A 57671-nucleotide genomic window follows, 5' to 3' on the forward strand; every position below is an offset into this window, starting at 1 on the left:
TTTTTACACTATAACCGTCTTGCATCCTGGAATTTTCGCCGACAACAGCACCAAATTTTACCTCGACAGAGGGTTAAAACCATTGCAAGAAAGCCTATTCCCTATTGCCTCTCCCCACCACAAGACTTATTCAGCAGCCCCCAAGTAAGCTGTTCGGCATTTAAACCTTAATATCAATAAGGGCGAAATCCTTGTAGTGCGTTAAGCGAAGCCATGCCGCAGGCTTTGCATCTTGCTCGCTACCCATTCCCAATTTAAATGCATGACAGCTTAATAAGTCCTACCATCTGCCGAAAGGAAGATGCTATCGTAGCAAAATGCGGCGATAACTTGTTTAGTGTTACGTAAATATTAAGGCAGCGGTGGCACGAAACCTGAATCAAAAAAGCCTCGATCTCGCCAGCCTCCCGCGAATGGCATTGGCCGCGACAAGCCTATTGGGATGCTGGATTGGCGTTGTTTTAACTCAGCCTGCGATCGCGCAAATTACTCCTGATGCTACTTTGGGTGATGAAACTTCGGTATTGACTCCGGGCGATAACCCCATAGACATTCTGATTCAAGGTGGCGCTCAACGGGATTCTAACCTATTCCACAGCTTTGAACAATTCAATGTGGAAAATGGACAACGAGTTGATTTCGCTAATCCTGGTGGGATTGAAACCATTTTTACTCGCGTCACTGGTGAAAATAGTCCGACGAATATTCTGGGAACCTTAGGCGTCGATGGAGCCGCGAACCTGATTCTGCTGAATCCCAATGGTATCGTTTTTGGCGAGAATGCTCGATTAGATGTGTCCGGTGCATTTCGTGCCACGACAGCAGACAGCATTATTTTTGAGAATGGGCTAGAGTTCAGCGCCACAACTCCTCAAACCCCCTCCCCTTTACTCACGGTTAACGTTCCCCTAGGCTTACAATTTGGAGCCAATCCCGGCACGATTGTCAATCAATCCGTCGCCCAGAGGGATGGAGAAGTCGTGGGACTAGCGGTGCAACCTGGTCAAACTTTATCCTTAATTGGTGGAGATGTGGAGTTAGAAGGGGGTCATCTAACCGCACCTGGGGGAAAAATTGAACTGGGTTCTGTTTTTGATGGAGAGTGGAACCTTAATTCTCCCCAATCCTCGTTCCTGAACGCTACAAGTTCGACATTAGGCACGATTCAACTGATAGAACAAGCCACCGTCAATGCAAGTGGTGCAGGCGGGGGCGCAATTCTGGTACAGGGACGACAAGTTTCTGTCCGGGATGGGTCACAAATTCTGTCAATTACTCAAGGATCTCAACCTGGAGCAAATTTAACCATAAACGCGGCTGAGTTAGTCGAAGTGGTTGGCGCTGCACCGACTGATGATGGTTTGGTTCTCAGTAGCATTAAGGCAAATACAGTCGGGACTGGATCAGGGGGAGATTTAACCATTAACACAGGACAACTGCGGGTGCAGGGTCGAGGATTAGTCTCCGCCTCAACCTTTGGTAGCGGGACAGGGGGAGATCTAACGATTCGGGCTTCAGACTCCGTAGAACTGAGTGGTTCGGGATTTGAGGCTTTGCAACTCAGCGTTATCTTAAGGGCGTTAGCCACACCCGAATCATTGACACCCGAACTATCAGAACTACTAAATCTATTCAGTTTACCACTCCCACCCTTACAAGTGTCCGATATAGAAGGATTTGTTGGAGGCGGACTTTTAGCGGGTACTCAAGGAAGTAGTGCATCAGCATCAGCCGGTCGTTTAACCATTGATACCAGTCGGTTAGTGATGCGGAATGGCGCGATCGCCTCTACACCAACAGGTGGTGCAGGGAGAGGAGGAGATGTTTCAGTTAACGCTTCTGAGTCTGTGGAAATATCCGGTTCGGCGTTTATCACAGGGGCGCTTCAAGGAACCACAGGCGATGCAGGGAATCTTAGGTTGAATACACAAGATCTAACCTTAAACAAGGGTGGACTCCTGCAAACGGTTACCTTTGGTCAAGGGGATGGGGGAAGTTTGCAAGTGAACGCCTCTGAGTCTGTACAAATGGACAGTACACCCATTGGCGCACTTGCTCCTACAGGGATTTTTGCCAACAGTGTCTTTGGTACCGGGACAGGCGGCGATATCACCGTAAATACACGCCAGATGAGTATGCGTGAAGGGGCGCAAGTCGGAAATCAAACGGGTGCATTGACGGGATTGGGGTTAATTCCAGTGGGGGGTCCAGCCGGAGATGTTGTCATAAATGCAACTGATTTTATTGAAATTGACGGTGTATCCCCGGATGGTCGGTTTATTAGTGGTCCGGGAACCACCAGTTTTAGTGGTGCGCCCGCAGGAGATGTAACAGTTTCCACCCAAAATATGATCATTCGCAATGGGGCAAATATTTCAACCACTACTCTAAGTGCAGGAGATGGAGGGACATTGACGGTAAATGTCTCCGATAAGCTGGAACTCATCGGTACAGGAATTACGACCGGGGGAGGAGTTGCTGTAGAAATTCCTAGTAGTTTGGTCTCTTCCTCCGGACGGGCTGACTTTCCCGCATTGCAAGCCACTGGAAATGCGGGTGTTTTAGAGGTAAATGCAGGTCAACTGATTATCCGAGATGGGGCAGCAGTTGCGGTGAATAGTCTCGGTTCTGGGGATGCGGGAACATTAGAAATTGTCGCGGATTTGATCCAGTTGGACAACGAGGGAACAATTAATGCGGCGACAGATTCGGGTCAAGGCGGTAATTTATCCTTAAAAACTCAAAACTTGCTGATGATTCAAGAGAGTCAGATTACCACCAATGCCGGAAATACAGATGGGGGTAACATTACCATCATGACCGATACCTTAGTCGCTCTAGAAAATAGCGATATTACGGCGAATGCTCAACAAGGTCGAGGGGGACGAGTTATTATTATAGCTCAAGGTATTTTTGGCACCGAGTTTCGGAAGAAATTGACGCCAGAAAGTGATATTACAGCTACCTCTGAATTGGGACCTGAGTTCAGTGGTGTTGTGGATATCGTTATCCAGGGTATTGATCCCTCCCAAGGATTAGTTGATTTCCCCGAAAATTTCACAGATACCAGTACCCTCATTGCCATTGGCTGTGCCGCCGATGAAGGAAATTACTTTGCCCTAACGGGGCGGGGTGGCTTACCCGCTAACCCGACTCAACCCCTTGCCAGTGAGACGGTGTGGTCAGATGTACGCAATTTATCGGTGGCGTCTTCTCCCGCGTCTACGGCTAAAACGGAGAACAATTTTCAATTTTCCCGACCGAATCCTCAACCTCAAATTATTGAAGCGCAAGGCTGGATTGTCAATGAAAAAGGTCAAGTTGAATTGGTAGCTCATTTACCGGAAGCGTCTCCCCAAAGTCCTCGCTATAAACCACAAACTTGTTCACCTTAATTCTTGGGAGGATCTCAGATCAAGCAAAAAACCTCTGCGTCCCTCTGCGTGAACCTCTGCGTCCCTCTGCGTTAAAAAAACATAATTTCGATGCGAACTTATATGATATGAACTCAAAATCATACCCTTGAGCGAAGTGTCAATACTACCAATTAAGTCAGGGCGGGTTTTGTACAAACGTTATGATCAATAGCGAAACATAATTTCCTAACTGCCAATTAAGTCAGGGCGGGTTTTGTACAAACGTTATGATCAATAGCGAAACATAATTTCCTAAACCCGCCCCTACTAAAAACCAGATTCCTTTGAGCAAAGGGTCAACACTCAACATTCCCTCTGGATACCGTTAACTATCAAAATCAGGTCAAACTATGAAGTGGGCTAGTCAAATTTTTCGGCTAAAGATTCGGTCTAGTTTGAGACGGTATGCTTCCTCTGTGATACTGTTTGGGCTAACCCTGTTTCTGGTCACCACTATATTGCCTGCCATCTCATATCCAGTTGAATCCTTACACGCTAGTGGAAACACCGTAGGGGAGGATGTCAGGTTAGCAGATAATATTCAGGCTAATCCGATCAATTGGGTTACTCTTGGAGAAGATTCCTCGCCTACGTCCCTCCACCCAACCGACAACGTTGACCACTTAAAACGCCAACCCGCAAACGCCAAAATTGCCAATTCCCCAACCCCTCTAGAACAAGGGATTGCTGCCTTTGAAGCGGGACGTTTTGCTGATGCAGCACAACTGTGGCAACAAGCCGCCCAAGACTATGAACAAAAGAGCGATCGCCTAAACCTTGCCCTAAGTTTAAGTTATCTCTCGCTAGCGTATCAAAATTTGGGACAAGTCCAAGACGCCGAACAAGCGATTAGCCAAAGTCTTGATCTGTTGCAACACCAAAACAATTGGGAATCAGGGGGTTTGACGATTCTGGGTCAAGCCTTGAATACTCAGGGACGCCTGCAACTCACCAAAGGACAAGCTGAAGCCGCCTTGGATACCTGGAAACAAGCCACCGACGCTTACAGCCGTGCGGGTGATGAAACCGGAAAACTGGGAAGCCAAATTAACCAAGCCCAAGCCTTGCAAACCTTGGGACTCTATCGACGGGCGCAAACGCTTTTAGAACAGGCAAATCAACAACTTCAAGCCAACCCTGACTCCCGCGTCAAAGTTCAAGGATTGCAGAGTTTAGGAATTGCCCTGCAAGAATTGGGCGATCCCAAAACGTCCCAAACCCTTTTAACCCAAAGTTTAGCGATCGCCCAAGATCTGAACCCAACTCCCGATACCAGTGCGATTCTGTTGAGTTTAGGGAATGTGGCGAGAGACTTACAAGAGGATGAAAAAGCCTTAGATTACTACCACAAAGCAGCTAAAAATGCAACCAATTCGCTGATCCAAATCAAAGCTCAATTGAACCAACTGAGTCTGTTGATCAATACGGAACAAGAGGACGCCGCGATCGCACTATTACCGCAAATCCAAGTTAGTCTCGCCACCCTATCCCCCAGTCGGGCGGCGGTTTATGCTCATGTCAATTTAGCAGATAGTCTGATGCGGATGAGCAGCGATGTAGAGACGTGCCATGGCACGTCTGGATGTCAATTGATGGGTTTAACCGATAACCTTACCCCAGAAACCGGAAGCGCTAAAGCGCTCACTACGAACAGTGCGATCGCCCAATTGTTAGCCAAAGCCATTCAACAAGCCAGACAGATTCAAGACGCGAAAGCTGAATCCTACGCCATTGGACAATTAGGCAAACTTTACGAACAAAAGCAGCAGTTAGCCGAGGCGCAAAAGCTGACGCAACAGGCGCTGAGTTTGGTTCAAGGCATTAATGCTGGCGATATTGCCTATTTATGGGAATGGCAACTGGGTCGAATTCTGGAAAAGCAAGGCAATATAAAGGATGCCGTCGCCGCTTATACCGTCGCCGTTGAAACCTTGCGATCGCTCCGTAGTGATTTGATTGCCCTGCCCAATTTACAATTTTACTTTCGAGAACGGGTTGAACCCGTCTATCGTCAACTGGTGGGCTTACTCCTCAAATCTGATCCCAGTCAAAAAAACCTCCAAAAAGCCCGTGAGGTGATTGAATCCCTCCAACTTGCTGAATTAGATAACTTTTTTCGCAATACCTGTATCCAGGCGCAATCCCAGCAAATCGATCAGGTTGATCCCACAGCAGCAGTGATTTATCCGATTATTCTGCCCGACCAACTCGCCGTGATTCTATCATTGCCGGGACAACCCCTGCGCCATTATCAAACCCAATTACCGGAAGCAGAGGTGAACAACGCCTTTGTCCAACTCCGCAAATTCCTCAATCCGGTTCTGTCAAACAAACAACGATTACGCTATTCCCAAGACATTTACGACTGGCTGATCCGACCCATCGAAACTGAGTTAGCCGACAATGAGATTAAAACCCTGGTCTTTATCCTGGATGGGGCGTTGCGAAATCTGCCTATGGCAGCCCTTTATGATGGAGAACAGTATCTAATTGAAAAATATAGTGTCGCAGTTAGTCCCGGATTGCAACTGTTAGAACCGCGTGCGCTAGACCGAGAACGGCTTCAGGCATTAATTGGTGGACTTAGCGAGGAACGTGGGGGGTTTTCTGCTTTACCGGGAGTCGAAGTGGAACTAAAAAAAATCTCGGATCAAGTTCCGTCTGAGATGCTGTTCAATCAGGAGTTTACAACAAATACACTGAAGCAGGAAATTGGTGCCATCCCTTTCCCTGTGATTCATCTGGCTACCCATGGTCAGTTTAGTTCCGAGGTGGAAGATACGTTTATCTTGACCTGGGAAGGGCAAGTTAATGTCAATGATTTGGATCAACTATTACAAGTGCGAGAACGAGAGGATAGCCAACCCATTGAATTACTGGTTCTCAGTGCTTGCCAAACGGCAACCGGGGATCAACGAGCCGCCTTGGGATTAGCGGGTGTGGCGGTGCGTTCCGGCGCTCGCAGCACTCTGGCAACTCTGTGGTCAGTTCGCGACGAATCAACGGCTCAACTTATGGCTGAGTTTTACCAGTACCTGACGCAAGCTGAAAACAGCAAAGCGGAATCTCTGCGTCAGGCACAGCTTTCTATCTTGAAAAATCCTGACTATGAGCATCCTTATTACTGGGCACCGTTTGTTTTGGTGGGTAATTGGTTATAGAGCGTCGATTCTACAGCGCGATGGCGTGGAGGTACACAGATCCCAGACGTGCTATGGCACGTCTCTACATTGGCTTCCTCAGCTTCCCCCGCTCCCCCTCACCACAACACTTATTCAGCAAGCTCTATATAGCGCGTCCATTTGAGTTGTACAACTCAGGTGAAACCGAACAAGCAAAGAGCATAACCTAAGCGTTATAAACCACAGGCGTTTCGCAAATATTAAGTATTAGGAAAGAATGTAAATTAATTGTACAAATGATTTAGACGCGCTATATTTTTTTACTCTGATTGTCAAATAATGTAAATTAGTGTAAATTAGTGATCTCTATAAACATTACTGTAGATTATGTTACTTAGTAACCTGTGAAAACCTGTAATCACTTTGGCTCGAAAAGAGGGGTTCAATTGTGTCCGACATCCGACATCCGACATCCCATACCCGACACCCGACACCCTGCCTACACCTCAAGTAACTGGTCAACCCTTCCGTTCTAGGGGATAAGCAACTCTGTCGCCTGATAGATATCTGACTGGAGGATTCCGGTTAAGATACGCCTACTCCCTGAATGTAAATACGACAACGTGACCACTCTGGCAATTCCTGGCGAATGACGAATTTCAGTGGGGTGCAAGTTCAACTGAGATTTGGCACTCTAGTGAGCAATTGGGATTATGGCGAAGATTACCCTGTAAAAACCCTGATTTTTCGTTGATGTACCCCTGTTTATTCAGAATTGTGACAGATGGCAGCTCAGACTCATCAAAAATCCCGGAGGGGAATTATCGCAGGGCAGACTTAGATGTATTTTTGTGATCAACCTTACATAGAAAGACTTATTACAACATAAATCTTCTCAATTTTTATTCCTATGGGTTGAGTAAAATCTAGGGGTGAAGACTGGCTATTATAAACGAAATTGTTTAAGATTAATAGTGTCATTCGCCAAGGCATTTACTGTTCAAGAGGATTATGCTCATGACTTGGCAACATTACTACACTTATATTAGCTTCTTTGTCATCAGTCTGGTGTGGAACATCCTGCCGATTGAGGGGCTACCCGTGCAGGCGCAAGAAGTTACGCCGGCTAGAACATTAGCCAGTCGCTCGATGGTGACGGTAAGCTTCACACCACCACCAACTGGTGATCCACCCTTACCCAACAATACGGAAGGGGGAGGGACTCGTGATGGCGGATGTCCTCAAGATGCGAAGGCACTTGAGCCAGCGATTACGCCTGTAATGCCCGCGACTCGCCAAGGATTGACTGTTGCAGAGCGCCCGACATTTTTTGTTTACGTCCCTAAAACCACGGCGAAGCAGGCACTCTTTGTGCTTAAGGACGAAAATGAGGATTATTATTACGAAACAACCTTGCCCATGCCCAAACAAGCAGGAATTATCAGCGTAAAGCTCCCTGATGAAGCATCCAAGCTAGAAATGGGTAAAACGTATCATTGGTCGTTTCTGATGATTTGTGGCGCACAAGTTACGCCCGATAGTCCCGGAGTCCAAGGCGTGATTAAACGGATTAAGCCGAATGGAACGTTAAATCAGCTAGACGGAGAACCTTTGTTAGAACAGGCTCTCCAGTATGGGGCAAATGGTATTTGGTTTGATACGCTGACAACCCTGGCTCAACTTAGACAATCTAATCCAGAGGATTCTTCCTTTCAAGTGGCTTGGGCAGACTTATTGAAATCGGTGGGACTCGATGCGATCGCGACTCAGCCTCTCGTCAATTGATAGTCAGTTAGGGAGTGTGTAGAAAAAGGTATAGCACTACGCAGACACGTTAGGACAAATTAAGAAAAATTAAAAATCGCTCAATCCCTTGTAAGGTAAGCTTTTTTCTTCACTATTGCCTATTGCCTATTGCCTATTGCCTATTCCCTGGCGCGTAGCGCTATATCTGATGCAGTTACGAAGGATGTAATGATGAAAATATCCCATCTGTAGGGGCGCACCGACGTGCGCCCTTTATCGATGTGCGCCCTTTATCAAATGGTGTTTTTGCCGCCCAGATTCAGCGCATTGAGTTGAGCTTGGGCTTTTTGTAGCGATTCATACCATTCCTTTTGCGGATCACTGTCTGCCACAATGCCAGCACCCACTTGTCCCCAAACCGTTGCTCCAGCTTGAGAATGGCTAGATTGACTATACAGCAACGTGCGAATCAAAATATTTAAGTCGAGATTTCCCCGCCAATCTAAATAACCGCAAGAACCGTAAAATAAATTGCGCTTGACGGGTTCGAGTTCTTCAATGATTTCCATACAGCGAACTTTAGGACACCCCGTAATAGTTCCTCCAGGAAATACACCTCGAATCAAGTCTATCGGGTCACATTTAGGACTAAGGGTTCCCAGGATATTGCTAACCAAGTGCATGACGTGGCTGTAGCGTTCAATAGTGAGCAGTTCATTCACTTGTACAGTTCCCCATTCACAAACTTTGCCGATATCATTGCGCTCTAAGTCAACCAACATGATATGTTCAGCTCTTTCCTTCTTATTCGCAATTAACTCTTTTGCTAACTGCTCATCTTGGGTTGAATTAGCGCCACGTTTTCGCGTTCCAGCAATCGGTCGAGTCTCAACTTTTGTGCCGGATAACTGAATCAATCGTTCTGGCGAACAGCTAATCATTGCTCCCCACGGCGTTTGCCAATAACTGGCAAAGGGGGAAGGATTAATCTGTTGCAATGCTCGATAAATTGACCAGCTATCCAAAGCAGTATACGCTTCAAACCGCAACGATAAATTCGCCTGGAAGATATCCCCAGCTTGAATATATCGTTTCGCTTGCTGTACCGCCGCCATATAATCGTGCTGAGAGCTGTGGAAAATAGGAGTAATGGGATTACTTTTGTCCGGTTCTGGTGTATTCTTTACTTCTGTTTTCCTATCTGCCTCCTCTAGCTGACGTTGCAGGGAGTCCAGTTGAGCCACATCCGTCGTCGCTAGCCAGAGAATTTGCTGATGATGATCCAGCACTGCAAAGGATTCGGGTTCATACCAGTAGGCGATGGGGAAAGGTAGAGGATCAGTGTTTAGGTGGGGGAGTTGTTCAATCTCCCAGGCTAAGTCATATCCCAGCCATCCTAACCACCCCCCTGTAAAGGGAAGTTCAGCAGGTACAGGCGATTCTGGCTTTTGCACTTGAAGCAGGCGGCGCAGGAAAGGTAGAATGTTTCCCACAGGCGGAGTCCAAAGTTGAGGTTGAGTCTCAACAAAGCGAGGAGAACCCGCACAAATCGAATATCGAGCCAGATGAGTATTATGTGGCGTCACTGGGCTTTCTAAAAGAGTAGCAATGTGATAATTTTCTGTCAAATCGTTCCCCAATGTCGAATCTCCTCTGGGATAGAGAAACAGCGCCTTGAAGACGTGTGAACCACTACGCTTAGCCAGAGGAAGCTTGCGCCAATGCCAAGGTTGTACGGGGTTGCAGGAAGATGGGGTGGGTTCAAATAACTCAGTCGCGATCGCGGTATTCACATCTATCCGGTGGTTATCTTGTGTTGGCAAAATTGATTCCCGTGGAAAAGTATTTGTCTCTTTTGTGATTGGATCAATCCAATTCAGCCCTAGATACTTTATCACAGCGCACCGTTGTCAGATCGTACTGTATGGTTTGACGCCCAAAAGCTATCGCCTGTAAGTCAGTGGACTTTCATTAAAGTTGACAGTTGAGATGAGGGAGCAAGAAACGGGGAATCGGCAACAACGGCGGGCGATGTCAGACATTTTTTTTCTTATTCTGCACCTTTTGGTTACAATATTTATATAACATCAACCCTCTATAGACAATAAGATTTTAGTCCCTTTCCTGAGCGAGTCATTTTACCTATCAGTCTTCAATACGTTAGTCATTCTGAAGCAATAGGCACAAACAAACTTGGGAAATTGAAGAATAGGCATTGATAAAATAGCGGCGATTTTTTAGCCGAAAGCTGATGAATGAATCTCTAACATTTTTACAAACAGGGCTACCCGAAGGTCCAATTGTTGCGTTTACTATTCTGCTGTTAGTCAGTTTAACCATTCCCCCGTTGTTCGAGCGCCTGGGATTGCCTGGGTTAGTCGGATTGCTGTTGGCAGGAGTCCTCCTGGGTTCCAATGGGTTGCAGCTATTGGATGCTGACAGCGAAACCATGAAATTGCTATCGGATATTGGCAAAATTTATCTGATGTTTGTGGCTGGGCTAGAAATTGACTTAGTGCAGTTCCGCAAGAAGAAACATCGCTCTTTAGTGTTTGGATTGATGACCTTTATCGTACCACTCGCTACCAGTATGATAATTGGGCGATTCTTTGGTTTTGGTTGGAATACATCCCTGTTGATGGGGTCTTTATTTGCCTCCCATACTCTATTAGGGTATCCTATCATCCAGCGCTTGGGTTTAGTTGAGAAAGAACCCGTGATTGTTACCATTGGCGCGACAATTTTTACTGATATCAGTGCGCTACTCGTCCTAGCCATCTGCGTTTCGATTAACGCCGGAGAGTTTTCTGTCTATAGTTTGTTTCAGCAATTGGTGGCATTAGCTATTTACACCGCCATCGTTTTATTTGGCTTTGACTGGGTAGGGAAGGAACATTTTCGGCGGACGGGAGATGATGAGGGGAATCAATTTTTGTTCGTACTCCTAGCCGTGTTTCTGGCTTCGGTGGGGGCAGAAATTATTCAGGTGGATCAGATTGTCGGTGCTTTCATGGCGGGTTTGGCGGTTAATGATGTGGTGGGAAACTCACCCGTGAAAGACAAAGTGGAGTTTGTGGGTAGTGTTTTATTTATCCCCTTTTTCTTTGTAGACATGGGCTTACTCCTCGACATTCCCGTGTTTATCGAAAGCCTCACCACCAGTTTTTGGCTAACCCTAGCCATTGTTGGGGGATTACTGGGGAGTAAATTCCTCGCCGCCGCGATCGCAAAAGTCCTCTATCGTTACAGTTTTGACGAGATGATGGTGATCTGGTCCTTGTCTATCCCCCAAGTCGCCGCCACACTAGCCGCCGCGTTGGTGGGTTTGCAGGTGGGGTTAATTACAGACACCGTCTTTAACAGCGTCATTGTCTTGATGCTGATTACCTCCATCCTAGGTCCCCTACTAACCGGAAAATTTGCGCCGAAACTTCCTTTACCCAAAGCCAGCCCCAAAAGTAACCAGTCCAAACTTTGGTGGGAAAAACCTCACTCTAAATCGACAGAGGAACAAGAATCCGTTCCGTTTACGATAATTGTACCTGTGAGCAAAAGTCAAACCAAAGGGTATTTGATGGAAATGGCAGCCCTGCTAGCGCATCACCAATCCGGTCAAATTATACCGCTCTCTATTTCTCCAGCCCATACCTACATGGACGAACCCCAGATGCAGGTTAACCTACGCCAAAGTCGGCGACTCCTAAACAAAGCGCTAACCATTAGTTCAGAATTTGAGGCTGAGGCGAAACCGAGACTGCGGATTGAGAATGACATCGCCTCTGGCATTGTTCACACCGCCCGTGAACAAGATGCCAGTTTAATTGTTATGAGTTGGCGCAAAAATACCGGATTGCGGGCACGTTTGTTTGGCACAATCATTAACCGGGTATTTTGGGCATCTCATTGTCCAGTTGCAGTGATGCGACTCTTAGATGAACCCGTCAACCTGCGGAAAATTTTGGTTCCCGCGAAGAACTTTTCGCCCCAGACAATCCGCACGGTGAGATTTGCTCAACTCCTAGCGGATACCCATCAAGGGGAAGTGAAACTGCTGCACGTTTGTCCGGCTAAAACGGCATCTTCTGACATAGCAGCGATTGAAGATGAGTATATTAATATGCTAAATGTCACGGGAGGGCAGGTAAAATCAGAAGTGCAAGTAATTCAAGCTGACGATGTAGCGCTGGCGATTTTGAAAGTAGCTAAGTTAGCGGATATGGTCATTTTGCGCTCTTTGCGTCGCCGTACTATTGCGGGGTTAGCGGTGAGCGATATTACCACACAATTGATTAAAGAACTGACCTGCTCATTAGTGTTGTTTGGGGAACCGTATTAAGAGCAATGGTACTGAAAAACGTGGATTTTGGGATTCCCGAAATCCTTAATAAGCTGTCATGCATTTAAATTGGGAATGGTTAGCGAGCAAGATGCAAAGCCTGCGGCATGGCTTCGCTAAACGCACTACAAGGATTTTGCCATTCTTGACATTAAGGTTTAAATGCCGAACAGCTTATACCGTAGGGTGGGTTTCGACTTCGCTCAACCCACCAGCCAAAATTTCAGTACCCTTCGTATTAAGGGGACAGAGAACGAGAAACGGAAAGGATGAGACTTTCACAAAGGCAAATAGAGTACAATGCCTTTCCACTCTGACTGTTGACTACAATCAACCAGTAATAGTAATTCATCAATTACTTGTCTGATTGGCATCCGATCATTAACAACAAACAACCCCGACATTTCCTCTCCTCTTGTCAGTCGCTCATAAGCAAAGTTTGGCATAGTTGCACGATCATGAGTCAAAACAATGCGATTATTTGCTGCTGCCCAGTCCAGAATAGCTGGATCACCAACTGCCCGCAGACCAATATCCTGAATGCGAACTAAGTCCAAATTAGGTTCACGCAAAAATAGCCCCGAACGATATCGCCGTGGAAGTTTTCATCACTCAGCAATTTCATGATTCTTACTTTGTTTCTGCTGAGATAACAAGCGAGAACGAATTACACTTAAATCAGGTTGAACACTCAATAAACGCTGACGCACAGATTCAGCCAACTGCTCTCGACGGTTAAGATAGACTTCCACAGCGTCTTGGTGTCGGAGATAATAACCAATTGTGGTATAAACATCAGATAACGATAGTGTTGAATAACGCTGAACAATGGATTCAGGAGAAGCACCATCCTGAAAAGCGCGAATCACTAACTCCAGCAAAACCCTTGAATTTCCGACTCGAATCGCTCCTGTTGAATCCTCAAAAAGAGGTGGCATTTCACGCTCTAAAGTCAGACTCATTTACTCATGCCTCCTACAGGTCTACATTAGAAATAATCATAACTGAAATCAACCGCACTCGGATTGGACATCAGTTGTTGTTATCACTGGCACAAAATCTTTACTCATCACAGTTTTGCCTAACATGAATCCCTACGCTATTATTTCTCAAACTCAACGCCAACGAGTCAGCGATGGTATAACGCGATCGCTTCTAGACAACTGCGAGAATGCGCCCCGTATCCTGGTACTCGTTTGGTCTCAACTCGGTGACTTTGACACCCTCGAATATGCCTGGTGGTTACAGCGTGAGTCTGAACAGTTGCAGGCTAAGGGAATCGCCATTCGTGCGGTGGGGATTGGCAATCTGGATTCAGGAAAACAATTTTGTCAGTATACCGGATTTCCGGCGGAGTGGTTGTTTGTTGATCCAGAGGCTCAATTGCATCGCCAGCTTAACCTCTATCCTGGGTTAAATCTCAAACTTCCGGGACTTTCTACCTCACAAAGGGCTTGGTTGAATCTACTCTTAATGTGTGCGGGGATTGGTAGCCCAGGTACGCTTGCAGAAGTGTTCCGAGGTTATCGGGGCGATCGCAATGCACCTCAGCTTATTGGCGATGAGGAAGTTGTCAAAGCGAAACCCTTACCCCCTCTCAAAGGCTCATTTTTTCAATTTGCTGGGGGAAGTGGATATCAGCGCCCTTTTGAACTCGCCACCTTAAGACTACGGAATATGGTAGAAGTGTTAAGCCATTGGAAAACTTACGTTCCCAATCCCGCCTATATGACCCAGCGAGGTGCAACCTTCCTATTTGATACAGATGGGAAGCTACTGTACGAACATCGCGATCGCGGAATACTCGGCTTTGCTGCCAACATGAGCCGCCCCTTATCATTTTTAGATGAAATAGGGTAAAAGGGTAGAAGGATAGCGATCGCATCGATTCCGGAATAAAAGTACAGACAATTGGTAATTGAGTAAGAAAGAAAGTTTTATGTAGGGGCGGGTTTTACTATTATCATTTTTTACCTCACCCAGAGGTAACTAAACCCGCCCCGATGTAGAGACGTAGCATGCTACGTCTCTACTCCTTCAAAGATATACCTGAATCATGAACTATTGTTTTCCCAAACCAAATTCCCCTTTCCTCTGGATTCCCAGCAATCTTCTCCTCAGCCTTCTCATCTTCATCAGCACAGCCAATGCCGAAATAATCCCCGATAACGATAACTTTTCAACCAACACCAACGTTACCAATGGTGAGATTCAAGGTGGAATCCGAACCGGAAATCATCTCCTCCACAGTTTCCAAGAATTTTCTATTCCTACCAACTCCCAAGCCATCTTTAAACTGACTCCCCAGAACCTAGACATAGAAACTATTATTAGCCGCGTCACAGGCAACAAGACATCCATCATAGATGGCATCCTTGCCGCAGATGGCACCGCCAACCTAATCCTAATTAACCCCAACGGGATTATAGTTGGCGCTAATGCCCAACTCAATATCAATGGCTCCTTTTTAGCCAGCACCGCCAACAGTGTTATTTTTGCTGATGGCAGTGAATTCAGCACCACCAATCCCCAACTCCCGCCCCTGCTCACCATTAACGTACCGATTGGTTTACAGTTTGGTGAAAATCCAGCACCGATTATTCATCAAGCAAATAGTAACCTGTCAGTAAACCCCGGTCAAACCTTAGCACTGGTGGGAGGAAATTTATCATTAAATGGAGCCAATTTAACAGCACCACAAGGGCGAATTGAATTAGGGAGTGTGGCAAGTTTTGGACAAGTGACTCTGACACCTATAACCCCAGGTTTTGCCTTAGATTATTCCGATATACAAGAATTTGGCAGCATTAATTTAACTGATGCAACAGCTATCAACACCAGTGGTTTAGGGGGTGGCATAATTCAGGTGCGGGGGGGACAAATCACCCTGACTCAAGGCTCAAACCTAGTGGCAGAAACCTTCGGTAATGTGAACGGCGGCGGGATTGATATTCAGGCAAATCAGGTGACATTGCAACAAGGTTCCTTTGCTTCTACCTCTACATTTGGTGCAGGTACAGGAGGCAATCTGACCATTCGTGCTGACCAAGTGGAAGTAACTGGCACAACTCCTCTAGAACCCTCACGGCAGCTTCTATTCAGAACATTTGACCCCCTTAATCCTAGTAATGGTTTATTTAGCGTAAGTGGTGGACAGGGTGATGCTGGATATTTAACCATTGAAACCAACCAATTGATTGTGCAGAACGGCGCGGCTATCTTAACCACCGCATTGGCTGGGGGTGATGGTGGCGATTTAACCTTAAACGTTTCGGAGTTGGCAGATTTAACCAGTGGGTCTCTGTTAGCCACAGGAACTATCGCTCAAGGAAATGCTGGTGATTTTACAATAACCACAAATCAATTGAGAGTGCTAGACGGTACATCCCTAAGCACCACTCCTGGCGGTACAAGTCAGGGTGAGGGGGGGAATCTAAGCGTAACGGCTGAATTGGTGGAACTCAGAGGAACTCCAGCCAATGCGGTTGTTCCCGGCGGGTTGTTCACAGCGACGCTGGGTGCGGGGGATGCAGGTGACTTTACCCTGAATACAGGTCAACTCATTGTTGCTGATGGGTCACAAATCTCAGCGTCAGCGGCGGGTGGGGGACGCGGGGGAAATCTGATGATTAACGCTGATACGGTGGAATTGAGGGGAATTTCTGCTGATGGTCAGTTTTTAAGTGGTTTGTTTACGTCGTCATCGCTATTAACTGTAGAAGGACAAAGGGGAACAGCACCCGCTGGAGATTTAATGATTACCACGCGACGTTTAAGTGTCCAGGATGGCGCTCAGATTTCCGCCGCCACTGGGGGTGTGGGTACAGCCGGAACGTTAACGATTAATGCGGCTGAATCGGTAACCGTGGCGGGTGTGGCGACGGGTGTTGATCCCGCTGTCGAACGTGTCTCCTTTGGCATTATTGGGGATGGTATCGTACCCAGTGCGATTGAAGCGAATACGAGTGGTGCAGGTGGCGCGGGGGATTTGCAAATTCAAACTGGAGAGTTAAATGTGGGGGATGGCGCAGAAATTGGCGTCAGGGGGACTGCATCGGGTGCTGCTGGTAATTTGGATATCATCGCCGATTCGATTTGGCTGGATAACCAAGGGGGAATTAGCGCAGCTACGGTGGCGGGGACAGAGGGAAATATTCGACTCGACGCCTCGAATGTGTTACTGCGACGCAATAGTCGGATTACGACGAATACTGAGAACAGTGATGGCGGTAATATCCGCATCAATACCAATCTTTTAGTCGCGATCGATGATAGTGATATCACGGCTAATGCTCGTCAAGGTCGAGGCGGTCGTGTTAGTATTACAGCTCAAGGTATTTTTGGCACTCAGTTTCGGGATGAACTGACCCCCAATAGTGATATCACTGCCACATCAGATTTAGGACCACAATTTAATGGTCTGGTGACTCTCAATATTCAGGGGATTGACCCGAATCGGGGATTAGTTCGCTTACCGGAAAGCTTTACTGAACCCAGTGATCAAATTGCCACAGGTTGTGTCGCTGAAACTGGAAATTCCTTTGTCGTGACGGGACGCGGTGGATTACCCGAAGACCCCAGTCAAATTTTACGTGGTCGAACCCTTTGGCAAGATTTGCGTTCTTTGGATTGGCATGAAGAAAATCTGGAGGAGACGGGACATGGGGAGAATCGACAGCAATTCCCATCGACAAGGGAGACAATACATCCAGATGAAAACCTGACCTCTCGCCGTTCTTCTATTGTGGAGGCTAAAGGATGGGTTATTGATGGCGATGGTAATGTTGAATTGGTGGCTGATATGCCGAATAATAGACTGAGGGGGTTGGAGTCATCCAGAAAATCTTATTGTTATTAAATAAAACAGTAGGTTGGGTCGAGGTACGAGACCCAACACAAGCCAATGCTGCAAGGGATAGAGGAGAAGGGGAAGCAGGGGAAAAAAAGTTAAATTTAGAGGTTATCCGAGCGGTATGGCAACAGAAGTTAACTTGATACTGTTGGGTTTCACTCCGTTCAACCCAACCTACTTTAGTAATGACTTAAATTAACAATCACCGATGGGAAGTTTTATTCAGAAAAAATCATTTATATTACTTTTATTAACCGGAAATTTATTTGTTGACTTACTGGTTTCAAGTAAGATAGCTCATGCCCAGGTTATCCCTGATGACACATTGCCCCAAAATACAGTGGTCAATCAAGATGGTAATATTAGTGAGATTCAACAAGGGACAAGAGTAGGCGATAATCTATTCCACAGTTTTGAGGAGTTTTCTGTTTCTGAAGGTTCAACAGCATTTTTTAACCTGGAAATGATTAATCAGGATGTCCAAAATATTATCAGCCGGGTTACAGGCAATAACCCATCAGAAATTAATGGCACAATTAAAATTAATAATGCCGCCAATTTATTTTTAATTAACCCTCAAGGTATTGTCTTTGGCGCGAACGCCCAACTCGATGTTGACGGCTCCTTTTTAGCCAGTACAGCCAATAGCATTCAGTTTCCCGATGGGCAGGAGTTTAGCGCCACCAATTCCTCAACCCCACCCTTATTATCAATAAATGTACCCATTGGTTTGCAGTTTGGTGCAAATCCGGCTCCCATCAGCAATCAATCGACGGCTGGCTTACAAGTAAATTCAGGTCAAACTTTAGCCCTAGTCGGTGGTGAACTGCGGTTTCCGGGAGGACATTTGACAGCACCTCAAGGGCGAATTGAATTAGGTAGTGTTGGTGCGAATAGTTTTGTCCAGATTATGCCAACGATTAATGGCTTCACTCTGGGATATGAACAAGTGAAAAATTTCCAAGATATAAACCTATCCCAGCAATCTGTTGTAGATGTTAGTGGTACAGGTAGCGGGTTTATTCACATCCAAGGTGGTCAGGTAAACCTAACCCAAGCGTCACAAATTCTGGCGAATACAGAAGGTAATCTTGACGGCGGTGATATTACGATTCAAGCGGAACAATTAAACCTAAAAGAGGGCGCTTTTGTTTCGGCGTCTACCTTTGGTGATGGGGCGGCTGGTCGCTTGATGGTCAATGCTGCATCAGTGGAAATTATTGGCATAAGAAATCTACAAGAGGTATTAGATACACTTTTTGAGGAGAAAACAATTACCCTTCCGGAGTTGGGTACGGGTCTATTTTCGCTAAGTTTCGGTTCTGGTGCAGCAAATAGCTTAATCATTAATACGGAAACATTAAGTTTGCAAGAGGGTGGTTTTATCTCAACTTCTCCCTTTAGCACGGGTTCAGGCGGTGATATGGTTGTCAGGGCGTCTGAATCGGTGGAATTGGTGGGTTCAGAACTATTTGCTGATAGTTATGGCAAAGGAGATGCAGGTCAACTAACCGTACAAACCCGACAGTTAAGGGCTAGCGAAGGAGGTGGAATATTTAACTCTACCTTTGATGCAGGGCGTGGCGGAAATGTGCTAATTCAAGCATCCGATTCCATTGAACTAATGGGAACAACACCCGATGGTCGATTCAAAAGTTCTATTGCGTCTAATGCGTTTGAGGATGCGACTCAAGCCACGGGAAATGTGATCATTGAAACTCGACACTTAACGATTCAGGAGGGGGCGGGAATTGGCGCTTCTACATTAGGTTCAGCTCAAGGCGGAACAGTGAAGATTCAGGCGTCAGAGAGTGTGGAACTGATTGGTACTTCAGCGAATGGTCAAGAATTGAGTAGTTTGAATACACAAAGTTTTGGCACAGGTGCGGCGGGGGATATTGAGGTTTATACTAGGCGATTAGTCCTGCGTGATGGCGGAGTGATTTCAACCACCACGCAAAATGCTGGGCGGGCGGGACGATTAGTGGTTAGAACATCAGAATCTGTGGAACTGAGTGGTATTTCCGCCGATGGTAAGTTTCCCAGTAGTTTACGCTCCGATGCATCGTCTGATTCTGTTCCCAGTGGTTTTATTCCACCACCTCAGACTGAGGTATTAGGGGAAGCGGGGGATGTCACGATTGAGACAGGACGTTTAATCATCCAAGATGGAGCAGAAGTCACGGTCAATGGGGAAAAGTTCGCCGCCGCAGGGAATTTGAGAGTTAATGCTGATTTAATTTGGTTAAAAAACGGTAGTACAATTTCAGCGACAACGCGAGCGGGGACAGAGGGGAATATCACACTGCAAACGCAAAATTTGTTGCTACAGAATCAGAGTCAAATTAGCACGAATGCGGAGAATACCAATGGCGGTAATATTACGATTGATACCGATACGTTAGTTGCCCTGAACAATAGTGATATCAGTGCCAACGCCCAAGCGGGATCAGGAGGTCGAGTTACGATTAATGCGTTTGGTATTTTTGGCACAAAATGTCGAGAACGAAAATGTCGAGAACGGTTAACTCCGGAGAGTGATATCACAGCCACATCAGCCCTGGGATCGGAATTTAGCGGTATCGTCAATATCAATATTCAGGCGATTGATCCCAATCAAGGATTAATCCGGTTACCCGAAAACTTTACTGAACCCAATAACCAAATTGTTACAGCTTGCGATGTGGAGCAAGGCAATTCCTTTGTGGTAACTGGACGAGGAGGTTTACCCGAAGACCCCACTCAAACCCTGCGAGGTCGAACCCTTTGGCAGGATTTACGGGCTTTAGCGTTAAATGAAGATAAAGGAGATTATGTAGAGACGTTGCATGCACCGTCTGGGAGTGGAGCGAGTAGAGACGTGACCATGGAGCGTCTGGAAGCTGGGGGAGAATCTTCTTCTGAGCGTCGCTCACCCATTGTAGAAGCTCAAGGATGGATCATTAATTCTCAAGGTCAGGTTGAGTTAGTAGCTCATGTTCCTGAAGTTACTCCCCACAGTTCCTGGTATGGAGCAGCAACATGCTTAAATTAAGTTATAAGCACGTCCTCGAACGAAATTAAGCCCTGAACTAAAGTACTCGAAGAGAAGCCGCTTCGCGTCTACGGGCTAAAAGCTTAAACCCGTTAAAACGGGTTCACATCATGTCCTGACGATTGCCCATAATTGCAAAGCTGTAAAAACAAGGATTGCAGGCGTCTTTATTCAGGGGTGTTTGACCAGACATGATATGACATGAATCATGCACCCAGATTTATATTATGGGTGATTTGCCGGACATGATATTACCCAATCACTGAGCAACCCAACTAGCCCTTATTCATAATATTCATAAGTCATCGTTTTATTCTTTCCCTCATGACTTTTTTGCCCCGCATCAGACTGAAAATGGCTTTAAGGCGATCGCGAACTCCCAAAATAGCGATAATCCCCTCACGTCTCAAGGCTATCGGTCGCTGTATTGGGTTAGGATTACTCACACTGTTCCTGGTAATGTGGGTTTTTCCCACCCAAGCCCAGCATCCGCCTATACCGCTTACGGGATCAACTCAGGCTCAATTCTTGAGTAGGGAACAGGGAACACCTCGACTTCGCTCGGTGTATCACAGGGAACAGGGAACAGGGAACAGAAAACAGAGGGATTTAAACTCAATTCAGGAGAATGATAATGCTTTAACTCAACTCGAACAAGGCAAAGCCCTCTATGCGGCTGGACGCTTTTGGCAAGCGATTACCGTTTGGCAACAGGCGATGCAAGCGTACCAAGCTCAAGGCGATCGCATCCACCATGCCCTGAGTTTAAGTTATCTCTCCTTAGCCTATCAAGAGTTGGGACAATGGCAGGAGGCAGAACAAACGATTACCCAAAGCTTAAATCTAGTCGCTAATCTCCTCAAACCCACCCCCAATCATCAACGCCTTCTCGCCCAACTGCTGAATACTCAAGCCAGTCTCCACTACGCCCAAGGACAAATGGAAGCGGCTTTAGAAACCTGGAAACAGGCAGAACAGGCGTATCAAGACGCGGGGGATCAAACGGGTGTATTCGGGAGCCAAATTAACCAAGCCCAAGTTTTACAAGCATTGGGACTCTATCGGCGATCGCAGATTACCTTAGAGCGAGTGCAAACCCAACTCCAAACTCAACCCGATTCGTTACTCAAAGCCGCCGGATTAAGGAGTTTGGGCGTCGCGCTGCAAGTGGTGGGTAATCTGGAGGAATCGCAACAGGTTTTGCAGCAAAGTTTGGCAATAACTCAGCGCTTGGATGCAGTCGCTGAGCAAAGTGCGACGCTATTTAGCCTGGGAAATACAGCTAGAGCGTTACAGGAATTTGAAGAGGCGATCGCCTATTATCAACAAGCCGCCTCCACAGCAACCACCACTCTTACCCAAGTGGAAGCCCAACTCAACCAACTCAGCCTGCTGATTGAAACCCAAAATTGGACAGATGCTCAAGCTTTAGTTCCTCAAGTTCAGGCTGAATTATCTAGTTTACCTCTAAGTCGGGCGGCGGTTTATGCTCAAGTGAATTTCGCTGAGAGTTTGATAAAAATGGGGAGCAATGTAGAGACGTTGCATGCAACGTCTCTAAGCCGAGCTGTAGGGGTGGGGTTGAGGGATAATAACGTTACCCATACCCAAGACGCCGCTAAGTTGACTAAAGCTGCTCTACCTAGGGAACAGGGTAGAATGTCTCAATCCCTGATCCCTAATCCTGGAGGCGCTAAAGCGCAACTACAAGCGCAACGACGAGCGATCGCCCAATTGTTAGCTAGAGCGATCCACCAAGCCAGACAGCTTAATGATACAAGAGCCGAGTCTTACGCCTTGGGTCAATTGGGACATCTTTATATGGAGACACAGCAGTGGTTAGAGGCGCGAGAGTTAACAGAGAAGGCGTTAACTTTGGCGCAAGGAATACAAGCCACTGAAATCGCCTATCGTTGGCAATGGCAACTGAGTCAGATACTCCAACATCAAGGTAATCTGACAGGCGCGATCGCGGCAAATCGGGAAGCCGTTCATAGCCTGCAATCCCTACGCCGTGATTTGGTGGCGATTAATCCTGATGTGCAATTTTCCTTTCGGGAAACCGTTGAACCTATTTATCGCAATTTGGTGGAATTACTGTTAAGCAATCAGCCCACACCAGAGCAGCTCACCCAAGCGCGTGAAACCATTGAATCCCTGCGATTAGCGGAACTAGAGAACTTTTTTCGAGAAGCCTGTTGGCAAGTTCAACGCCAAGCTATTGATCAGATTGATCCCCAAGCTTCCGTCATTTACCCAATTATTTTGCCTGATCATTTTGCCGTGATTGTCTCCCTACCCAGAAAACCCCTGCGCTATTTTCAAACTGATGTAACTCAGACTCAAATCGACAGCACCATTGAGCAGCTCCTACAAGCCTTAAATCCCGTGTGGTCAAACAAAGAACGGTTACGCCTGTCCCAACAACTTTATGATTGGTTGATCCGACCGATTGAACCGGCGTTAAAAGAAAATGAGATTAAAACCCTCGTCTTTGTTCTGGATGATGCCTTACGGAATTTGCCCATGGCGGCGCTCTACGATGGACAGCAGTATCTGATTGAAAACTACAATATCGCGCTATCCGTAGGATTACAACTGATCGAGCCGCGATCGCTCCTTCCCCAGCAAATGAAAGCCTTAACAGCTGGACTCACCGAGGCGCGGGACGGTTTTCCGGCTCTCCCCGCCGTGGAGTTGGAAGTGGAAAACATCGCCGCCCAAATTCCGACTAAGGTCTTTTTAAATCAACAGTTTACCCATCAAACGCTGCAAGAGCAAATTGAAGCGACTCCCTTTCCAGTGGTTCATCTAGCCACTCATGGACAGTTTAGTTCCAAAGCCGAGAACACATTTCTGCTCACTTGGAATAGTCGCATCAAGGTGAAAGATTTGGATCAACTTCTGCAAACCAGACAGCGACAGAATACCAACCCCATTGAACTGCTGGTTCTCAGTGCTTGCCAAACGGCGACAGGGGACAAGCGAGCGGCTTTGGGACTGGCTGGATTAGCCGTGCGATCGGGCGCTCGTAGTACCCTAGCAACCTTATGGTCAGTTAATGATGAATCGACGGCTCAGTTGATGGTTGAGTTTTATCGACAACTCACCCAATCTCAAGTGAGTAAAGCCCAAGCCCTGCGTCAGGCTCAACTCACTCTTCTACGTCAACCTAATTATCAGCATCCCTTTTACTGGGCACCCTTTGTCTTAGTCGGAAATTGGCTTTGACGCAAAGCCTGTTCCCTGAATGACAGAAGGCAGAGGGGAACAGTAGTGCGAGCGTCTCGCTCGCTATTAGTCTCGCTCGCTATTAGTCTTGCTTGCTATTAGTCTCGCTCGCTATTGGGTAGGATTTTTTATCTATCGAGGCTGAGAAGCTTGCACTAAATCAACTTTAATCGTCGTCAAAAGCTTTATTTTTAAGGGTTTCCGGTTTTTGCAGTAAGCCCTACCTATTGTCTAAGTATTGACAAACGTGAAGAATTTATGTCGAGAGGCACGGTTCATTCCACGTTATGATACTATACTGGGTATTAATAATAATTAAGGGGTGTGACCCCACACTCCACGATAAAAACTAAGTGTTACCGGGGCGACACATCCAGGGTTGTAGGTACTCTCTCATTCTTCAGTTGCTTTACTAGGGAATTGGTATACTCAAAAATAAATAGACAAGTTGCCATTAATTTAGTAAAATGCTTGTCTTATTTGTCTGTCTGTTATGGGATGCCGCTTAAAATCCCTGTGATGCACTACAACTCATTCTTCTTCACGAGGGTTTTTTATCATGGCTTGGAAACATACACCTCAACCGCTTGCATTTTTGTCAGTAGGTCTTTTCCTCAAACTGCTACTGGTTAGTAGTTTAGCTGTATCATTACGTGCTGAAACCATACCCCTGTCTGAAACAGCCAGTGCGACCTTTATTCCCGACAGAAAAGGAGCGCCCAAAGATTCAGCCGGGGGAGCCTCACGGGATGGTGGTATATGTCCCAATGACACAAGTGAGCTAGGAACATCAGTCACACCATTCCAATTAGCCACAAATCATGGATTCACGGTAGCCGAACGTCCCACATTCTTTGTTTACATCCCACCAACAGTAGCTCAAGACGCTGTATTTATTCTCAAGGATGAAACAGAAGAGTATTTCTACCAAAAAACCGTATCACTTCCTAACCAGAGAGGTTTGGTCAGCTTTAAACTACCCCTTGATGCACCAACTCTGGAAATTGGCAAGACCTATCAGTGGTCATTTTTACTCATTTGCGGACAATCCCTCCGACCAGATAGTCCTAAAGTAGAAGGGCAAATTCAGCGCATTCAACCTGATCCCGCCTTACTCAGCAAACTTCAGCCATGGTCTCCTGTCGATAGAGCCGCTTTTTATGGAGAGGAAAGTATTCAATAAGCAAGTAGGTAGGGACAACCAGCCTTAAGTCAGTGACATTCTACTTAGGTGGAAAAAATTAAACGTAACGCTGGGGATTTTCATGCTTCACACTCGAAGAGCGCCAGAAGCAAGCTACGTGGTTTGCCCTTAGCTTCCCTGCACCTCTCCTCTGCCTCTCCGCCTCTCCGCTCCTCTGCTCCCTGTTCCCTCCCCGCACTACAACGCTTATTCAGCAAGCCCTACTTAGGGCGTCCTTTGGTATAGTCTCAGTCCCTCATCTGAAGCAGTCAAACGTAAATTTGATGAAAGATGCCCAAAATCTATCTGTGGGCATTTTTTATTAATTAATTAGATGTGAGACCATAAGTAAGTCATTGATGATAGCGTCAATGGCAATAGTTTCATTAAACATTAAACATATACCTCTTTGGAAAAGTCTCTGAGGGGAATTCAACTAGCTGAAGTCTGATTTAAAAATAAAAAGGAGGAAACTTGCAAATTACGAAGGAGTTAACAAACCACTCATTTGAGTATTATTACTTAGTCTTCTTGGGAGTCACTCTTGTCCGATACTTTCTTATTGCTGGGGGTGCCTATTGGCTCTTTTATGTCGTTCTGGGAAAGTCCCTCGCCAAAAACAGTTTGCGTCTGAAGCCACTGATGAATGATCCCATCAGAAATGATATCGTACTATCGGTTTTATCGGCAACTGTTTTCGCTTTTTGTGCAGCGCTAATCTTATCAGAGTATGGTTTGGGAGTAACACTCCTCTATACTAACCCAGATGACTATGGACTGTGGTATATAGGAGTGAGTTTTGTTGCCGTGCTTGTGCTTCAGGATACATACTTTTACTTTATCCACCGCCTTTTTCACCACCCTTGGCTGTTTAAATGGATGCATTCTGGACATCACCGTTCGGGAGAACCAACGCCCTGGAGTTCCTTCGCCTTTGATCTACCCGAGGCAATTATACAGTCACTCTTTTTTGTGGTTGTAATCTTTATCGTTCCGCTCCATTTCATCACCTTGGCGGCGGCACTGATTACGATGACAATATGGGCAGTAGTGTCTCATTTGGGATTCGAGCTATTTCCCTCATCATTTCTTCACCACTGGCTGGGGAAGTGGTTTATCGGGGCAACCTATCATTCAATACATCATCGCCAGTACACTGTACACTACGGATTGTACTTCACATTCTGGGATAAGTTGCTCGGTACTTAACTTTACTTCCCCTGCTCCCTCTGCTCCCCCTTCTCCCCCTGCTCCCCCTGCTTTCACATTAAGTTGATACCAATGACGGAGGGTGCGCCCCTACAGTGTTGGTGCTTGGCGCGAAGGAATCGTTTTAAAGACACGAATCAAATCGGCTTGGCGAATCGGTTTACTAATATAATCATCCATCCCCGCTTCTAAACACGTTTCTCGGTCTTCCTGCATCGCATTAGCTGTCAAAGCAACAATCCAAGGGCGCTGGGAATAGTTTTGGCAGATGTGACGGGTAGCGGTTAAGCCATCCATTTCTGGCATCTGTACATCCATCAATATTACATCGTAGGATTGACGGGAGATGGCATCAAGAACTTCCTGACCATTACTAACCAAATCAGCTTGATAACCTAAACGTTTTAACAGCAACAATTCTACCTTTTGATTGACTATATTATCTTCAGCCAAAAGAATCCGTAACGGCAACTGTAGGGCAAGAGGTGAATCTCCAGATTTTGGTGAATCAGGCTGAGACTTAATAGCAGTAGCTTGCCTTCCTAAAACTTGAGTCAAAGTATTATAAAGTTGCCCAAGTTTAATCGGCTTAGGTAAACAAGCAGCAAAATGACGCTCAATTAAAGACGTTTTCGTCGTCAATTTTCCTATAGGCGTTAATAATACCAAAGGCAATTGTTTAAAACCCGGTTGATTGTGGATTTGCAGACCCAGAGTTAGCCCGTTCATTTCTGGCATTTGCCGATCGATAATTGCCAGATCAAAGGCTTCTTTCTGATTGAGCCAACCCAGGGCTTCATTCCCCGATTGAGTACTTCGGGCAATCATGCCCCAACATTGGGTTTGCTGGGTTAAAATTTGGCAACTTGTCGGATTATCATCAATAATTAAAACTCGTTTACCCGCAAGCTGAGGTTGAGGAGTTGTTACATTCGGTTCAGACGCATCTTGATCTACGCTTAAAACAACACAGAAGGAAAAAGTAGACCCCTCACCCAAGGTACTGTCTACCCAAATTTCTCCCCCCATCATTTCACTTAATTGCTTAGAAATAATTAAACCTAGTCCCGTGCCACCATACTGGCGAGTGGTGGAAGAATCCAGTTGACTGAAGCGTTGAAACAAACGGTTAAAACGGTCTTTCGGAATACCAATGCCCGTGTCTTTTACCGAAAACATAAGGCAAACAGTCGGCGAGGTATGGCTATCCTGGTTTTGAGTCGAATCGGTGACATAGCAATGTTCAACCTTTACTGAAACGCTAACTTCTCCCACATCAGTGAACTTAATTGCATTACTCAACAAATTGATCAGAATTTGGCGCAGGCGGGTGACATCTCCGACCAGAGTAGAGGGGACTTCTGGGTCAATAAAATAAGTTAATTCTAATCCCTTTTGTACTGCTTTGGGCGCAAACAGATCAACAGCGGTTTCCAGACAGTCACGTAGATTAAAGGGTTTGAATTCAAGTTCTAGTTTACCCGACTCAATCTTGGCAAAATCTAACACATCATTAATTGTGATCAGTAGTGTTTCCCCACTTTGGCGAATCGTTTCTACCAAGTCCTGTTGGTGGGTATCCAGTTTCGTATTCTCTAAAATTCCGGTTAAGCCAATCACCGCATTTAGAGGGGTGCGGATTTCATGGCTCATGGTTGCCAGGAATTCACTTTTCGCTCGGTTAGCGGCTTCTGCGGCTTCTTTTGCCTCTGCTAGGGTGGCGTTTTGAGCTTGCAGTTGCTGTTGAATATGGCGTAAAGTTAGTTGGGTTTTAACCCGTGCGATTACTTCTTCGAGTTGAAAGGGTTTAGTAATATAGTCTACGCCACCCACTTCAAAGGCTTTCACTTTATCCCAGACTTCATCAAGAGCGCTCAAGAAAATTACCGGAATTTCGGCGGTTTGTTCATCGGCTTTTAAGCATTGACAAACTTCATACCCATCCATTTCCGGCATTTTGATATCTAGCAAAATTAAATCCGGCGGATCAGTATTAACCGCATTCAGTGCCTGTTTCCCACTAATAACCCGACGAACTTCATAGCCTTGGTTCGCCAGCATGGTAAACAAAATACGTAAATTATCAGGGATATCATCGACAATTAATATGTCTCCCTTGATGGCTTGAGATTGACGTTCACTCATGAAGGAGGGGCTGTGTTAAATCCACTATGCGATCAAAAGAAAGGGTGTTAACCCATTGGGTTAAGGTTTGAGCCAGAGAGGTTTGCTCCTCAGTAATTTGGGCAATAAGCTGAATCATCACTTTCTCTCTAGCGCTGAGTGCAGCTTTGTGCAGTTGTGCCAGCCATTCAATCGGCATTTGTGCCAACGCCTCTTGTAGGGCAGTTTCCTGCAAGGGTGCTGGCGGCGTATCCGGCGATGTGAGAGAGAGAGGTTCAGCTTCAGCATACAAATAACGCACCCCTAAATGTTGCGCCATTTTTTCAAAGATAACCTCTTCCCGAAACGGCTTGCTAACGAAATCGTCGCAGCCTGCGGACAAAACAACCGATCGCTGTTTATCAAAAACACTGGCAGTCAAGGCTATAATTACTGTGGCTTGACCCTGCAACGATTGGCGAATTCGACGAGTGGCTTCATAACCATCCATCACAGGCATCCGCATATCCATCCAAATCAGGTGAGGTTGCCAACTCTGACAACGTTCAACAGCTTGCTGTCCATTTTCCGCTTCCTGTACCTCAAACCCCATCGGTGCGATTAGATTAACCAGCAATACCCGACTTTCCCATTTATCATCAGCAATCAGAATCCGATAGGTGGGTTGATTGGGGGCTAAACCAATCACCCGTTTAGACTCTTGGCTCTCAATATCAGCCGCTTGAGCCGGACTAACCTTAATCGTAAACCGAAACCGTGTTCCCTGACCCAAAACACTGCTGACGGCGATGGTTCCTCCCATCAGTTGGACAAATTTCTGGCTAATCGGTAAACCTAATCCTGTACCTTCTTGAGATTTGCGCCCGGTTTCTGTTTGGATAAAGGCTTCAAATAAGGTATCGAGTTCGGCTGGGGCAATTCCTGAACCCGTGTCTTCGACTTCAAAGGTGATTAGGGATTGGGGATTGGGGATTGGGGATTGGGCAATTATACCCCGTTCCCCGTAGAGACGCGCCATGGCGCGTCTGTGCAAAGGGGTAACGTTATCCGTCAAACTCGCCCCTACAGATTGGTTCCCAGACGTGCCATGTAGAGACGTTGCATGCAACGTCTCTACATGCAAGGTGACACTCCCTTCATCTGTAAATTTAATCGCATTCCCCAATAAATTAATTAAAACCTGACGTAACTTACTCTCATCCGTCCGCACGTATTGAGGAACCTCTGGGTCACAATTAAAGATTAACTGTAAGCCCTTGGAAGCCACTTTTAGCTGAAGCATTTCTTCTAAACTTTTGAGTAAGCGATACAGATCAAAACTGGTTTCATTCAGTGTAATCCGACCCGCTTCTATTTTAGACATTTCTAGTACATCATTGAGCAGTGTGAGTAAATGTTCACCACTGCGAGCAATAATTCCTAAATACTCCTGTTGAGTTAGAGTTAACGTCGAGTCGCGGGTCATCACTTGGGCAAAACCCAGAATCGCATTCAAGGGAGTCCGCAGTTCATGACTCATATTCGCTAAAAACTCACTTTTAGCCCGGTTCGCTGCATCAGCTGCTTCCTTGGCATCTTTGAGTTGAGCCATGAGTGCGGCTTGTTGTAGCGCTACGCCTAACTGATTACTCACTTGTGTCAGTAAACTAATTTCTGCGGTGTCCCAGTGACGGGGACTGGAGTTTTGATACGCCCCCAATAATCCCCACAGCTTGTCACCGACAAAAACCGGGCTTAAACAATAAGCTTTGATATGAAATACCTCTAATAACTTGACATGACAGGTCGAGTAAATCCTTTGGTAAATATCATTGACGACAATATTTTCATGATTTTTAAATCGCCCGCCCTGATTTTTTTGTAAACAGGTATCTGACCAAACGCTTGTCAGCTCATAACCGACTAAGGGCGACCAACCGGATGCCACAGATTCAGAGACAAAATCTCCACTCCAGTCCGAATTGAATCGATAAACTACGACGCGATCGCAGTTAAGAATTTGCCGGACTTCTTGAGTCGTCGTACTAAAAATCTGATCAATATCTAACGTTTGACGAATACTTTCAATCACCCGTGCTAATGCCCGCGCCTGTTCAGCAGCCTTGGCTTGCTGGACGGCTTGCGCTTGCAATAACTCCAAATATTCCGACTGTTGCAATGCTACCCCTAATTGGGCTGCCACTTGCATAAGTAACTTAACTTCCCGTTCTTGCCAATGGCGGGGTTTACTATGTTGAAAAGCACTCAGCATTCCCCATAGTTTTTCCCCTTTAAATAACGCCACAACCGCAAAGGATTTAATCCCAAATGATTCTAAGCTTTCAATATGACAATCGGTTAAATTGGCTTGATAGATATCATCAGCAAAAAACGCTTCATTGTGGCGTAATCGACCCCCTTGATGTTCGCTTAAATAGGTATCATCCCAAGCACTCCCCACCAGTTTGGGTAAATCTCCTGCTTCCGATTCAAAAATAAAATCGCCGAAATAATCCTCGCGGAATTTATAAATGGCAATTCGTTCAACATCCAACAATTGCCGGACTTCTGTAGCCGCCGTTTGGAAAATCGTATTTAAATCTAAGGTTTGGCGAATTTTATCAATAACCTGAGCTAACGCCCTTTCCCGTTCCGCTTCCTGGGCTAACTCATCCGCCCGTTGTTGTAATTGCGCCTCCAGTGTGGTTTGCAATTCTGCCGATCGCCGTTGGGCTTTACCTAACAGTTCAGCCTGTTGAATCGCTACCCCTAATTGAGCACTAATTTGCACCAAAAAATTAATATCTGTCTCATCCCAGGATCGCGGGGCTGAATTTTGAAACGCGGCTAAAAGTCCCCAGAGGCTTTTACCTTTGTAAATCGCAATAATTGTGTAGGCTCTTGCCTGATAGCGTTCTAAGCTTTGAATATAGCAATCCGAAAACCCGGCTGTATAAATATCGCGACAAACCCGGAAAACTTCCCCTTTAATAAAGTCCCCGCCTTCAGTTTGCTGGAGATAGGTATCAATAATTTGAGGATTGGCTAAGGATGTAATACTACAATTACTAATATTTTGGCATAACTGGGGATCTTGATATTGCTCTTGGACTAACGGTTTCCAGCCCTCAGCCACCGATTCAACCACGAATTCACCACTCCAATCGGGATTAAACCGATAAATTGCCACCCGATCCGCATTCAGCAACTGCCGTGCTTCCTGAGTTGTCGTCTGGAATATGGTATTAATATCAAGTGATCGCCGAATCTTATCGATAATCGCTGCAACTGCTTTTTCTCGTTCAACCGCTTGATTAACCGCTTTCGTCAATAACTCCGACTGCATCTGCAGTTGAGCCACAAACTCCGCTTGCTGCAACGCCACACCTAAATGAATGGCAATTTGATGGACAAACTCTATTTCATCACTGCGCCATTGACGGGGATGGGAACATTGGTGAATACACAACAACCCCCAAAGCTGATTCCCCTTGAGTAACGGCACAACCAAGTTGGCTCGAACTTGGAAACGTGATAAAATTTTAATGTGGCAATCAGGTAAATTCAGAGCATAAATATCTTCAGCCGCCCAAATCCGCCCCTGTTGATAATGAGTCGCATGTCTTTCGCCGAAACAGTCATCCTCTATTTTGGTGGCGATGGCTGACGTAAACGGCGACACTACATCTTCAGAGACAACTTCCCCACGGCGACAGCCAGACTCTGGATCAAAGCGAAACATCCCCACTCGATCCGCATTCAGCAGTTGACGCACTTGTGTGGCGGTTGATTTAAAGATACTCTCCAAATCCAGAGATTCCCGAATTTTAGTCACCACAGCCAACAGCGCCTTTTGCTGGGCAACTTGAGTCGGTTCTGGCATTCTTGCTGCTTCCAATTGCGCCACACGCGATCGCAGATAGGCTAATTCTGCTTGGAGTGACTCGTAGGTTTTGGCATTGAGAACGATATCCTGATCAGACATGATAGGGTTTTGGGTGCGGGGGAGATGGGGGAGATGAGGAAGAAAGAGGATAACTTTTTGAAAAACACCCTTTTATCCAAATTTACCTTGTTCTTTTAGCGCTTGTCGAATTCTTAACTGAGCTTCCCGATCATTAGGATAACGGACAATTGCCTCTCGCCAGACGCTTAGGGCTTCATCCAATTGACCCTTTTGCCTCAACGCATCCCCTAAATACCAATACGCTTGCGGCTTTTTAATGTTAAGACGAATCGCTTCCCGATACTCTTCTATAGCCGCCTGCCAGTTTTCTTGAATCATCAAGCTATTGGCTAGATTTAAACGTAAAATAGCCTTGTCAGGAGACTGTTGACTCAACGTCTGATACGACTCAATTAGCGTGTCTAGTCGATTAATGTTTGATAGGATTAAACCGACGCTAAAAGGAATGTCTGTGTTTTGAGGATGGCGCTGGATCAACTCCTCAACAATAGGCATCGCTTGATCAGGTTTTCCTTGCTCAATCAAGGCTTGGGCTAACTTGACATACCCATCCACAGTTTTTGGCGATCGCGCGATCAGATCCTGGAAGACAGCTACAGCTTCATCCCATTTATTTTGTGCCAGGAGTGTATTACCTAGCAGTAAGCGCACCATATCATTACTGCGTTGTCGGTGAATCACTTGGCGAAATACCGCTTCTGCTTCTGGGTAATCCTGTTGCTGGTAAAGGGCGATCGCCTTTTGAAACAACGACGCGATCGCGATCGTCTTACCAATCAAAAAAATAACCGTTACTAAACCGACACTAACGACTGTAGCCGCTATCCAACTTAAATTAAACACAGATTACCCAGATTGTAATTGTAATGACACAGACACAAAACTTACTATGGCATAACACAGATTACCCAGATTGTAATCAAACCGACAGGAAACTAACGATTAAGTCACACAGATTGACATAGACAACTAAATAATCTCCTGACAATCAAATCATCGTCTGTTGATTGAGAATTAACCTCTCAGTGTAATCAGTGCAACTAACCTCTCACCTCCCACCCCAATCTCTCCCATTAATCTGTGTAATCAGTGTTTCAGGCTAATAAACATGCAGTAGGAAACATCAGATATTCCAAAAAGAACAGCTTCCAGATAAACTGATAAAAACTGGCGATCGCGACTTTATCCTGCAAATCTACATTCTGACTACGCCACCAAACCAAAACTAAAGCCGCCAAGTGTGTTATCCCCAAGACAAGCGGGTTAACCACGTCAAACAGTAGCACTCCACCGAGAATCATACCCAAATAGCAGAGGGTAATAATCCATCGGGTGATGTTAAACACTGCTGGCTTACCCAGTCGAATCGTGAACGTGGTGATATTGTATAACTTATCTCCATCAATATCTGGGACATCCTTAAAAATCGCGATCGCGACAGTAAACACCAAAACAAATAACGTCAGCCCCCACACTGCAGGCGTTGGCGTCATCGCTTCACCCTGTTGCCACACCCAGCTAAAATGCAAGAATAGTCCTAAATTAACCACAGCACCTCGCACTGAGAAGATACAAAGTGCTGCCCAAAAGGGAAACCGCTTCAATCGAATCGGTGGTAAGGAATACGCCGTACCAATGGCTAAACTGACGCTAACCATGAGAAATAACCACCCTCCCAGTATCCGGGCTAACAGCAGCGCACAGAGTCCAGTTACAGCAACAATCAGCTTAGCTTGTCTTCTGGAAAACTCTCCCGCCGCGATGGGAAGATGAGGCTTATTAATCTGGTCAATCTCCACATCTTCGAGTTGATTGAGTCCCACAATGTAGATATTACCGCAACAGCAGGATATCCAAGTACCCAGGAGTTGAGTTAAATTTGAGAGTGCGATCGCACCGTCGGTAATCGCTAAGGCAATCACATACAATGCCAATACACTTAGAGTAGTACCGATGATCGTATGAGGACGAGAAAACTTCCACAAGGCATAAAACCAGTCTGTGGGTTGCTTAAGCGGGTTGAGAGGGGCAGAAGTCAAGGTTGATGGAGAAATTCGGCTCATTCTGGAGTGTAATAGGCTTTCCCATTCGATTTTACTCTCTTGAGGGACATCGAAACATCAATCCACTCTCGTTTACTCTTTTCTTGATTCGGTAATTCACCACACAAAGGACGAATGACGTAGCTTGCTTATCAAGGATAGCGAGTATGACAAATAACAAATAACCAAAGGCAACTATGGCACGAGGCGATCTAATTTACGCTTATCGAGAATTGTTCAACCGACAAGGCGTCTACAAACATTATGGGATTGACTGTGGCGACGGTACGGTTATCCACTACCGCAAACCCAGTGAAACCATTGAACGTACCTCTTTACCGACATTTGCTAGAGGTGGAAAAATCTATGTCAAAGAGTATCCCACTCATTTTATACCTGATGTAGTCGTTCGCCGCGCTGAAAGTCGTTTAGGTGAACGAAACTATAACCTACTATCCAATAACTGTGAACACTTTGCTGTCTGGTGTAAAACTGGCGTCAGTGAAAGTCCGCAAATTCACAATTTTATTCCCATTATTACTCAGATGAATACTGAGAACTTATACGAACCAATTAAACGAGCGCTGCAAGAGAAAGATCCGGACAAAGCTAATCGGTTATTAACCAAAGCCCTAGCCGATATTAAAGGAGTCTGGAATACGCTGCAACCACAATATAATCAAGATGTTCGGGAGATAAGCGCTTGGCAGAAAGTTGCCATTCAAGCGCTGAAACAAAATCGGGAAGACTTAGCGCGGGCGGCAATTATCCGCAAGAAAAACTATGAGAAACGGGCGCAGGAGAATAAAGAAAAGTTAGATCAGCTTGCTCAGATGACGGAAACCCTGATCCGCAATCGGCTGAATGTGAAATAGAACAGTCGCTGACTTCAGCCTTCAACTAAAGTTGGGGCTAAAAGCTCAAACCCGTTGAAACGGGTTCAAAGAGTTAATTCATTTCTTTCCAGGCTATGGAAGTCAGTGCCATTTATCTTAAGTTGACACCAATGCGGTAAAACTAGCCCCTACAGAAACGTTTACGCGATCGCACTCGATAGTTCTTGCCAGCGCTGATGCCATAATTGCTGCATCTTGTGCATAATCTCAGGTAAATCTCGAAAGTCCTGACTTTGCTGATTAATTTCTGGGGCTAATCCCTGAAGTCGGCTAAACTCTCGGCAACAGTGGAGTACCCGTTCCCAAGCGCCATACCAATCCTCTGCGGCTTGCTGATGGGCGCGAATGGGTTTCAGGCGTTCGTCTTCGTTTCTCAGGGATTCAGCCTGTTTTGCCCACGCCTGACGCCAAAGTTGCACGGCTTCCGGTTGGTCATGCTGATCATACCAGTCGCGTTCACGGCGGAGGATTTCGCCCAATTCATCAAGCTGGGAACGAGAGGTACAACGCCCAATCGCTGTTAATCCGGCGTCAATCCAAAGGGGCAAGTTGCGATAACTGACAAAGATAGCACGGGATTCCACCAGCTTGACCCAGATTTGGTGTTGCCAGCATTCGATGCGATCGATTTGCTGGAGGGGAATGTTAAGAAATGTAGCGACTTGGTGGCGTACTTCATCCAGAGAAAATTGGCGAGGATCAATTATCCCAGCCGTGATCAAGTTCCGAGACATGGTAAATCACTCCTGATTTGGGTATTTGCGGTAGCGTTGGCTTGATTTAGGACAGTTGATGCTGGATTTGTGGCGATATCGGCTGTTTTGCCGGAAAAACGCCCAAATCCTCAATCCTAAATCGATTGACCCAAAATCTTAGCCACCCCGCACAAATTGCCATAAAAAGTCGGAGTGGCTAGAGGAGTGTTACTATTTCTTCTAGCTTCCAGACTGGTCTGTTCAGTTTGGGGGTTAGCTGCTCAGAGCTGCGCGAACAGCTTTGAGTGGCGCTAAGAGTTTTCGGTTTAATTTAGATTATCTTAGCAGGTTGAAGGATTCCTGCTCCAGAGTCAATGCTTTGTTACAAAAGTTTATTTATGCTGTGATACCCTTTGCTTCTGATGCGATATGGAAACCCGAGCTGCTTGGCTAAGGCTGGCTGGAGAATCACCTGATTGGTAGTTTGTTTTTAGGGAATCTGTTAAGATTTTTTCAAGCAATGCCCCCTTTATAGATAAGGGAAGGAAGCGTCAAAATGGAAGACAAACAAGAAAATACCATCAGTATACAGTTACATGAACTATATGGTTTAACTAATGAACTAAAACCTATCCTTCCGTTTCTTTATCAGGAAGTACCCATAGCAGAACGTCGAAACGTTCTCATCGCCTATCAAAGAGTATTCGGATTTCCCGGAGTGACCCATAAAAAAATCGATGGCAGCCTACTATCCTGGGCTAATGGTGGTATTTTTAGTTATAGATTACGTGATGCGATTGTCAACTCTTTGCTAATTATTCTGCCTGTCATTGAACAAGAGAATCACTGTGAGGTACGAGAGCCAACAAACTATGAAATTGAGAAACTATCCATAGCTTATGAATCTCTGCTTGAGTTCGCAAAAGCTATAGCTGATAATAACCAGGAAGACTATCGAGAATGGGAGATTTTTCACAAAAGTTATATAGATGATATGTATTGGGATATCTCCAGGTTAATTTCAAATATTTTAGAGGGATATAACTTAAAAGAAGCAGATGAAGCCCTGCTAAGATTTTTCCGAAACTTGGTTGGTTTTGCTCTGAAGCAGATAAAAACCAAGAAATTATTACCTATTCCCCAAGAAGTCTCTTATCGATTCACAAATTTTTTATCAGTATGCTTGAAGCAACCCATAAAAATTGTAGTCCCAGAGCTTGATGATAGTGGGCAACTTAAACTTCTAGTCGAACAAGTACAACCTAGTTGGTTAAAACATTTGGGACGTACTCCCGAAGAACAATTAGAAAAAAATCAACCAGCAATGGCTTGGGCTAAAGCAAGAATGGAAGAGATTGAAAGCAAACGCAACAAACGTACTTCATAACGTGATAGTTCTTTTAGACTCTGGAGTGCTAGGATTACTGGTTAATCCGATTCAGGATGTATCAGAAGCGGAAACGAATGAAATCTATCAATGTACAGAATGGCTGTATTCCCTACTGTCTAAATCCGTTTATGTAGTGGCTTCTGAAATTTCTGATTATGAAGTTAGGCGAGAGTTGATTCGGATAAAAAGTGAGGGTGTAAGACTTCTAGATAATCTACGAGATGTAATTGAGTTTCGTCCACTAACTAAAGAAGTAATGCAAAAGGCGGCAAAGTTTTGGGCTGAGGCACGTCAAAGCCATATACCTACAGCGGATGCTCAAAATATTGATGCAGATATGATTATTTCTGCTCAATGGAGTCTCTTGAGTCAAGAATTTCCCGGACGCACTGTTTTGATAGCGACAACCAATATTCGGCATCTGAGAATATTTGCTGAAGAAAAGGCGATGGAATGGAATAACATTATACTATAAAATATTTAGCCAATTAAGTTAAGTCGTAGGTTAGGTTTAGGAACGAAACCCAACACCAAAACCTGGTAATCTTTGTTGGGTTTTACTACCTTGATCACTATTATTTTCAGGAATATCAGCATTAGGTAACCTAAGTTGAATTAAGTTTGTAGTCAGTACCGCAGCGTTTATGGCGAAGACAGCGCAACTACGAACATAAGTAGTCGGACAAAAGAAAACGGTACTGTATTAAGTGCAAGTAAACCGACCTCAAACCCTTACTGTTCCCTGTTCTCCGTTCCCTGTTCCCTAATCTCAACTGTTAACTTTAATTGTGTCCACCTACTTAGCTTATATCAGCTATTACTGGAAATGCTCATCGTTGCTTTAGCGGCTAACTTGTGAGTGGCTTGATGGGACGCAAGTAACAGTAGATTAAATCCTTCGGGTTGTATGTCTTGTAGAGATAGGATTTGACAGGGTTGCAATTGTAAGTAAAGATCGGCTAATTCTCGTAAGGGAGGCTTTTCCATCTCTTTAGTGTAACGTTTGGCATTTTTGAGTCCTAACTCGATGACTAAAAGCTGGGTAGGAAGAGTGCTAACGGTGTAGTGATCACTAATTAAATGAATTCGTTTTTGTCCAGCCATTGATGCGACGAGTTCTAAACCTTTGATGGCGGCTAAAATTTCAGCCTCTGTTGAATTACTACAATTTTCTAGTGGATAGCTATAGTGTTGCCAATCAATGGAAAAATTTGCCTCAGATTGTTTCTCCTGCTGAGAGAGGCGTTTCAGGATAACCACTCCAGCCCCAGCACTATTCTGTGACGGTAGATAACTCCCATCGACAACTAACCAAATTTCCGGTTCAAATAATGCAAGTAATTTGATGCCTGTTCGTTCTTGAGGAGTAACAAAGTGTTCCTCCACTTTTAATTCCTCAGCATTCATGAATGGTTATTTAGTCACGAGAATTGAAAAAGGGCGGGTTTTGAAGCAACGTTATTATCAATAGCGCAATGAAAGCCCCTAAACCCGCCCCTACATGGGTAAACAATTAGTCACGACAATTAAAAAAGGGCGGGTTTTGAAGCAACGTTAATCAATAGCGTAATGAAAGTCCATAAACCCGCCCCTACATGGGTAAACAATTAGGAAAAATTAATCCCGCCACAAGGCAATTCCGCCTAATAATCCGTTGATATTGGGGACAATTTTGACATTGGGCGGTAACTCGAAGGTGATTTTTTTTGCTTCCCCACCCCCAATATAAAGATAGTCGTAATTAAATAAATGTTCTAGCGTCGCGATCGCCTTTTTTAAACGACTGTTCCATTTCTTCTCTCCCTTCTTCTCTAACGCCGCCCGCCCTAACTGTTTTTCGTAGGTGTCGCCTTTGCGAAAAGGGTGGTGCGCCATCTCTAAATTGGGGACGAGTTTACCATCGATAAATAAGGCTGAACCAAATCCTGTCCCCAAGGTAATCATCAATTCCACGCCTTTACCCTGAATCGTGGCTAATCCCTGCATATCTGCATCATTCGCTACACGTACTGGCTTGTTTAAGGCTTGAGATAGGGTAGTGGCGAGATCGAATCCTTGCCAACTGGGATCTAAATTCGCGGCGGTTTTGACGACTCCAGCCATAACTACGCCCGGAAAACCCACAGATACGCGATCGCACTCTCCTTGGGCGGCGGCTAATTCTGCGATCGCCTCAATTACAACATCTGGTGTAGCGGGTTGCGGTGTGGTGACTCGATGGCGTTCAGTTACCGGATTTCCCGCCTCATCTAACACGATCGCCTTAATTCCACTTCCACCAATATCTACACTCAGGGTACGGATGGATTCATCTGCTTGCGCCATCGGATTTTGATCCTCCTGTTTCAAATAAAAAAAAAGGAAACCGCTACAACATTTTGAATGTGTAGGGGCGGGTTTAGGGACTAATTTTGATTCTTTTCCCTAGCTTAGCTGCCAAACCCGCCCTTTGTTTGAATTTTGAATGTGTAGAGGCGGGTTTAGGGACTAACTTTGATTGTTGTTCTCAGCTTAGCTGCCAAACCCGCCCTCCCCTCCGTTCATTCAAAAGCCACACTTGGGTTAGGGCGGGTTTAGTTACATCTGGATGAGGTAAGAAACGATAATAGTCAAACCCGCCCCTACACACAATTTAGAACGGTTCAGATTAGATAATTTTCGCCCTCGCCCGTTCTGAACGTGCCTCAGCACTTTCCATCACATCTGCCATTTTATGCACCATTTCTCCGGGATAGTTTTCTAACACTTTTGTCGATAGAGAAACGCGATTCGTGCCTTCATCTAAGTCAATCACGATCGCTTTAATCGATTGACCCACCTCAAACATATCAGTCAATGATTCCACCATATTTTGGCTGACTTGCTTGATATGCAACAAGCCAGTAATCCCTTCTAATTCCACAAACACACCAAAAGGTCTGATATTGGAGACAGTACCTTCCACTAACTGTCCAACCTCTAGCATCGAGAAACTTGCAGCGCGAGTGGCTTCCCGTTGGGAAAAGACTAACTTGCTGCGATCGCGATCGGCTTCCAAGATGCTGACGGTTAAACTTTGACCAATCAACGACTCTAAGTTCCCCCGTTGATTCAGGTGCGATCGCGGAATAAATCCTCGCAATCCCTGCCAATCTACCGTCACACCGCCTTTATTCACGCCCGTCACCTGCACCTGTAGCGACTTGCCACTGTCTTGGATTTGTGCCAATTGATCCCAAATCTTATTGATTTCCAACTGACGCCGTGATAGAGTTATCTGACCTTCAGCATTCTGTTCCCGAATAATCAGAAACTCTAACTCTTCCTGCAAGGGCAGCACCTCTGACCAATCATCTACAGGGGCAACTGACACTTCCCGTCCTGGAACATACGCCAGGGATTTCCCGCCAATATCGACATAAACGCCTTCCATTTCATAGCTATGTACTTTGCCTCGCACCACCTGCCCTTGACTAAATTCATAGTCATACTCTTCTAGGGCTTTGGCAAAATCTTCCATGGAAAAGGCAGTTTTGCTGGTTTGAGAACGGGTTGATTCTGAAGTCATGAGTATTAAGTGTTGAAAAAAATCGATTTGCCATGTCATTTGTCATTTGGGGTTAGTGATGACAAATAACGGATGATGAATAACTACAATTCCTGCTGAAATAACGTCTTCACTTTTTCCCAAGCATCTTTTGCTGCTTGGGGGTTATAGCTGGCACGTTGATCGCAGAAAAATCCGTGATCAGCGCCCTCATAGCGAAAGATCTGGTGGGAAATTTGCTGCTTTTTCAGTTCAGCTTCAATCTGGTTAACTTGTTCAGCCGGGATGCTAGCATCGTCTAAGCCAAAGAAGAGATGGATGGTTCCCGTAATATCCTGAGTGCGGGTAATCGTGGGTTCATCTCCTCCTGGCGTCATCGTGGCAATTCCTGCACCATAGAAGGAGGCTGTGGCTTTGATGTCGGGTAAGGTTGCCGCTAAATAGGCGACATGACCGCCAAAACAGAAGCCGATACAGCCGATCGCATTCGATTGAACTGGGGTTTGCCCCCTTAAGTAGTCAATCGCCCCTTGAATATCACCCAGCAGTTCTTCCGCCTTGGTTTGTGCCTTATACTCCTTGCCGATTTTCAGGTCAGCTTCGGTGTATCCCGTTTCAAAACCGGGGGCTTGGCGTTGATAGAGGGCGGGTGCGATCGCGACGTATCCCTCTTTGGCAATCCGCTGAGTCACATCTCGGATATGGTCATTCACGCCAAAAATTTCCTGCAACACGACCACCCCTGGTAAAGACTCCTCTCCCACGGGCATCGCTAAGTAAGCGTCAATTTGTAGAGAGCCGTTTGTAATCTTAACCCAATCGCTTTTGATTTCTCTAGCCGTCATAATTCAGGTTCACGCTGTTGTTCGTCGATCTATCGCAGTCCTCGCTGCTATAGCTTTTGACCTTCTGGTCAACGGTCAAACTTCTGCTTAATTTTAACGCTCATGTCCCCCCAATTCAGCAAATTATTTACGGATTATTATAATTCTATTGGTTCAGTTATTATTTTTCAAGAATTTATTGTCTATTTCTGGGGGTGAGCCACCCTCTAATGATTTGGACAAACCTGAATGGAATTTTAGTTATCAATCTGCTGATTTAAACAAATAAAAAGTCTGTTGCACTTTGTAATCTGATCAAACTAGACTATTTAATGAATACATACCATTAAGCTAACAGATTACCTGTTTTGTTTTGGCTCAGAAGCGGCTATTTAAATGAAATGCACAATCGCTGAGTCAAGAGGCTATTCTGGTATAAACCGCCAAATGATACATCAGATTAAGAAAATCCCACTTGTTTTAAAGTTTAGTTATGATACATGCTTAGAAGAAATGCCTAGGTCAGGACTAGAGGGTCAGCCACCCACCATCCGATCTTCAACTGTACGTTATACTCTTGTGTCTATTGAAGAGCAAGTGCTTAGGAGACTTTATAATGGTTCAACATCATATCCAGCCTGATAGCGAAATCCCTGCTTCAAAGCAGCTATTCGACCAAATTCAGTTTGCGATCGCCTCTCGTCAATATCCGCCGGGACATAAATTGCCTAGTACCCGTCAGTTAGCCATGGAGACAGGGTTGCATCGGAATACAATCAGTAAAGTATACCGCCAGCTAGAAGAAACCGGACTGGTTGAATCCATCGCCGGATCAGGAATTTATGTGAAAGCCCAGGGTCATGAAGGGGGAACGCAGCGTCAATCTCCGATTCTCCAGCAATATCCACAAGCATCGGGTATTGTTCAGCAGAGTCTGGATGAATTACTCTCTCAAGGGTGTTCACTCAATGAAGCCCGCGAACTCTTTTTAGCCGAAATTGACTGGCGGTTGCGCTGTAGTGCTAGAGTGCTGGTTACCGTAGAGTCACGAGATATGGGCGCTGGGGAGTTAATGGTGCAGGAATTGGAATCCGCCCTGGGAATTCCCGTCCAGTTAGTCCCCTTAGAAGAATTAGAACAAACCCTAGAACGCACCAATTCCGGAACAGTCGTCACTAGCCGTTATTTTATCCAAAAAGCCGAAGCGATCGCCGCGCCGAAATCTGTGCGGGTGATTCCTGTGGATATCCACGACTATGGACAAGAAATCGAGATTGTTAAAAGTCTTCCCAAAGATAGTTGTCTGGGCTGTGTGAGTCTGAGTGGGGGTATTCTACGGATTGTAGATGTGATTATCCACAGTTTGCGTGGGGATGATTTACTCCTGATTACGGCTCAGGTTAATGATAAATATAAACTGAATGCCTTAGTTCGTAGTGCGCGAACGATTATTAGCGATCAAGCTAGTTATGATACCGTTAAACGGGCAATTCTAGACGCCAGGGATGATCTGATCCGTCCGCCTAAGCTGGTTTGCAGTGAAAATTATATTGGGACAAAATCGATTAATTTACTCAAACGTGAGTTGGGTTTAGGGTAATTAGGGGTTGCTGAATAAGTATTGTGGTGAGGATAGGGAACTCTTAACAGGGAACGGTTGTAGTGCGAGCGTCTCGCTCGCTATTTTGTATGTTTTTATCTATCAAGTTATCTCAGTGCCATGCCTAAGTTTACCTTTGCCGCTATCTCTCTAGACGATCTAAAATCCTTCATTCACCTTCATGAAGGATTCATCGGTAACTATGAATGGAACCAAACTGATTCTATTGTCCTAACAGAGCATGAACAGCAGCGAGTCACAGAGGTAAGTGCCTATTTACTCAACCATGACACAACCCTGATGAATGAAGCAACAGTCTGGGGGAAGGCAATTTTTCCATTGCTGATCCTAGCTGAACACAATAATATCGAAGCTTGGGCAGAGGTAACGCTCAAAGCACAATACAAAACCTTTGAGTTAGAAGGTGTAGCGGATGGTGTACTGGGCAAAAGTGCGATCGGTCGAATTGAAGCGCCTTATCTTGTTGTTTTAGAAGCCAAAAAAGGTCTTGATGCCCAAAACCCTGTTTATCAGCTTTACGGTCAACTCTTGACGGCTGCCCATTTAAATTGGCAACTCAATGGTAACGATCCCCAAGAAATGTTTGGGTGCTACACGATTGGTGATACTTGGAAGTTTATCCGGGCAGAGATTTCCGAGATTACCAGCGATCATCCCGTTCTTAAAACTGAATACTCTCGCGAATATGCTGAAAAACTAGAGGCAGAAACGATTCTCAAGCTCCTCAAAAGCATCGTACAACGTTATGTGTACCAACCTAACCGTTAGGCGGTACAGCGGTAGAGACAAGCCTCGGCAGTCTCTACAGACTAATTCGCTCTAGCAATACTTCATTAATAACTGTTTGAGCACTGATTATCCGAAGCTTTTCACCGCGCATTGTAAAAACAACTACGATCATTGAGCCATTTTCCGCTTCCCCAATTGCCCATTCTCGTTCATTTTTTTATAGTATATACCAAAATATCGGTCTTCAAGTTATTTTATAGTAGCGATCGCCTTTTCTCAGCTAGCACATTAACCTAGGTCACGAAACTGGCGATCGCACTGTGCGTCAGGATGAATTCGCCTTTCAGGGAGAGGGCGATCATGTACTCTCAGGGAGCGAAGTAATATAGAATGGACATAGCGCTTCAGGGAGGAGAATGACACCATGCCTAGGGTTTTAGATCCAAACAAATCCTACACCTTTAGCAAGTATTTTGATTTGCCTTACTCACCTGAAGATATTTTAGCAGATTTAGGCTGTACCCTTGAGCGTACCGATCGCGACGATCTTCCCTACACACAATGTCAATTAGATTGGCTACCTGAATTCGCCCAGAGTATGCAGCGCAGACTGAAACGGGTGAATACCACGACTGAACAGGCACGCCGGGAGGCATTGATTTTTCCGTTGATCGATCAGATTTGCGATCGCTTAGACTATTCAATCAATATTGAGTATACCGTTAGTGTGAGCAATTGGTTAAAAGGTTCACTCGATTACTATATTTCCAGTCCCAGCAATTTTCTAATCATTGAAGCCAAGCAATCGGATTTAACCAAAGGTTTTACTCAGCTTGCTGTTGAATTGATTGCCCTCGATCACTGGGTAGACAGTGAGAGACCAATTTTGTACGGTGCGGTTTCAAGTGGGGAAATTTGGCGATTTGGTCTCTATGATCGAGCTGCACATCATGTGGTGGAATATTTGCCGTTGCATCCAATACCGCAGAATTTAGAGTTTGTAACGCGGACAATTATGGGAATTTTGCAGGGAGAGGCGATCAGAGACAATTCAGTCTTGATCTGACACGGGGAATCGCTCTGATAGAGATGGGGGAGATGGGGGAAATTGTAGAGACTCCTAGGCGTGGAACGTATGAGAGATAGGGAAGTTAATTCACGCATCAGGTTCTCTTGAGCGAACGTGTTGGCTCAAAACCATGCCCTCGACGTGATTGCTATATAATTTATAGAAATTCGTGTAATCAGGTAAACATTATGCCCTTATCTGGCAATGATAACCGCGACAATCTACTCAATATACCGATCAATCTCCAGCCCAAAAAACAAACTAATGAACGTCAGTTTGAGAGAAAAGAACCCCTGAATTTGACTTCTAATTCTTTACAGTTGCAGCTACGGGAAATCGTGCAAATTGCTTGGACGACAGAAGATTCCTTTCGGTATCCACAATTTTTATTGAACCCAAACGATTTGGCTCAAATCACAACACCCTCAACTGTCGTTGAGGTTCTGCTACGTCATGTAGAACGTATTGCACCTGGATTTAATGTCCCTTATATGGTGCCGCGTGTACTGGTTACACCACTTGCCTTCGTAGCGGGACTATTTGAAGTAGATGAGGAAGGTTGGGTGACAATCAAAGTCGGGTCACAATTCTTTGCCAACCGACTAGCTGCACAAGCTATTTTAGCCCATGAAGTTTGCCACTATATTCTGGAAAATTCTGGAATCAGGAAAAATGACTTTACTCTTAACGAGCGTTACACAGATTTATGTATGTTTGTTTGCGGCTTTGGGCAAATTTTTCTGGCTGGATACAAAGAGGACTTGGCTCAACGTGAGTACCGTCCAGGACATCGATTAGGCTACCTAACAGATGCTGAATATGAGTCGGCTCAACACTATGTGATGCAATTGCGCCAATCTGGTGAACTAGCACCTCCTAGTGAGTTGGATACTCTCAAGAAACAATTAGCACAACTGGTCTATGATAAGGAAACTTGTAAACGAATAATTAAGGCAGCACGTAGGAAGTATCCGCATAAGCCAGAACTAGAACTGTACCGGGATGCAATCGAACGGCTCGAACGAGATCGCGGACGGTAGAGTTTATCCAAACATGCTCACCTTTTCACCCCATATCCTAAAAACGTCGCTCTCCTAACTCCTATATTTCCTGTTCGGTTCTGTACAATGGAGTTGGTTTCATCGAAGTGGCATCTGAGGATGGAGCGTCAACAGCACTTTTTGGACGTTTAAAAACGGCTTGTCACCCCTTCAAGCTCAAAACTTGAAAGACTCCACCTTTTAACTGAGATGGAGTCCGAATAGATGTGACTAAATGAAGCGGAAATTACAGAATGCGGAAGATAAAGGGATAGCGGAAAGATTGATCAGGATTATTCAATACTTGCAAAATCGCGATAATTGGCATAACAACATTCACGATAGCCAAAAGACCCAGTAGGGGCCAACCAATAAGCACAACTGTCAAGATGCCAAAGATTAAGCCGTACAGCCAAAGGTTAAGGTGAAAGTTCAGCGATTCTGTCGCATTTTCTTTGACCACTGGGTCATCAGACACTAACAAAACGGCGATCGGAATACCGATAGATACCAACGCCGCACTAATAAAAATTGAGCCATGACAGAGGGCAGATAAAAGCTTGCGTTTGTCGCTATCATAAACATCATACGTCATGCGACAGTCCTCCTTCCCCTCAAGGGAAACTAACTATTCATTCTGACTGTAGCAGGTTCGCTGAACAATACAGGTCGTGAATTCCGACCTATGCAGGGGGGATATTCCTCTTATAAGGTATATAGATCCCCAACTTCGTAGGAGTTGTCGGGAATCTTACTTGCATTTGCATACCCTACACCCCACACCCCCTTTAAGCCGTCAAACTCACCTCTGGCTGAAGTACTCGTTGCTGCTGGTGCTGCTGAATCGGAATCTCGATCGCGAATTCTGCGCCTTGTCCCGGTGCGGATCGACATTTAAGCTGACCTTGATGTTTATCGACGACGATTTGATAGCTAATGGATAGTCCTAATCCGGTTCCTTTCCCCACAGGTTTGGTAGTAAAGAAGGGGTCAAAGAGTTGACGCTGAGTTTTCTCAGTCATTCCTGGACCATTATCGATAATTCGGATTGCAACTTGGTTGGGTGCGATCGCTTCGGTACGAATCCGAATGGTGGGATGATTTTGTCCATTATCCGTGGTTCTTGATTCCTCTAACGCATCGATCGCATTACTCAATAGGTTCATAAACACTTGATTGAGTTGTCCCACGTAGCATTCGACTTTGGGTAAGTCTCCATACTCTTTAACTATTTGAATTTCCCCATATCCAGGTTTTGCCTTGAGTTGATTTTGCAGAATCAGCAACGTACCTTCTAACCCTTCATGCAAATCTACCGCCTTTACTTCCGCTTGATCCATCCGGGCAAAGTTACGCAACGACAGCACAATCTGGCGAATCCGCTTAGTCCCCACTTCCATTGATTCGAGTAGGTGAGGTAAGTCGTCTCGCAGAAACGCTAAATCCATCTGTTCCGCTGTCGTTTGAATTTCCGGGGCGGGTTGGGGATAGTGCTGATCGTAGAGGGAAATTAACTTCAGTAAATCTTGTGCATAATTTTTGGCATGGACTAGATTTCCGAAAATAAAGTTAACTGGATTATTAATTTCATGGGCTAACCCGGCGACGAGTTGTCCTAAACTGGACATTTTCTCCGTATGAACTAATTGGGCTTGGGCATGTTGCAAGTCGCGCAACGCCTTTTCTAAGAGGGTGGCTTTTTGTTGAATTTCATCCTGCGATCGCCTGAGTGCAACCTCGGTTTGCTGACGTTCTCTAATTTCAGCTTCTAAACGCTTATTGGCAGCTTCAAGTTCCACCGCACTGGCAACATCAAAGGCTTTGGGCATTAATGGTATTAATTCTAGGGCAGTATAGACCGAAATTAATGCTGTGATTGCTTTGACTAATCCAGATAGCCAATAATCGGGATGCCAAATCGTCCAAATTGCCATCGCATGAGTAGTACCGCAGGCAATGATAAAAGCGGCAAACATGAGAAAGATCCGGGAAAACGGCAAATTCCGTCGTTGATAAACAAAATAGATTAAGGTTAAGGGAATTGAGGCATAAGCCAGGGCAATGAAGCCATCGGATAAGAGATGTAGCCAGACTAAACCGGGCTTCCACAGGTAGCAGTTGCCATGAGGCATGAAAAGTGGGGCAGTCAAACTGTGCGTGATTAACGACTGCATAATGTCTCCTTATAATCAATAATCAGCTTTTATCTGGTAATATTAAAACGGTTTGAGGGGACTCAATCAGTGATCTGTGAAGCCTTGCATCATGACTCAGCCTACTGGCGTGACACAACTGCAATAGTGGAATGGATTTTACGTATTTGAACCTGAAGGAATTGGATTTACCCAAACGGCACTGACTTCAGTATTCCCCAGAATTAGCAGAAACTAAACCTTCTAGGGTTATAACCTATAGGGTTAATTTTGATTAAAAAAGCTTGACAATTTATAACTTAGGATATAGAAGTTAGCAACTCAAGCCAACCGACCCAGGATCTCAACTTCTATAATGGAAGGCTGAGTGTTCCGTAATTAGGCGTTTTGAATGTCCACTGAACTTAAGGCTGAACTGCAAACGGCGGTTGAACACCGACGGAATTTTGCGATTATTTCCCACCCAGATGCGGGGAAGACGACGCTAACCGAGAAGCTGTTGCTCTATGGAGGTGCGATTCACGAAGCTGGGGCGGTGAAAGCCCGACGAGCGCAGCGTAAGGCAACGTCGGACTGGATGGCAATGGAACAACAACGGGGAATTTCGATTACCTCGACGGTGTTGCAGTTCGCGTACAGGAATCGCCAGATTAATTTGCTGGACACGCCGGGACACCAAGATTTTAGTGAAGATACCTATCGCACATTGGCGGCGGCGGATAATGCGGTGATGCTGGTGGATGCGGCGAAGGGGTTGGAACCGCAGACGCGCAAGTTATTTGAAGTCTGTCGGATGCGATCGCTACCGATTTTCACATTTATGAACAAGATGGATCGTCCAGCGCGGGAACCCTTGGAACTGTTGGATGAAATTGAACAGGAGTTAGGGTTACAGACATACGCGGTGAATTGGCCCATTGGTATGGGCGATCGGTTTAAGGGGGTATTTGACCGCCGTCTGCGACAAATTCACTTATTTGAACGGACAGCGCATGGAAGTAAGGAAGCGGGAGATACGGTAATCGATTTGGGAGATTCCCGGATTGAAAAATTGCTGGATCAAGACCTGTATTATCAGTTGAAAGAAGAGTTAGAACTGATTGAGGAGATTGGACCCGATTTAGATTTAGAGTTGGTGCATCAGGGTCAGATGACGCCTGTATTCTTTGGCAGTGCCATGACCAATTTTGGCGTCAAGCTGTTTTTGGATGCCTTTTTAGAGTACGCCATGCAACCGGAAGCCTACAAGTCTACTGAGGGGGAAATGCCACCCACCTATCCCGACTTCAGCGGATTTGTATTTAAGCTGCAAGCGAATATGGACCCCAAGCACCGGGATAGAGTGGCATTTGTCCGGGTTTGTACAGGTCGATTTGACAAGGACATGACTGTGAACCATGCGCGGACGGGGAAAACGGTACGGTTGTCAAGACCCCAGAAATTATTTGCCCAGGGGAGGGAATCTTTGGATGTAGCATATCCAGGGGATGTGATTGGCTTAAATAATCCTGGGGTATTTGCGATCGGGGATACGATTTACAATGGCAAGCGTTTGGAGTATGAAGGGATTCCCTGTTTTTCGCCGGAATTATTTGCCTATTTGAAAAATCCCAATCCTTCTAAATTCAAGCAGTTCCACAAAGGGGTAACTGAGTTGCGCGAAGAGGGGGCGATACAGATTATGTATTCGGTGGATGAATCCAAGCGCGACCCCATTTTAGCCGCCGTGGGACAGTTGCAATTTGAGGTGGTTCAGTTCCGCTTACAGAATGAATATGGCGTAGAAACGTTATTAGATATGTTGCCTTATAGTGTTGCCCGTTGGGTCGCTGGGGGGTGGCAGGCTTTAGAAAAAGCGGGACGGTTGTTTAACACGGCGGTGGTGAAAGATAACTGGGGGCGTCCGGTTTTGTTGTTTAAGAATGAGTGGAATTTACAACAGGTAATTGGGGATCATCCAGAGTTGCAGTTGAATGCGACAGCGCCTGTGGCGTCGGGACAGGAACCGGATTCCTTATGACCTCTCCCCTAACCCCTCTCCAGCCAGGAGAGGGGAATAAAGACCAAGAAAAAACAGATGGCGAATGGAATTCGCAGCTACACAAACAAAGTCCGCCTGCGCGGACTGATGTTGAGACTGAGTTGACTGAAACAACTACCTGGTCACAATGTACAGTCCAGCAATTCTTTTCCGGATACAGCGAGGCAGATGCTATCTATGACAACATTTGATCCCACATTCCGTACTTCGCAGTGAAATACGTAATGATGACGAAAGACCTAAAAGTTTAATCTCAAAAAATCACCCAGCTAGCCAGCATTTGCGTATTAGTAGAGTTTAGACTACGACAAATTGACTTGCAACAGTGAGCGATTCATTATGTCCATTCCTTTTTAGCCCAATCTACTAGCCGATTTTCACGTTCTTCCATGGCGGCTAAGCCCCAATCTTCTTTTTCAAGAATCTCATCAATGAGTTTCAGATGCCTATGCTTTTCGTATATTTCTTTCTTCTGCGAAAATGGTTTGTTGCTACAAATAGAATTAACACCTGGAGGCAAGAGGACTAAGTTGCCTAATCGATGAACTTGCTTTGTAACATAGCCCTTTTTTGTGCCAAACTTTCCACGCCATTCCTCAGTTATAGTTTGTGGATGTATGTGTTCTATAGTTTTTGTTGGTGAAGAACTCCAAACTTGTGCCCAAGTTTCTTCACTGACTGAACCACCACATTGATTAGCTAGATATTCCTCATAGCGATAGAGAAAATAAATTAACTCATCTTCCCAGCCCTCGTAGCAGTTATTTTCTTTAAGTTCTTCCGCTGCTTTGTCGGCAGGATAATCTTTTCCTAGTTCAGTGACTTTTTGGAGTATTTCTGAAGCAGAACTACTATTATTATCAGAGAAAATAGTTCTGGCGAGACGCACATAGTCTCCAACTTTTGTTCTTGCATCTCTCCTCTGTAATCCAAATATTCTAAATGTTACTTTTTCCCATTCTTTTAAGATATTGCTTTTTTCATCAGCATTTAGTGCCTCATTCAACATAATTGATATCCCCAAAAGCCGAGCATGAGATATTTTAGTCACAGCCATAAGGCGGGAATTAGAAACAAAATCTTCTAGTTTGTCAGCAATTTTTAGAAATTTACGAGAAACATCAATCACATCTTTAGGATTATTTTCACATCTTGATCGGAAGAATTCCATAGCACTCTCTGCTCCACTTACTTTACTTCCTCCCTTAATGTCCTCTAGGGTCGCTGCAAACCTTAATATTTCTTGTCCCTGTATTCTCTTTAATCCTATAGTTCTGTAAATTTTTGACCAATCATCTCGAAGGTCTTTTATATACTCTTGGCTAGCATCTTCAAGCTTTTCAAAAGCGATACCCATCAACATACTTTTGCACTTATCAAGCCAATCAACTGCCAATCCTCTACTATTCAGCACCTCAAATGTTGTATGTACGGCACCTTCATCATCAAGAACATAGAAAATAAAATCAAGACGATTTTTAACTAATTTTAAAAGTTGCAGGGCGTTGGGTTGCCATTTATCTACAAAATCCATACACTCCTTAAATGCACAAATCATGTTTCTATCTGCTAAAGTTTCGACGTTTTCCTCGCTAGGAATTTCACCTTTTTCCAGATAGTCACGAAATATTCGCTTACTATCATGATTTGTTTGAAGTAGAATTAATCTGCCGTTTTCTTTGACTAAAAGTTCCTTTAGTTTATTAGACTCTTTTAGTTCAATGTCACTTCCAGAGCTTAATTTTTTGGATATGGCTTTGAGTAGAATGATCAGTGTAGTTAAACGCTGCTGTCCATCAACAATGTGAAAAATACCAAATTCATCTGCGCCAACTTCCTCTTTTTCACGAGTTTGAAGACAAACAACAGTTGACATAAAGTGACGGCGATCACTATTTTGAATTTGACCCAGCTTTTGAATATCTCCAAACAAATCCTTTCTTTGCTTAGTTTCCCAACTATATGCTCGTTGATAGTCAGGAATTCGGAAAAGTCTTCCTTGAAGTAACTTATCTAGAGTTAGATTATCTGGACGAATACTCATTAATAAACCTCGTTAAAAGTTTGAATAGATTTCAGTCTGATATCTATTGCAGTTAATTCGGGAAAGTCGTCTATAATTTTAGCATTAGACATGCTAGCCGCTAGCCAGCCTAGGACATCATAAACGATGATACGTATTTGGCGAATGCAGAGTTTGCTGCCTAGTTTATCTGGCTCAATGGTAATGATATCGCGGTAGCTCATGATGAAAGTAGGCTAAACATAGACCCTAATTCAGTGTATAGCAGCTTAATACTGTGCTGCAATGACCGATTCTGATCTGTATGTAGCCAAAAATCCCGACTGGCGCTAGCTACTACGTTATGTAGCCAATCGTTAAGCAATTTAGCTCCCCGAAGAAGGATGTCGCTTTATGGCAATTGTTGTCACCCTTAACCCAGAGTTAGAAGCGCTATTGCGTGACAAAGCCGCTCGGCAAGGTCAAGATGTTGGTCTTGTTGCATCTGAATTACTGGCTCGTGTCTTAGAGTGGGAAGAACAAGATTCAGAGGAAGCGATTAAAGGCATTCAGCAAGGTTTAGATGATTTTGAGGCGGGTCGATTTCGCTCTTTCCCAGAGTTTGCTGACGAACAACGCCGCAAGTATAGTAACCGCCACAAGGGTTAGGACAAACCGACGGGTATTGCAACAAATAAACGGCATCTATCGGATGTTCTCATGCTCCTGACCCAATTTCAGTCAATCCGCTACGATCAATAAAATAGTAGTTTTGCGATCGCACTATGCCTTCCCCCTTTCCTGGGATGAATCCATACCTGGAAACTCCCCAACTCTGGTCAGAATTCCATAGTCGGCTAATTGTCGCGATCGCAGATGCCCTCAACCCCCAAATCTTGCTGAAATATAGGGCGGCGGTTGAACGTCGCATCTATGAAATGAGTGATGGAGAGTCTGTCTTAGTCGGAATTCCCGATGTCAGCGTCACTCAGGGAGTCAATCGTCCCAGCCAAGATGAATTATCCAGCACCATTGGCACACTGACACCACAACCCACGATTGTTACAGTACCAATGCCTGAAGAGGTGCGCGAAAGTTACCTGGAAATCCGCGAAATTGAAACAGGGTTAGTTGTCACCGTTATTGAACTCCTCTCTCCCAAAAACAAAAAAGCGGGTCAAGGGCGCACCGCCTACGAAACCAAGCGCCAAAAGGTTCTACGCAGCCTTGCCCATCTCGTGGAAATTGACTTACTTCCTGGGGGTACACCGATGCCCATGGGGGGACAATTTACACCATCCCTTTATCGTATCCTGATTAGTCAGGCTGATCAGCGTCCTCGTGCTAATTTATATTCTTTATCCTTGCAAACTCCAATTCCTATTTTGAAAATCCCTCTTCGTCGAGGCGAGAATGAACCGACACTAGATTTACAACGTTTAATTCACGAGGTATACGATCGCGCGGGTTTTGCCTTTGTCATTGACTATAATCGCCAGCTTTCCCCGCGTCTTACTCAAGCCGATCAAACTTGGTTGACGGAACATCTAAAATCCCAGGATTTGCTCAACTTATCGGATTCCTAACGTTTCACAGGAAGCCTAGAAACCTGCGTCGGGGCGGATTTAGTTAAAGAAAGGGTGCAACCGAAAAGATAGTTGTAGAGACGTTGCATGCAACGTCTCTACTAAAAAGATGAATGATACCAAATCCAGGTTAATTACCCCCCTTATAACCCAGTCCGCGCAGGCGGACTTTGTTTGTGTAGCAGCGATTTCAATCGCCATGGCAAAACAATCGCCATGGCAAAAGGGGATTCTTATTCAGCAAATCCTAATTAACCCGATACACCAACCACTTCACCCGTCCCTTCAACCACTTCCCCAATCCGATAAGCTGTGACGCCTTGAGATTCAAACCAACGACAGGTTTTTTCGGCTTGAACAGATGACACCAACACCACAAACCCAATCCCCATATTGAATGTATTAAACATCTCCTCCAGACTCACTTGACCCGCCTCAGCGAGCCATTGAAAAATAGGTAAAATTTCCCAACTATTCGGCTCAATCAGCACCGATTGCCCTTGACCTAAACACCGAGGTAAATTCTCTGGTAAACCGCCACCTGTAATGTGAGCCATTCCATGAATTTCAATCCCAGCTTGTAGCGCATCCAGAATCGGTTTCACGTAAATTTGAGTCGGCGTCAGCAACACGTCTCCTAAACGTTGACCTCCCAGTAAATCGAGACAGCTATCCCAACTTAACGGCGATTCCTGGTTAACTGAATCGCTAACAATTTTGCGGACTAAACTAAACCCATTACTGTGAACCCCCTGACTGGCTAAACCAATCGCCACATCTCCCAATTGCACCTGGGAACCGTCTAAAATTTCGCTTTTTTCCACCATTCCCACACAAAAGCCAGCAATGTCATACTCTCCCGGTTGATAAAAACCAGGCATTTCTGCGGTTTCTCCTCCCAACAACGCGCAGCCAGCCTGACGACATCCCTGAGCAATACCTGCTACCACCTGCGTGAGTTGCGCTTGATTCAGCTTTCCTGTGGCTAAATAGTCCAAAAAAAATAGGGGTTGTGCGCCAGATGTCAAGACATCGTTGACACACATGGCAACTAAGTCAATTCCCACAGTGTCGTGACGATTTAACTCATGAGCCAGTTTCAGCTTTGTCCCCACTCCATCGGTTCCCGATACTAAAACGGGTTCGCGATATCCCATCGGTAACTGGAAGCAACCATTAAAGCCACCGAGTCCACCTAAAACTTCGGGTCGATGGGTGCTTTGGACTAGCCCTCTAATTTGCTGTACAAACGCTCGACCTGCTTCGATATCAACACCAGCTTCTCGATAATCCATGAAATATCACTAGGAATGAAAGAATTTTTCCAAATGTAGGGGCGGATTTCACTATTATCATTTTTTTATGCCCCGATGTGACTCAACCCGTTCCCACCGAGGAATGTAGGGGCGGGTTTCACTATTATCGTTTTTTTGCCACCTTGATGTGAATCAACCCGCCCCAACCAAAGTTGCGAGGGTGTCCTTTGTTTTCCTCCCTCGGATATTTTACAGGTTGATCCCGGCAAAGCCTAGAGTAAAAGCACGACATCGCGGAGGAGCAGAGGAGCTTGATGGAAAACCTTCGCCGCGACGGTCGAGGTTTGTTGCCTCTATTGTAAAGTTTTGTTAAGAATCTCGTAAATTCCCTGAGAGGTGTAAAAGCGGGAAATCCTTGCCAGATTAAGCTTTAGAGCAAATTACATGATATCGCACTTTTGAAAATCTTATCGCTGATTCCCAAAAATCACTGATCCCCAAACCCAAAACTTCGTGTTAGTCTGTGTCAGTTCCACAAAAATAGGACGAAATCGATGAGTATGAGTTGCAGCAGATTTTTCTTAATTCTCTTGCATCACCACCCATAACCCTAAACGTAGAATTCCAGAGGCTTTTGATATAGGCTTATGAATCAGCGAATTTTGAGTGGTCTCACTGTTACCGTCTTAACCACAGCCCTCAGCACAGTGATATCCAATCCGGCTAACCAAGCTCAGGCAGTTGATCAAGGTTCTGAGGGCAACTTGACTCCCGCTCAAGCGCTACACTCTCGGCAAACAACTCCCTCAACCTCCTCTCAACCAACTCCTCAGCCACCAGAGGTGGTAAAAGTGGGAGAATTTCAATCCCCAACGGCTCAAGTTGGGGAAGCAGAAGAAATCATTGCTAAAATTCATGCCTATTCACTCGATGGGCGTCAGGCGGCTACTCTTTATGTACGCGACATCCCTGTCCTGACGTTCTTAGGTTCTCCTGCAACTGCAAATAATGTTACCAAAGTGGGAGAAGTGGCTCTGGGAAATGACTCCGAACCCGGGTATTCCTCATCGAAAACGGTGTCTGACTATCAATCCTCAGAGGTAGACCAACTGGACAATACCGCCTCGCCTAGTGTCACCTCGACCAGTAATGGCAATCCAGATGATGCCGTAGGGCGGGCGACAGCGGTTGCGGCTCAACTCAATCAACTGCATCGGGATAATATTGATGCAGAGGCGATCGCTGTTCGTTGGAATGAGTCGTGTAACTGCTACAGCATCAAGGTAAACGACCAGGAGTTGGTGCAAGTTAACGACAACACTATCCTGCCCGATACCACCGAAAACCTAACCGAAGATGCCCGACAAGCCACGAACCGACTGCGACGCTTGATGGGTAATGCTCCCCCCATACGCGAAATTGAGGGCAAACCCAAAGCCCAGACAATCGCCCAAGTCGCCCTGGGTCCTGTACGTTTCCAGGTTAAGGGTATTGCCTCCTGGTATGGTCCTGGCTTTCACGGAAACCGCAGCGCCAGTGGTGAGCGATTTAATCAAAATGCCCTAACCGCCGCTCATCGCAGCTTACCCTTTGGTACTAACGTGCGGGTCACCAACTTAAATAATGGTCGCTCCGTTATCGTGCGGATTAATGACCGAGGACCCTATACCAGAGGGCGAGTCATTGACCTTTCCGCCGCCGCCGCCAGAGTCCTAGGATTGATTAGGACGGGTGTGGCACCTGTACGGATTGAGGTTTTAGATAACTAGCTAGGAAATAGTTTTGAGTGTGTAGGGGCGGGTTTAGGAACTTGATGCGTGGTTATTGATGGTAACGTTTCTGCAAAACCCGTCCTGACCGATCCTTCGCTTCCCTAGTCGGACAAGGTGTGAAGAATCACAACCTTCGAGGGAACCTGGCGCGTGAATGTTCCAGACGTGCCATGGCGCGTTTGAGAGGAGAGGGCGACCCGACCCAATTGAGTGAACTGGAGTTGTTCATTAGTGCAAGCGGGTCGCCCCTACAAAGTTCATGAATTCTTGGACGAATGACCAATGACCAATGACCAATGACAAAATTGCTAACATCGATCTAAGATCCAACCACTAAACTCTCATGCGTCTGTTTACGACAATCGCGGGATTGCGCTGCCACTTAGAACGTCATCGAACCCAAAAAACCGTCGGTTTAGTACCGACGATGGGGGCGTTGCACCCCGGTCACTTGAGCTTAATCGAGCGGGCGAGACGCGAAAATGCTATTGTCGTTGTCAGCATTTTTGTCAATCCACTCCAGTTTGGACCTGGGGAAGATTTGCAGCAATACCCGCGTCAGTTGGAGGAGGATCAACGCTTTTGTGAACAAGCGGGAGTTGATGTGATTTTTGCACCCACAGCCGTGGAGTTGTATGGTGATGACCCATCGGATTCAGACATCCCGACGGAGTTCACTCAAGTTATGCCCCCACCAGCGATGACTTCTATATTATGTGGTCATTCCCGTCCGGGTCATTTTCAGGGAGTGGCGACTGTAGTCACGAAGTTATTAAATCTCGTTCAACCCGATCGCGCTTATTTTGGTCAAAAGGATGCTCAACAATTGG

General features: G+C 45.4%; 40 protein-coding genes (1 of these 40 running past the window's edge). 23 read left to right on the forward strand and 17 right to left on the reverse strand.

The features are described 5' to 3' along the window. The first annotated feature begins 362 nt into the window (after positions 1-362). From RID53_RS10785 to RID53_RS10795, 3 genes are all read left to right on the forward strand, one after another. Complete coding sequence (locus RID53_RS10785; protein ID WP_446388097.1) at positions 363-3395, forward strand: two-partner secretion domain-containing protein; 3033 nt, start codon at positions 363-365, stop codon at positions 3393-3395. A 371-nt stretch (positions 3396-3766) separates the two neighbouring features. Beyond that, positions 3767-6577, forward strand: a complete 2811-nt coding sequence (locus RID53_RS10790; RefSeq protein WP_446388098.1) for a CHAT domain-containing protein — start codon at positions 3767-3769, stop codon at positions 6575-6577. 978 nt (positions 6578-7555) lie between these two features. Then, a complete protein-coding gene (locus RID53_RS10795; protein WP_446388099.1) occupies positions 7556-8323 on the forward strand; it encodes a DUF928 domain-containing protein in 768 nt (255 codons plus the stop codon). Positions 8324-8577: 254 nt separating this feature from the next. On the opposite strand, the gene RID53_RS10800 is transcribed toward RID53_RS10795, so the two are convergent. Beyond that, a complete protein-coding gene (locus RID53_RS10800) occupies positions 8578-10065 on the reverse strand; it encodes an anthranilate synthase component I (RefSeq protein ID WP_446388177.1) in 1488 nt (495 codons plus the stop codon). A 470-nt stretch (positions 10066-10535) separates the two neighbouring features. Here RID53_RS10800 and RID53_RS10805 point away from each other — a divergent pair, with 470 nt between their 5' ends. Continuing rightward, positions 10536-12620, forward strand: coding sequence for a cation:proton antiporter domain-containing protein (locus RID53_RS10805; protein ID WP_446388100.1), 2085 nt, complete (start codon positions 10536-10538; stop codon positions 12618-12620). A 278-nt stretch (positions 12621-12898) separates the two neighbouring features. Here RID53_RS10805 and RID53_RS10810 read toward each other — a convergent pair whose 3' ends face one another. Further along, entirely contained in the window at positions 12899-13192 is a 294-nt protein-coding gene (locus RID53_RS10810) for a DUF5615 family PIN-like protein (protein WP_446388101.1), read from the reverse strand. Positions 13193-13228: 36 nt separating this feature from the next. Beyond that, positions 13229-13582 carry a DUF433 domain-containing protein gene (locus tag RID53_RS10815; RefSeq protein ID WP_446388102.1) on the reverse strand — a complete coding sequence of 118 codons (354 nt, stop codon included), beginning with the start codon at positions 13580-13582 and terminating at the stop codon, positions 13229-13231. A gap of 124 nt (positions 13583-13706) precedes the next feature. On the opposite strand from RID53_RS10815, the gene RID53_RS10820 reads away from it, so the two are divergent. From RID53_RS10820 to RID53_RS10845, 6 genes are all read left to right on the forward strand, one after another. Further along, the gene (locus tag RID53_RS10820) at positions 13707-14480 is read left to right on the forward strand and encodes a peroxiredoxin-like family protein (protein WP_446388103.1); all 774 of its coding nucleotides are present in this window, start codon (positions 13707-13709) and stop codon (positions 14478-14480) included. Positions 14481-14676: 196 nt separating this feature from the next. Continuing rightward, the gene (locus RID53_RS10825; RefSeq protein ID WP_446388104.1) at positions 14677-17478 is read left to right on the forward strand and encodes a two-partner secretion domain-containing protein; all 2802 of its coding nucleotides are present in this window, start codon (positions 14677-14679) and stop codon (positions 17476-17478) included. Between the two features lie 202 nt (positions 17479-17680). Continuing rightward, a complete protein-coding gene (locus RID53_RS10830; protein ID WP_446388105.1) occupies positions 17681-20506 on the forward strand; it encodes a filamentous hemagglutinin N-terminal domain-containing protein in 2826 nt (941 codons plus the stop codon). Between the two features lie 324 nt (positions 20507-20830). Then, entirely contained in the window at positions 20831-23737 is a 2907-nt protein-coding gene (locus tag RID53_RS10835) for a CHAT domain-containing protein (RefSeq protein WP_446388106.1), read from the forward strand. Between the two features lie 559 nt (positions 23738-24296). After that, entirely contained in the window at positions 24297-24920 is a 624-nt protein-coding gene (locus RID53_RS10840; RefSeq protein WP_446388107.1) for a DUF928 domain-containing protein, read from the forward strand. 474 nt (positions 24921-25394) lie between these two features. Continuing rightward, the gene (locus RID53_RS10845) at positions 25395-26129 is read left to right on the forward strand and encodes a sterol desaturase family protein (protein WP_446388108.1); all 735 of its coding nucleotides are present in this window, start codon (positions 25395-25397) and stop codon (positions 26127-26129) included. A gap of 90 nt (positions 26130-26219) precedes the next feature. Here the strand turns inward: RID53_RS10845 and RID53_RS10850 are convergent, their stop codons facing one another. The 4 genes from RID53_RS10850 to RID53_RS10865 form a co-directional block, all read right to left on the reverse strand. Continuing rightward, positions 26220-28274 (reverse strand): response regulator, encoded by a 2055-nt coding sequence (locus tag RID53_RS10850; RefSeq protein ID WP_446388109.1) that lies wholly within the window; start codon positions 28272-28274, stop codon positions 26220-26222. Then, a complete protein-coding gene (locus RID53_RS10855; protein WP_446388110.1) occupies positions 28267-32217 on the reverse strand; it encodes a GAF domain-containing protein in 3951 nt (1316 codons plus the stop codon). The genes RID53_RS10850 and RID53_RS10855 overlap by 8 nt, the downstream gene beginning before the upstream one ends. Positions 32218-32289: 72 nt before the next feature. Further along, positions 32290-33042 carry a tetratricopeptide repeat protein gene (locus RID53_RS10860; protein ID WP_446388111.1) on the reverse strand — a complete coding sequence of 251 codons (753 nt, stop codon included), beginning with the start codon at positions 33040-33042 and terminating at the stop codon, positions 32290-32292. A gap of 251 nt (positions 33043-33293) precedes the next feature. Next, positions 33294-34262, reverse strand: a complete 969-nt coding sequence (locus tag RID53_RS10865; protein WP_446388112.1) for a homogentisate phytyltransferase — start codon at positions 34260-34262, stop codon at positions 33294-33296. 176 nt (positions 34263-34438) lie between these two features. Between RID53_RS10865 and RID53_RS10870 the strand changes: the two genes are divergently transcribed. Next, the gene (locus RID53_RS10870; protein ID WP_446388113.1) at positions 34439-35116 is read left to right on the forward strand and encodes a lecithin retinol acyltransferase family protein; all 678 of its coding nucleotides are present in this window, start codon (positions 34439-34441) and stop codon (positions 35114-35116) included. A gap of 161 nt (positions 35117-35277) precedes the next feature. Here RID53_RS10870 and RID53_RS10875 read toward each other — a convergent pair whose 3' ends face one another. Then, a complete protein-coding gene (locus RID53_RS10875; protein ID WP_446388114.1) occupies positions 35278-35871 on the reverse strand; it encodes a hypothetical protein in 594 nt (197 codons plus the stop codon). Positions 35872-36388: 517 nt separating this feature from the next. On the opposite strand from RID53_RS10875, the gene RID53_RS10880 reads away from it, so the two are divergent. Further along, positions 36389-37219 (forward strand): hypothetical protein, encoded by an 831-nt coding sequence (locus RID53_RS10880; RefSeq protein WP_446388115.1) that lies wholly within the window; start codon positions 36389-36391, stop codon positions 37217-37219. 1 nt (position 37220) lies between these two features. Then, positions 37221-37697: a type II toxin-antitoxin system VapC family toxin gene (locus RID53_RS10885; protein WP_446388116.1), complete on the forward strand. Its 477-nt coding sequence runs from the start codon at positions 37221-37223 to the stop codon at positions 37695-37697. A gap of 335 nt (positions 37698-38032) precedes the next feature. Here the strand turns inward: RID53_RS10885 and RID53_RS10890 are convergent, their stop codons facing one another. The 4 genes from RID53_RS10890 to RID53_RS10905 all read right to left on the reverse strand — a co-directional run bounded on the left by RID53_RS10890 (position 38033) and on the right by RID53_RS10905 (position 41593). Continuing rightward, a complete protein-coding gene (locus tag RID53_RS10890; protein ID WP_446388117.1) occupies positions 38033-38629 on the reverse strand; it encodes a reverse transcriptase-like protein in 597 nt (198 codons plus the stop codon). 210 nt (positions 38630-38839) lie between these two features. Further along, on the reverse strand, positions 38840-39547 hold the full coding sequence (locus RID53_RS10895) for an ROK family protein (protein ID WP_446388118.1): 708 nt from the start codon (positions 39545-39547) through the stop codon (positions 38840-38842). Positions 39548-39869: 322 nt separating this feature from the next. Continuing rightward, complete coding sequence (locus RID53_RS10900) at positions 39870-40769, reverse strand: S1 RNA-binding domain-containing protein (RefSeq protein WP_446388178.1); 900 nt, start codon at positions 40767-40769, stop codon at positions 39870-39872. Positions 40770-40852: 83 nt separating this feature from the next. Continuing rightward, positions 40853-41593, reverse strand: coding sequence for a dienelactone hydrolase family protein (locus tag RID53_RS10905; protein ID WP_446388119.1), 741 nt, complete (start codon positions 41591-41593; stop codon positions 40853-40855). 595 nt (positions 41594-42188) lie between these two features. On the opposite strand from RID53_RS10905, the gene RID53_RS10910 reads away from it, so the two are divergent. The 4 genes from RID53_RS10910 (at position 42189) to RID53_RS10925 (ending at position 46031) form a co-directional block, all read left to right on the forward strand. Beyond that, a complete protein-coding gene (locus tag RID53_RS10910) occupies positions 42189-43172 on the forward strand; it encodes a GntR family transcriptional regulator (protein ID WP_446388120.1) in 984 nt (327 codons plus the stop codon). Positions 43173-43292: 120 nt separating this feature from the next. Continuing rightward, the gene (locus RID53_RS10915; protein ID WP_446388121.1) at positions 43293-43961 is read left to right on the forward strand and encodes a hypothetical protein; all 669 of its coding nucleotides are present in this window, start codon (positions 43293-43295) and stop codon (positions 43959-43961) included. Positions 43962-44346: 385 nt separating this feature from the next. Further along, positions 44347-44988, forward strand: coding sequence for a hypothetical protein (locus RID53_RS10920; protein WP_446388122.1), 642 nt, complete (start codon positions 44347-44349; stop codon positions 44986-44988). Between the two features lie 191 nt (positions 44989-45179). Then, positions 45180-46031, forward strand: coding sequence for a hypothetical protein (locus tag RID53_RS10925; RefSeq protein ID WP_446388123.1), 852 nt, complete (start codon positions 45180-45182; stop codon positions 46029-46031). Positions 46032-46278: 247 nt separating this feature from the next. On the opposite strand, the gene RID53_RS10930 is transcribed toward RID53_RS10925, so the two are convergent. Continuing rightward, positions 46279-46626, reverse strand: a complete 348-nt coding sequence (locus RID53_RS10930; protein WP_446388124.1) for a DUF4870 domain-containing protein — start codon at positions 46624-46626, stop codon at positions 46279-46281. A 193-nt stretch (positions 46627-46819) separates the two neighbouring features. Next, positions 46820-48205 carry a sensor histidine kinase gene (locus RID53_RS10935; RefSeq protein ID WP_446388125.1) on the reverse strand — a complete coding sequence of 462 codons (1386 nt, stop codon included), beginning with the start codon at positions 48203-48205 and terminating at the stop codon, positions 46820-46822. 370 nt (positions 48206-48575) lie between these two features. On the opposite strand from RID53_RS10935, the gene prfC reads away from it, so the two are divergent. Next, positions 48576-50204 (forward strand): peptide chain release factor 3, encoded by a 1629-nt coding sequence (prfC, locus tag RID53_RS10940; protein WP_446388126.1) that lies wholly within the window; start codon positions 48576-48578, stop codon positions 50202-50204. Next, positions 50201-50416, forward strand: coding sequence for a hypothetical protein (locus tag RID53_RS10945; protein WP_446388127.1), 216 nt, complete (start codon positions 50201-50203; stop codon positions 50414-50416). The genes prfC and RID53_RS10945 overlap by 4 nt, the downstream gene beginning before the upstream one ends. A gap of 146 nt (positions 50417-50562) precedes the next feature. On the opposite strand, the gene RID53_RS10950 is transcribed toward RID53_RS10945, so the two are convergent. Both RID53_RS10950 and RID53_RS10955 read right to left on the reverse strand, forming a co-directional pair. Further along, entirely contained in the window at positions 50563-52269 is a 1707-nt protein-coding gene (locus RID53_RS10950; protein ID WP_446388128.1) for a DUF262 domain-containing protein, read from the reverse strand. Next, positions 52269-52472 (reverse strand): DUF433 domain-containing protein, encoded by a 204-nt coding sequence (locus RID53_RS10955; protein WP_446388129.1) that lies wholly within the window; start codon positions 52470-52472, stop codon positions 52269-52271. The genes RID53_RS10950 and RID53_RS10955 overlap by 1 nt, the downstream gene beginning before the upstream one ends. A gap of 169 nt (positions 52473-52641) precedes the next feature. Here RID53_RS10955 and RID53_RS10960 point away from each other — a divergent pair, with 169 nt between their 5' ends. Together RID53_RS10960 and RID53_RS10965 are read left to right on the forward strand one after the other, a co-directional pair. Next, positions 52642-52896: a hypothetical protein gene (locus tag RID53_RS10960; RefSeq protein WP_446388130.1), complete on the forward strand. Its 255-nt coding sequence runs from the start codon at positions 52642-52644 to the stop codon at positions 52894-52896. Between the two features lie 116 nt (positions 52897-53012). Further along, the gene (locus RID53_RS10965; protein ID WP_446388131.1) at positions 53013-53813 is read left to right on the forward strand and encodes a DUF4058 family protein; all 801 of its coding nucleotides are present in this window, start codon (positions 53013-53015) and stop codon (positions 53811-53813) included. 251 nt (positions 53814-54064) lie between these two features. On the opposite strand, the gene purM is transcribed toward RID53_RS10965, so the two are convergent. Next, positions 54065-55108: a phosphoribosylformylglycinamidine cyclo-ligase gene (gene purM, locus RID53_RS10970; protein WP_446388132.1), complete on the reverse strand. Its 1044-nt coding sequence runs from the start codon at positions 55106-55108 to the stop codon at positions 54065-54067. 608 nt (positions 55109-55716) lie between these two features. Here purM and RID53_RS10975 point away from each other — a divergent pair. Further along, positions 55717-56838: a septal ring lytic transglycosylase RlpA family protein gene (locus RID53_RS10975; protein ID WP_446388133.1), complete on the forward strand. Its 1122-nt coding sequence runs from the start codon at positions 55717-55719 to the stop codon at positions 56836-56838. A gap of 346 nt (positions 56839-57184) precedes the next feature. Further along, positions 57185-57671, forward strand: the 5' portion of a protein-coding gene (locus RID53_RS10980) for a bifunctional pantoate--beta-alanine ligase/(d)CMP kinase (protein WP_446388134.1). Its footprint extends 1076 nt past the window's final position; the window shows 487 of its 1563 coding nt (coding positions 1-487); the start codon lies at positions 57185-57187; the stop codon falls past the right edge of the window.

Origin of the sequence: Coleofasciculus sp. B1-GNL1-01, from assembly GCF_040220235.1 — a bacterium.
Taxonomy (GTDB): domain Bacteria; phylum Cyanobacteriota; class Cyanobacteriia; order Cyanobacteriales; family Coleofasciculaceae; genus Coleofasciculus.

Bases quoted from the DNA above. Each gene is read 5' to 3' on its own strand.
- RID53_RS10790 (WP_446388098.1), top strand. From the start codon at position 3,767: ATGAAGTGGGCTAGTCAAATTTTTCGGCTAAAGATTCGGTCTAGTTTG.
- RID53_RS10795 (WP_446388099.1), top strand. From the start codon at position 7,556: ATGACTTGGCAACATTACTACACTTATATTAGCTTCTTTGTCATCAGT.
- RID53_RS10805 (WP_446388100.1), top strand. From the start codon at position 10,536: ATGAATGAATCTCTAACATTTTTACAAACAGGGCTACCCGAAGGTCCA.
- RID53_RS10815 (WP_446388102.1), bottom strand. From the start codon at position 13,582: ATGAGTCTGACTTTAGAGCGTGAAATGCCACCTCTTTTTGAGGATTCA.
- RID53_RS10820 (WP_446388103.1), top strand. From the start codon at position 13,707: ATGAATCCCTACGCTATTATTTCTCAAACTCAACGCCAACGAGTCAGC.
- RID53_RS10825 (WP_446388104.1), top strand. From the start codon at position 14,677: ATGAACTATTGTTTTCCCAAACCAAATTCCCCTTTCCTCTGGATTCCC.
- RID53_RS10830 (WP_446388105.1), top strand. From the start codon at position 17,681: ATGGGAAGTTTTATTCAGAAAAAATCATTTATATTACTTTTATTAACC.
- RID53_RS10835 (WP_446388106.1), top strand. From the start codon at position 20,831: ATGACTTTTTTGCCCCGCATCAGACTGAAAATGGCTTTAAGGCGATCG.
- RID53_RS10840 (WP_446388107.1), top strand. From the start codon at position 24,297: ATGGCTTGGAAACATACACCTCAACCGCTTGCATTTTTGTCAGTAGGT.
- RID53_RS10850 (WP_446388109.1), bottom strand. From the start codon at position 28,274: ATGAGTGAACGTCAATCTCAAGCCATCAAGGGAGACATATTAATTGTC.
- RID53_RS10855 (WP_446388110.1), bottom strand. From the start codon at position 32,217: ATGTCTGATCAGGATATCGTTCTCAATGCCAAAACCTACGAGTCACTC.
- RID53_RS10865 (WP_446388112.1), bottom strand. From the start codon at position 34,262: ATGAGCCGAATTTCTCCATCAACCTTGACTTCTGCCCCTCTCAACCCG.
- RID53_RS10870 (WP_446388113.1), top strand. From the start codon at position 34,439: ATGGCACGAGGCGATCTAATTTACGCTTATCGAGAATTGTTCAACCGA.
- RID53_RS10875 (WP_446388114.1), bottom strand. From the start codon at position 35,871: ATGTCTCGGAACTTGATCACGGCTGGGATAATTGATCCTCGCCAATTT.
- RID53_RS10880 (WP_446388115.1), top strand. From the start codon at position 36,389: ATGGAAGACAAACAAGAAAATACCATCAGTATACAGTTACATGAACTA.
- RID53_RS10890 (WP_446388117.1), bottom strand. From the start codon at position 38,629: ATGAATGCTGAGGAATTAAAAGTGGAGGAACACTTTGTTACTCCTCAA.
- RID53_RS10895 (WP_446388118.1), bottom strand. From the start codon at position 39,547: ATGGCGCAAGCAGATGAATCCATCCGTACCCTGAGTGTAGATATTGGT.
- RID53_RS10900 (WP_446388178.1), bottom strand. From the start codon at position 40,769: ATGACTTCAGAATCAACCCGTTCTCAAACCAGCAAAACTGCCTTTTCC.
- RID53_RS10905 (WP_446388119.1), bottom strand. From the start codon at position 41,593: ATGACGGCTAGAGAAATCAAAAGCGATTGGGTTAAGATTACAAACGGC.
- RID53_RS10910 (WP_446388120.1), top strand. From the start codon at position 42,189: ATGGTTCAACATCATATCCAGCCTGATAGCGAAATCCCTGCTTCAAAG.
- RID53_RS10915 (WP_446388121.1), top strand. From the start codon at position 43,293: ATGCCTAAGTTTACCTTTGCCGCTATCTCTCTAGACGATCTAAAATCC.
- RID53_RS10920 (WP_446388122.1), top strand. From the start codon at position 44,347: ATGCCTAGGGTTTTAGATCCAAACAAATCCTACACCTTTAGCAAGTAT.
- RID53_RS10925 (WP_446388123.1), top strand. From the start codon at position 45,180: ATGCCCTTATCTGGCAATGATAACCGCGACAATCTACTCAATATACCG.
- RID53_RS10930 (WP_446388124.1), bottom strand. From the start codon at position 46,626: ATGACGTATGATGTTTATGATAGCGACAAACGCAAGCTTTTATCTGCC.
- RID53_RS10935 (WP_446388125.1), bottom strand. From the start codon at position 48,205: ATGCAGTCGTTAATCACGCACAGTTTGACTGCCCCACTTTTCATGCCT.
- prfC (WP_446388126.1), top strand. From the start codon at position 48,576: ATGTCCACTGAACTTAAGGCTGAACTGCAAACGGCGGTTGAACACCGA.
- RID53_RS10945 (WP_446388127.1), top strand. From the start codon at position 50,201: ATGACCTCTCCCCTAACCCCTCTCCAGCCAGGAGAGGGGAATAAAGAC.
- RID53_RS10950 (WP_446388128.1), bottom strand. From the start codon at position 52,269: ATGAGTATTCGTCCAGATAATCTAACTCTAGATAAGTTACTTCAAGGA.
- RID53_RS10955 (WP_446388129.1), bottom strand. From the start codon at position 52,472: ATGAGCTACCGCGATATCATTACCATTGAGCCAGATAAACTAGGCAGC.
- RID53_RS10960 (WP_446388130.1), top strand. From the start codon at position 52,642: ATGGCAATTGTTGTCACCCTTAACCCAGAGTTAGAAGCGCTATTGCGT.
- RID53_RS10965 (WP_446388131.1), top strand. From the start codon at position 53,013: ATGCCTTCCCCCTTTCCTGGGATGAATCCATACCTGGAAACTCCCCAA.
- purM (WP_446388132.1), bottom strand. From the start codon at position 55,108: ATGGATTATCGAGAAGCTGGTGTTGATATCGAAGCAGGTCGAGCGTTT.
- RID53_RS10975 (WP_446388133.1), top strand. From the start codon at position 55,717: ATGAATCAGCGAATTTTGAGTGGTCTCACTGTTACCGTCTTAACCACA.